This window comes from Nocardioides cremeus, assembly GCF_030518195.1.
Classification (GTDB): Bacteria; Actinomycetota; Actinomycetes; order Propionibacteriales; family Nocardioidaceae; genus Nocardioides; species Nocardioides cremeus.
In genome coordinates, this window is the sequence record NZ_JAULSC010000022.1 from 1 (window position 1) to 54381 (window position 54381).

Annotated in this window: 62 protein-coding genes and 1 riboswitch (1 of these 63 only partly in view); of the genes, 46 read left to right on the plus strand and 16 right to left on the minus strand. The window is 71.9% G+C overall.

Annotated features, from left to right (window positions below; translation table 11 throughout):
- Positions 1-484: 484 nt before the first annotated feature.
- The 4 genes from QWJ41_RS22075 to QWJ41_RS17420 all read left to right on the plus strand — a co-directional run bounded on the left by QWJ41_RS22075 (position 485) and on the right by QWJ41_RS17420 (position 4190).
- On the plus strand, positions 485-1015 hold the full coding sequence (locus tag QWJ41_RS22075; RefSeq protein WP_369292736.1) for a DUF6011 domain-containing protein: 531 nt from the start codon (positions 485-487) through the stop codon (positions 1013-1015).
- Between the two features lie 155 nt (positions 1016-1170).
- Positions 1171-1851 (plus strand): hypothetical protein, encoded by a 681-nt coding sequence (locus QWJ41_RS17410; protein ID WP_302709698.1) that lies wholly within the window; start codon positions 1171-1173, stop codon positions 1849-1851.
- 983 nt (positions 1852-2834) lie between these two features.
- Positions 2835-3146, plus strand: coding sequence for a hypothetical protein (locus tag QWJ41_RS17415; RefSeq protein WP_302709699.1), 312 nt, complete (start codon positions 2835-2837; stop codon positions 3144-3146).
- Positions 3147-3275: 129 nt separating this feature from the next.
- Complete coding sequence (locus QWJ41_RS17420) at positions 3276-4190, plus strand: tyrosine-type recombinase/integrase (RefSeq protein WP_302709700.1); 915 nt, start codon at positions 3276-3278, stop codon at positions 4188-4190.
- A 62-nt stretch (positions 4191-4252) separates the two neighbouring features.
- Here QWJ41_RS17420 and QWJ41_RS17425 read toward each other — a convergent pair whose 3' ends face one another.
- The 5 genes from QWJ41_RS17425 to istA all read right to left on the minus strand — a co-directional run bounded on the left by QWJ41_RS17425 (position 4253) and on the right by istA (position 8566).
- Positions 4253-4627, minus strand: a complete 375-nt coding sequence (locus QWJ41_RS17425) for a PH domain-containing protein (protein ID WP_302709783.1) — start codon at positions 4625-4627, stop codon at positions 4253-4255.
- A gap of 182 nt (positions 4628-4809) precedes the next feature.
- A complete protein-coding gene (locus QWJ41_RS17430; RefSeq protein WP_302709701.1) occupies positions 4810-5544 on the minus strand; it encodes a hypothetical protein in 735 nt (244 codons plus the stop codon).
- A 146-nt stretch (positions 5545-5690) separates the two neighbouring features.
- Positions 5691-5912, minus strand: coding sequence for a hypothetical protein (locus tag QWJ41_RS17435; RefSeq protein WP_160007269.1), 222 nt, complete (start codon positions 5910-5912; stop codon positions 5691-5693).
- A gap of 348 nt (positions 5913-6260) precedes the next feature.
- A complete protein-coding gene (gene istB, locus QWJ41_RS17440; RefSeq protein ID WP_302709702.1) occupies positions 6261-7040 on the minus strand; it encodes an IS21-like element helper ATPase IstB in 780 nt (259 codons plus the stop codon).
- Positions 7037-8566 (minus strand): IS21 family transposase, encoded by a 1530-nt coding sequence (gene istA / locus QWJ41_RS17445; protein WP_302709703.1) that lies wholly within the window; start codon positions 8564-8566, stop codon positions 7037-7039. The genes istB and istA overlap by 4 nt, the downstream gene beginning before the upstream one ends.
- Before the next feature lie 228 nt (positions 8567-8794).
- Here istA and QWJ41_RS17450 point away from each other — a divergent pair, with 228 nt between their 5' ends.
- From QWJ41_RS17450 to QWJ41_RS17460, 3 genes are all read left to right on the plus strand, one after another.
- The gene (locus tag QWJ41_RS17450) at positions 8795-10048 is read left to right on the plus strand and encodes an IS110 family RNA-guided transposase (RefSeq protein ID WP_302709705.1); all 1254 of its coding nucleotides are present in this window, start codon (positions 8795-8797) and stop codon (positions 10046-10048) included.
- A gap of 458 nt (positions 10049-10506) precedes the next feature.
- Complete coding sequence (locus QWJ41_RS17455; protein ID WP_302709706.1) at positions 10507-11061, plus strand: hypothetical protein; 555 nt, start codon at positions 10507-10509, stop codon at positions 11059-11061.
- Positions 11062-11140: 79 nt separating this feature from the next.
- On the plus strand, positions 11141-11710 hold the full coding sequence (locus tag QWJ41_RS17460) for a hypothetical protein (protein ID WP_302709707.1): 570 nt from the start codon (positions 11141-11143) through the stop codon (positions 11708-11710).
- 45 nt (positions 11711-11755) lie between these two features.
- On the opposite strand, the gene QWJ41_RS17465 is transcribed toward QWJ41_RS17460, so the two are convergent.
- From QWJ41_RS17465 to QWJ41_RS17475, 3 genes are all read right to left on the minus strand, one after another.
- Positions 11756-12706: a class II glutamine amidotransferase gene (locus QWJ41_RS17465; protein WP_302709718.1), complete on the minus strand. Its 951-nt coding sequence runs from the start codon at positions 12704-12706 to the stop codon at positions 11756-11758.
- A 161-nt stretch (positions 12707-12867) separates the two neighbouring features.
- Positions 12868-13263 (minus strand): VOC family protein, encoded by a 396-nt coding sequence (locus tag QWJ41_RS17470; RefSeq protein ID WP_302709719.1) that lies wholly within the window; start codon positions 13261-13263, stop codon positions 12868-12870.
- A gap of 305 nt (positions 13264-13568) precedes the next feature.
- Entirely contained in the window at positions 13569-14177 is a 609-nt protein-coding gene (locus QWJ41_RS17475) for a hypothetical protein (RefSeq protein WP_302709720.1), read from the minus strand.
- A 220-nt stretch (positions 14178-14397) separates the two neighbouring features.
- On the opposite strand from QWJ41_RS17475, the gene QWJ41_RS17480 reads away from it, so the two are divergent.
- Both QWJ41_RS17480 and QWJ41_RS17485 read left to right on the plus strand, forming a co-directional pair.
- The gene (locus QWJ41_RS17480) at positions 14398-14763 is read left to right on the plus strand and encodes a hypothetical protein (RefSeq protein ID WP_302709721.1); all 366 of its coding nucleotides are present in this window, start codon (positions 14398-14400) and stop codon (positions 14761-14763) included.
- A gap of 179 nt (positions 14764-14942) precedes the next feature.
- Positions 14943-15557 carry a DUF998 domain-containing protein gene (locus QWJ41_RS17485; protein WP_302709722.1) on the plus strand — a complete coding sequence of 205 codons (615 nt, stop codon included), beginning with the start codon at positions 14943-14945 and terminating at the stop codon, positions 15555-15557.
- Here QWJ41_RS17485 and QWJ41_RS17490 read toward each other — a convergent pair.
- Positions 15512-16180: a DUF2238 domain-containing protein gene (locus QWJ41_RS17490; protein WP_302709723.1), complete on the minus strand. Its 669-nt coding sequence runs from the start codon at positions 16178-16180 to the stop codon at positions 15512-15514. The two genes, QWJ41_RS17485 and QWJ41_RS17490, sit on opposite strands and share 46 nt — an antisense overlap.
- 128 nt (positions 16181-16308) lie before the next feature.
- Here QWJ41_RS17490 and QWJ41_RS17495 point away from each other — a divergent pair, with 128 nt between their 5' ends.
- Positions 16309-17328 (plus strand): LLM class flavin-dependent oxidoreductase, encoded by a 1020-nt coding sequence (locus QWJ41_RS17495; RefSeq protein ID WP_302709724.1) that lies wholly within the window; start codon positions 16309-16311, stop codon positions 17326-17328.
- Between the two features lie 60 nt (positions 17329-17388).
- A complete protein-coding gene (locus tag QWJ41_RS17500) occupies positions 17389-17574 on the plus strand; it encodes a hypothetical protein (protein WP_302709725.1) in 186 nt (61 codons plus the stop codon).
- A 22-nt stretch (positions 17575-17596) separates the two neighbouring features.
- Here the strand turns inward: QWJ41_RS17500 and QWJ41_RS17505 are convergent, their stop codons facing one another.
- Both QWJ41_RS17505 and QWJ41_RS17510 read right to left on the minus strand, forming a co-directional pair.
- Positions 17597-17782 (minus strand): hypothetical protein, encoded by a 186-nt coding sequence (locus QWJ41_RS17505; protein WP_302709726.1) that lies wholly within the window; start codon positions 17780-17782, stop codon positions 17597-17599.
- Positions 17783-17856: 74 nt separating this feature from the next.
- On the minus strand, positions 17857-18561 hold the full coding sequence (locus QWJ41_RS17510; RefSeq protein ID WP_302709727.1) for a response regulator transcription factor: 705 nt from the start codon (positions 18559-18561) through the stop codon (positions 17857-17859).
- 190 nt (positions 18562-18751) lie between these two features.
- On the opposite strand from QWJ41_RS17510, the gene carA reads away from it, so the two are divergent.
- From carA to QWJ41_RS17590, 16 genes are all read left to right on the plus strand, one after another.
- Positions 18752-19921 carry a glutamine-hydrolyzing carbamoyl-phosphate synthase small subunit gene (gene carA / locus QWJ41_RS17515; protein WP_302709728.1) on the plus strand — a complete coding sequence of 390 codons (1170 nt, stop codon included), beginning with the start codon at positions 18752-18754 and terminating at the stop codon, positions 19919-19921.
- 1 nt (position 19922) lies between these two features.
- Positions 19923-23255, plus strand: a complete 3333-nt coding sequence (gene carB / locus QWJ41_RS17520; RefSeq protein WP_302709730.1) for a carbamoyl-phosphate synthase large subunit — start codon at positions 19923-19925, stop codon at positions 23253-23255.
- Positions 23252-24304 carry a quinone-dependent dihydroorotate dehydrogenase gene (locus QWJ41_RS17525; protein WP_302709731.1) on the plus strand — a complete coding sequence of 351 codons (1053 nt, stop codon included), beginning with the start codon at positions 23252-23254 and terminating at the stop codon, positions 24302-24304. The genes carB and QWJ41_RS17525 overlap by 4 nt, the downstream gene beginning before the upstream one ends.
- Positions 24301-25149, plus strand: a complete 849-nt coding sequence (locus tag QWJ41_RS17530) for an iron-sulfur cluster-binding protein (RefSeq protein WP_302709732.1) — start codon at positions 24301-24303, stop codon at positions 25147-25149. The genes QWJ41_RS17525 and QWJ41_RS17530 overlap by 4 nt, the downstream gene beginning before the upstream one ends.
- Entirely contained in the window at positions 25146-26000 is an 855-nt protein-coding gene (locus tag QWJ41_RS17535; protein WP_302709733.1) for a nitronate monooxygenase, read from the plus strand. The genes QWJ41_RS17530 and QWJ41_RS17535 overlap by 4 nt, the downstream gene beginning before the upstream one ends.
- The gene (gene pyrF / locus QWJ41_RS17540; RefSeq protein ID WP_302709734.1) at positions 25997-26833 is read left to right on the plus strand and encodes an orotidine-5'-phosphate decarboxylase; all 837 of its coding nucleotides are present in this window, start codon (positions 25997-25999) and stop codon (positions 26831-26833) included. Before QWJ41_RS17535 ends, pyrF begins: the two co-directional genes overlap by 4 nt.
- Complete coding sequence (locus QWJ41_RS17545; protein ID WP_302709735.1) at positions 26830-27273, plus strand: hypothetical protein; 444 nt, start codon at positions 26830-26832, stop codon at positions 27271-27273. Before pyrF ends, QWJ41_RS17545 begins: the two co-directional genes overlap by 4 nt.
- 111 nt (positions 27274-27384) lie before the next feature.
- A complete protein-coding gene (gene mihF, locus QWJ41_RS17550) occupies positions 27385-27711 on the plus strand; it encodes an integration host factor, actinobacterial type (RefSeq protein ID WP_302709736.1) in 327 nt (108 codons plus the stop codon).
- Positions 27708-28313 (plus strand): guanylate kinase, encoded by a 606-nt coding sequence (gene gmk / locus QWJ41_RS17555; protein WP_302709737.1) that lies wholly within the window; start codon positions 27708-27710, stop codon positions 28311-28313. Before mihF ends, gmk begins: the two co-directional genes overlap by 4 nt.
- A gap of 7 nt (positions 28314-28320) precedes the next feature.
- The gene (gene rpoZ / locus QWJ41_RS17560) at positions 28321-28656 is read left to right on the plus strand and encodes a DNA-directed RNA polymerase subunit omega (RefSeq protein ID WP_193670787.1); all 336 of its coding nucleotides are present in this window, start codon (positions 28321-28323) and stop codon (positions 28654-28656) included.
- Positions 28657-28714: 58 nt separating this feature from the next.
- Positions 28715-29929 (plus strand): bifunctional phosphopantothenoylcysteine decarboxylase/phosphopantothenate--cysteine ligase CoaBC, encoded by a 1215-nt coding sequence (coaBC, locus tag QWJ41_RS17565; protein ID WP_500684573.1) that lies wholly within the window; start codon positions 28715-28717, stop codon positions 29927-29929.
- 71 nt (positions 29930-30000) lie between these two features.
- Positions 30001-31197 carry a methionine adenosyltransferase gene (gene metK / locus QWJ41_RS17570; protein WP_302709740.1) on the plus strand — a complete coding sequence of 399 codons (1197 nt, stop codon included), beginning with the start codon at positions 30001-30003 and terminating at the stop codon, positions 31195-31197.
- 128 nt (positions 31198-31325) lie between these two features.
- A complete protein-coding gene (locus tag QWJ41_RS17575; RefSeq protein WP_302709741.1) occupies positions 31326-33383 on the plus strand; it encodes a primosomal protein N' in 2058 nt (685 codons plus the stop codon).
- 28 nt (positions 33384-33411) lie between these two features.
- The gene (gene def / locus QWJ41_RS17580; protein WP_302709742.1) at positions 33412-33957 is read left to right on the plus strand and encodes a peptide deformylase; all 546 of its coding nucleotides are present in this window, start codon (positions 33412-33414) and stop codon (positions 33955-33957) included.
- Between the two features lie 16 nt (positions 33958-33973).
- Positions 33974-34909: a methionyl-tRNA formyltransferase gene (fmt, locus tag QWJ41_RS17585; RefSeq protein ID WP_302709743.1), complete on the plus strand. Its 936-nt coding sequence runs from the start codon at positions 33974-33976 to the stop codon at positions 34907-34909.
- Between the two features lie 2 nt (positions 34910-34911).
- Positions 34912-36270 carry an RsmB/NOP family class I SAM-dependent RNA methyltransferase gene (locus QWJ41_RS17590; protein WP_302709744.1) on the plus strand — a complete coding sequence of 453 codons (1359 nt, stop codon included), beginning with the start codon at positions 34912-34914 and terminating at the stop codon, positions 36268-36270.
- Position 36271: 1 nt separating this feature from the next.
- On the opposite strand, the gene QWJ41_RS17595 is transcribed toward QWJ41_RS17590, so the two are convergent.
- The gene (locus QWJ41_RS17595) at positions 36272-37021 is read right to left on the minus strand and encodes an AAA family ATPase (protein WP_302709745.1); all 750 of its coding nucleotides are present in this window, start codon (positions 37019-37021) and stop codon (positions 36272-36274) included.
- Positions 37022-37045: 24 nt separating this feature from the next.
- Between QWJ41_RS17595 and ligD the strand changes: the two genes are divergently transcribed.
- The 13 genes from ligD to QWJ41_RS17660 all read left to right on the plus strand — a co-directional run bounded on the left by ligD (position 37046) and on the right by QWJ41_RS17660 (position 47459).
- Entirely contained in the window at positions 37046-37987 is a 942-nt protein-coding gene (ligD, locus tag QWJ41_RS17600; protein WP_302709746.1) for a non-homologous end-joining DNA ligase, read from the plus strand.
- Between the two features lie 58 nt (positions 37988-38045).
- Entirely contained in the window at positions 38046-39653 is a 1608-nt protein-coding gene (locus tag QWJ41_RS17605; RefSeq protein WP_302709747.1) for a RecQ family ATP-dependent DNA helicase, read from the plus strand.
- Between the two features lie 40 nt (positions 39654-39693).
- Positions 39694-40215, plus strand: coding sequence for a nitroreductase family deazaflavin-dependent oxidoreductase (locus QWJ41_RS17610; protein ID WP_302709748.1), 522 nt, complete (start codon positions 39694-39696; stop codon positions 40213-40215).
- Between the two features lie 38 nt (positions 40216-40253).
- Positions 40254-40916 (plus strand): ribulose-phosphate 3-epimerase, encoded by a 663-nt coding sequence (rpe, locus tag QWJ41_RS17615; RefSeq protein ID WP_302709749.1) that lies wholly within the window; start codon positions 40254-40256, stop codon positions 40914-40916.
- Complete coding sequence (locus tag QWJ41_RS17620) at positions 40913-41359, plus strand: maleylpyruvate isomerase N-terminal domain-containing protein (protein WP_302709750.1); 447 nt, start codon at positions 40913-40915, stop codon at positions 41357-41359. Before rpe ends, QWJ41_RS17620 begins: the two co-directional genes overlap by 4 nt.
- 144 nt (positions 41360-41503) lie before the next feature.
- Positions 41504-41649, plus strand: a riboswitch (FMN riboswitch).
- A gap of 86 nt (positions 41650-41735) precedes the next feature.
- Complete coding sequence (ribD, locus tag QWJ41_RS17625; RefSeq protein WP_302709751.1) at positions 41736-42821, plus strand: bifunctional diaminohydroxyphosphoribosylaminopyrimidine deaminase/5-amino-6-(5-phosphoribosylamino)uracil reductase RibD; 1086 nt, start codon at positions 41736-41738, stop codon at positions 42819-42821.
- A complete protein-coding gene (locus QWJ41_RS17630) occupies positions 42821-43444 on the plus strand; it encodes a riboflavin synthase (RefSeq protein WP_302709752.1) in 624 nt (207 codons plus the stop codon). Before ribD ends, QWJ41_RS17630 begins: the two co-directional genes overlap by 1 nt.
- A complete protein-coding gene (locus QWJ41_RS17635) occupies positions 43441-44754 on the plus strand; it encodes a bifunctional 3,4-dihydroxy-2-butanone-4-phosphate synthase/GTP cyclohydrolase II (protein WP_302709754.1) in 1314 nt (437 codons plus the stop codon). Before QWJ41_RS17630 ends, QWJ41_RS17635 begins: the two co-directional genes overlap by 4 nt.
- Positions 44754-45230, plus strand: coding sequence for a 6,7-dimethyl-8-ribityllumazine synthase (gene ribH / locus QWJ41_RS17640; RefSeq protein ID WP_302709755.1), 477 nt, complete (start codon positions 44754-44756; stop codon positions 45228-45230). Before QWJ41_RS17635 ends, ribH begins: the two co-directional genes overlap by 1 nt.
- 144 nt (positions 45231-45374) lie before the next feature.
- Entirely contained in the window at positions 45375-45713 is a 339-nt protein-coding gene (locus QWJ41_RS17645) for a hypothetical protein (protein WP_302709756.1), read from the plus strand.
- A 167-nt stretch (positions 45714-45880) separates the two neighbouring features.
- Positions 45881-46144, plus strand: coding sequence for a phosphoribosyl-ATP diphosphatase (locus QWJ41_RS17650; protein ID WP_179616417.1), 264 nt, complete (start codon positions 45881-45883; stop codon positions 46142-46144).
- Positions 46145-46156: 12 nt separating this feature from the next.
- Entirely contained in the window at positions 46157-47005 is an 849-nt protein-coding gene (gene hisG, locus QWJ41_RS17655; protein WP_302709757.1) for an ATP phosphoribosyltransferase, read from the plus strand.
- On the plus strand, positions 46989-47459 hold the full coding sequence (locus QWJ41_RS17660) for a PH domain-containing protein (RefSeq protein ID WP_302709758.1): 471 nt from the start codon (positions 46989-46991) through the stop codon (positions 47457-47459). Before hisG ends, QWJ41_RS17660 begins: the two co-directional genes overlap by 17 nt.
- Before the next feature lie 9 nt (positions 47460-47468).
- Here QWJ41_RS17660 and QWJ41_RS17665 read toward each other — a convergent pair whose 3' ends face one another.
- From QWJ41_RS17665 to QWJ41_RS17680, 4 genes are read right to left on the minus strand one after another with little or no spacing between them, the layout of a single operon-like run.
- Positions 47469-48389 (minus strand): aldose 1-epimerase family protein, encoded by a 921-nt coding sequence (locus QWJ41_RS17665; protein WP_302709759.1) that lies wholly within the window; start codon positions 48387-48389, stop codon positions 47469-47471.
- A gap of 10 nt (positions 48390-48399) precedes the next feature.
- Entirely contained in the window at positions 48400-49008 is a 609-nt protein-coding gene (locus tag QWJ41_RS17670; RefSeq protein WP_302709761.1) for a nucleoside/nucleotide kinase family protein, read from the minus strand.
- Position 49009: 1 nt separating this feature from the next.
- Positions 49010-50260: an amino acid deaminase/aldolase gene (locus QWJ41_RS17675; protein ID WP_302709763.1), complete on the minus strand. Its 1251-nt coding sequence runs from the start codon at positions 50258-50260 to the stop codon at positions 49010-49012.
- Positions 50260-50724: a hypothetical protein gene (locus QWJ41_RS17680; RefSeq protein ID WP_302709764.1), complete on the minus strand. Its 465-nt coding sequence runs from the start codon at positions 50722-50724 to the stop codon at positions 50260-50262. The genes QWJ41_RS17675 and QWJ41_RS17680 overlap by 1 nt, the downstream gene beginning before the upstream one ends.
- A 63-nt stretch (positions 50725-50787) precedes the next feature.
- Here QWJ41_RS17680 and QWJ41_RS17685 point away from each other — a divergent pair, with 63 nt between their 5' ends.
- The 6 genes from QWJ41_RS17685 to QWJ41_RS17710 form a co-directional block, all read left to right on the plus strand.
- Positions 50788-51333: an SseB family protein gene (locus QWJ41_RS17685; RefSeq protein WP_302709766.1), complete on the plus strand. Its 546-nt coding sequence runs from the start codon at positions 50788-50790 to the stop codon at positions 51331-51333.
- A 105-nt stretch (positions 51334-51438) separates the two neighbouring features.
- Positions 51439-52392, plus strand: a complete 954-nt coding sequence (infC, locus tag QWJ41_RS17690) for a translation initiation factor IF-3 (RefSeq protein ID WP_302709767.1) — start codon at positions 51439-51441, stop codon at positions 52390-52392.
- Between the two features lie 67 nt (positions 52393-52459).
- Positions 52460-52654, plus strand: a complete 195-nt coding sequence (gene rpmI, locus QWJ41_RS17695; protein ID WP_179616425.1) for a 50S ribosomal protein L35 — start codon at positions 52460-52462, stop codon at positions 52652-52654.
- Positions 52655-52737: 83 nt separating this feature from the next.
- A complete protein-coding gene (rplT, locus tag QWJ41_RS17700; protein ID WP_179616426.1) occupies positions 52738-53130 on the plus strand; it encodes a 50S ribosomal protein L20 in 393 nt (130 codons plus the stop codon).
- Positions 53127-53936 carry a TrmH family RNA methyltransferase gene (locus tag QWJ41_RS17705; RefSeq protein ID WP_439117344.1) on the plus strand — a complete coding sequence of 270 codons (810 nt, stop codon included), beginning with the start codon at positions 53127-53129 and terminating at the stop codon, positions 53934-53936. The genes rplT and QWJ41_RS17705 overlap by 4 nt, the downstream gene beginning before the upstream one ends.
- A gap of 33 nt (positions 53937-53969) precedes the next feature.
- Positions 53970-54381 carry the 5' end (the start) of a sensor histidine kinase gene (locus QWJ41_RS17710; protein ID WP_302709771.1) on the plus strand. 665 nt of this gene lie beyond the right edge of the window, so 412 of the gene's 1077 nt are visible here — the first part of the coding sequence; the start codon lies at positions 53970-53972; the stop codon falls past the right edge of the window.

A 54381-nucleotide genomic window follows, 5' to 3' on the forward strand; every position in this document is an offset into this window, starting at 1 on the left:
TCTCTCGTGACTCGCCTTGGCAGACGGGCACGAAAGTACGGGGACAAGTAGGTCGAGGGTGGGGCCACTTCAAGCCAGCACTACGGCTCCAAGTGGGGCCACTTCAGACTGGCACACTCACGCCACATACAGCGTCAGCGCACATATCTGGGTCCAGGCGGTACTAACGGACCGAGCGCTCCTGATAGTCAAGGGCGCCGTTCGCGCCAGGGTCACTCGAGTACCGCTGCCGCTCGAAATCAGGCGAGCACCAGCCGGGAGTAGGAAAGGTGTCCGGGTCCGAACGCCGCTTGGCCAAAAGACGCTCTGGGGCTGATACGGAAGTACGACACTCCTGAGACGCCGGTGGCCTGGAGTGACCGATGTGTCGACTTCCCCGCGCCATGGCGCGGCCCGGGGTTGGCCGCTGGGTTGCTCGAAACTAGATGAGGATGCCCAGCTTCTGCTCAACGCCTCTCGAGCGCTGTCGGACACCCTCGACCCCGTGCGGGCAGCGTCCGATCGACAGTCGCGCCCGTCGAAGAATCAAGTCTCCAGCATCGACATCGAGGCAATTACGGAAGCAACGCCCGACAGTGAACTCGCCGCCTCACCGGAACACACCGCGCCTACGCATGCGGTACGGCAGACTCGTCGGCGGACTCCTCGGCAGGCGCGCCAAGCGCCGGGGCCTAAACCACGCCGGCCCCGGCGACGTCGAGTTCGGAAACAGTGGGTTGGGTTACCGCCCTCCTCAACGGTCTGGGACCTGGCGGATAACTGCGTCAAGTGTGGTCGCCCCCTGACGGATCCCCGTAGCAGGCAGGCACGTGTCGGCACGAAGTGCATCCGAATCTACGGCTCGCAACAGCGAAAGATTCCTAACCCTCGACATGCCGCATGGACCGACAGGAAGGCCAAAGCCGACGCTGCATACATTGCAGACAAGGTTAGGGCCGATGCTGAGTATGCGCGCGCCAAGACCGCCTACGACCAAGCACGAGCGGAGTGGATCCGGGTTCGATCAGGGCGCTAGCTCATCGCTAAGCGCCGCACGAACCGGTGACGGGCCACCAGCGTCATGTCGCCGCCTGTTGGCATCGCCAGAAGGCACATGTCGAAATCGCCTGGGGCATGCGTGGCGGAGCCCGAATGCTGCCGACCTTCTCTGCGGCTCCCTAGGATCTAACCGTGGCCGAGCGAAACAAGAGCAGCGACGACCTCAAGACAGCCGTCGCCACGTTCATGGACCGGGCTGACAAGATCGTCGCCCACCCGCTTGCCGGCACCCATTCCACCATTAAGATCGTTGTCACCCAGGACCCTGAGAGCGGGACCGAGACGGCCAAGCTGGACCGGAACCTCTTGCCTGAGGAGCAGTGGGTCTACCTGGCCACGTTGATGCGGTCGGTGATCTTTCTGGAGCAGGAATCAATCAGTTTCAACGTGCTCACGAACCGCATCGAGCGAGAGCACGAGGAACTTCGGGGCAGACTGAAGGCGGGCCGCGAAGGGCTAAAGGCCTGGAAGAAGCACGTCTTCGTCTACTCGGGTCTCATCGGTGAAGCAAAGGTGCCACTACCCGAGGGGAAGACCGCGATCCAGCAGGTCAATTTCGGTCCTCCAGGCGTCTCTCCGAGTGGTGTCGATCTGGAGATGCTCTCGCCAGACTACGAATACGCCGACGCCTACCTGAACGCGCAGGTGTGGCACAGCGACAACGCCAAGGCTCGGATGTACCAGGCGGCGGGTGAGGACCAAAAGCAGCACTACCGGAAGTGCGCCGAGATCCGGGTCATCAGTGCAATCGACATCGTCGCGCAGCTTCGGCAGTGGATCCTCGATGCCCGAACGGACGGGTGGGACCTTTGAGCACGGCGCATCGCGTCGGCTGGCTGGCATCTCAGCTCGGGCGATCGCCCGAGCGTGCCGGGGTGAATGCGTCTATCCGCCGCGATCGCCGGACTCCCGCCCATTTGTTAGTCAACAGCTAGGGCACAGGCGGCCTCCACGACGTACGCGTCGTGGTCGGAGATGCGGGTCGCCTCGACGAAGGCTCGATGTCGCTGCTTGGCGCTGACGACCCAGGACTTGGGGACGGCGATGTGGTCGATGCTGAGGAGCCCTCGATCTGGTGCGGCGACGAAGCCGTGGGCACTTGGAGCCCCAGTCGTTCGACGGCCGAAAGCAGGGACCGCCTTCCGGCGACAGAGCCTGTCCACTCTCTGCCCGATAGGGCGTGGTTCCAGTCTCCGCCCCAGACCGCAGGTGCGCTGGCCTCAATCTCGGCAACTGCGGCGCTGGTCTTCTCGGCGCTGGTGACACCGACCCACGGGTCCCGGGTGCCACAAGAGCGCCAGGGGAGAATCGAGGAGCAGACGCGCAGCCCCTCCAGTTCGACCATGGCCGAGGCGCCGTGGGGATCCGGTTCAGGCGACATTGACAAGCGCGAAGCGACCGCAGCCCACCGTCGCTTGGGCGCCATCAGCAGCCGTCCGAGATGCAAGTCGTACCCCGGCACGTCGAGGCGCTCGGAGACCTCGGCAAGCAGCAGCACATCGCAATCCATCGTCCGAATGAGGGCGAGGTGTCGGGCGTCCCAACGTCCCGCAAGGTTCCATGTTCCGATGCGCACGAAGGCAGTCTCCCGGGGCCCTGCTCCGACGAGCGGGGCTTTCGCGAAACGTCTCGATCCGGGCACCTGCGAGGTCCTGAACTGTGCCTCATACCCCCGCTAGCGAGGAAGCGCGGCCTGGGATGCCCGCACTGTTTCTGAGAAGGCAGGTAGTGCCAGCTCGGCGGTGCGTCCAGCGTTTCGTGAGCTGTTACGTCGCCTGCGGAAGTAGCGTCCCGATATGACGCGGTACGAGTACGACGAGGAAGCCAGTCAGCAGCTTCACACGGACGTCGTCTATGAGATCGACGATGGACCCACTCCAGTGGCGCGATGGGTCGACGCGATGCGTCGGCTGAATTCCATCAACGATCCGCTCGCCCGACGCATCTTGGCCGTTCACCGAGACTGCGGCTCCGGTAGTGGCCCGTGCGACAGCGGCTTCGAGGATGAGCCGATCGCTCGCAAAGCTGACTGGGGCTGCGAGACCACATCTGCGATTGCTGGTCACTTCGGAGTCGACTATCCGGTTGCGCCGCCCGAGTCCGACTGAGCGCGTCTATTCGCCGCTCAGCGGACGCGGACGCTCGTGGCGAGAGGACTAGCGTCGAGAGGTCCAGACTCCCGGTCGCGTTGACGGCGGGCGGGACCGGACAGAACCAGGCCGCCGCGAGGCGGCTCCATGTCAGGCACGACAGCACTCCTGCCCTTCCGACCGACCGATATGTCGCCCGCCCAGCTGGCGGCGGTCTCTTACCTTGTTCGCTACTCCGGACACACCCACCGGCTGTATGCCTTCCAGCTGCGACGCTGGTTCGCCTGGTGCGAAGACCACGGGCTTGACCCCTTGCAGGGGATTCAGCGCGCTCACATCGAGCTCTACGTCCGCCAACTCGGCGACTCCGGCCTGATGGACTCCTCCGTCGTCACGATGATGCACGCGGTCCGAGGCTTCTTCCGGTTCGCGCACATCGACGGGCTCATCGTCTCCGACCCAGCTGTCTACGCGAGGCTCCCGAAGGTCCATCGCGACGAGTCTCGAACCCAGGGACTGGACCGGCTCGAACTCATCCGGTTCCTCCAGGTCGCTCAGACCCTCACCGTTCACCACGGTGCTCTGGCCTTCCTGCTCGGCATCAACGCTCTTCGAGCATCCGAAGCCGCTGCCGTGCGGATCGAGGACTACGCCGAGACCCTTCGAGGCCACCGCGTGCTGCACCTGATCGGTAAGGGCAATAAGCCCGCCACCATGCCGATCACCGTCCCGGTCCTACGCGTCCTGGAGGCCTGCCGCGGCCAGCGCACTACCGGACCACTCATCCTCCGACCAGTCTCGGGCAATCCGATCGATCGCCGCGACGCATACCGGATGGTCGCCCGAATCGCGAAGGTCGCCGGCATCCCCCGCCATATCAGCCCGCACTCCCTGCGGCACGCTGCCATCACCAACGCGCTTGACGCAGGCGTCCCACTCCGAGACGCCCAGATCCTGGCCCGACATGCCGACCCGCGCACGACAGAGCACTACGACCGCGCCCGCGGCAACCTGGACCGGCACGGAGTCCACTTTCTGACCGCCTACGTCGCTGGCGTGTAAGAGTGCACGCCTCGATTCCCCCGCGGATGAGGGCGGCCGTGTTCGCATGTCCGGGCCTGTGACTACTTGAGCACCGCCCACGCAATCAAAGCGTCCAATCGGCGAATGTCGGCACCTTTGCCGACCTTGATCTTGATGTGTCCGGCCCTCGTCCACATCTCAAGCTCGGCATTAGTGTCCAGCAGCCCCCCGGCATTCTCGGATGACCACATATTGATGGCGCTGTACGGCAGGGAGTAGATCTCGACCTTCTTTCCGGTCATGCCCTGCGCGTCGCGGACGATCAGACGCTTGGTCGTGAAGATCGCGCTGTCCCGGAAGGTCTTGAACGCGGCGACCGGAGTCTCACCCTCCACCATGAGACCAGCCACGTCGGGCGGGATGGGAATCTCTTGCATGAAGGTCCATGCGGTAATCGCTGAAGTTTCGGGCGCCATGCCCGCCACCTTAGTAATAATCGGTTCCGACCACAGGAAGTTGCTTGAGGCGGCACAGTCGCGAACTGCGTCTCTCGTCCGCGTGCGTGTCATTCCGCCGCGTAGGGCGCATCGCTGAGAGCCGGAACACGGGAATCTTGATCAAGCCGTACAGACGCCGAGCCGTCTAGGCGGGAGTCGTCTCACCCGACGTTAGCGAGAATCTGACTTTGGGTCTCGAGGTGCCGGCGCAGGTGGACCACGACTCCGCCGTCGGAATCCTGCTCGTCCAGATCATCTAGCTCGACCGAGTAGGACTCGGCCAAGTTCGGGGTGTGGGCCGTCACGATCTCGAAGAACGGCAGCAACTGGTCGAGCGTGAACGAGACAGCGTTTCCCTCCTCCGAGTACGCCTGAACGGCAGTCAGATCTGCAGCGAGTTGATCGACGATCTTCGGGCTTAGGCGAGCTTCGCGGGCGGCGGTGAGGTACTCCTCAAGCGACGTCCCGAGGTTGGTCATGCACTGCGGCACCCCCACGGACGCCTCGACGAGTGCTTCGGCTTCGAGGTGGGTCGGAACTGCCGCATCGGCAGCCCGCTTCCATTTGGTGTAGCCCCAGGTGATGCCAATGCCGAGGAGCGCTGCGCCCGCAAGCATTCCACCAGCGGCTTTCGGGTCGACCTTCGAGAGGTCCAGCTTCGACAGTTCGAACTTGGGCAAGCTCACCTTCGAAAACTTCTCGGCTGCCTCCTTGGCCACCAGCTCGACAGTGGGCGCCTCATCCAGAAGAGCCGCGATCTGCTTGGTCGCTATGTCGCGGACGACGCCTCCGATTCGGTAGAGCTCACCCGCATCGATGCGCGCCTGGATGTCCGAGGGGATGATCAAGCTTGCCTGAACGATCGCCGGGATTGTGCTGGCCGGATTCGATTCCATTCGCCGATACTAGGGCTGGGCACCGACAAGCGTCCTCAGCCTTGCGGCCCCCTCCCCGCGGTCGTGCGCGGCGGCCAAGCGGCGCTGCGTCTTTCCGCCGCTTCCGCACCAGCAGTCTCTAGCCACTATCGTTAGCAACTGACGAGTCAGGCGAGAATGCGCACGTACCTGCTCCGAGTGTTGAGGCGCTCAGCCCTTCCCTGAGCTTTGAGTTCCTTCATCGCGATGGACCTAGCCTTCGCAGCCTCCGCATAGCTGAGGCCGTATTCACGCTCGAGCCACGGACGGATGGCCGTCATCACTTCGTCGCCGGGCTGGCCCAGGGACCTCAAATAGTCGTAGACGATTGATGTGTAGTCGTCGGCCATGCTGACCCCTCTGCTCATCGAAACTGACGAGTGACGCCCGCGGAACTCGAGCGTATCCCTGCTCGTGGACTCAAGAATGCCGTTGTGGCGACTTGCTGCGTCCTTCCGCCGCCTGTCGGTGCATCTCGACGCGCCGACTGCAGCTGTGAGGGTGCCTGAGACCACGGCGGCAGGCTTCGGTGCAATGACCCGTTCGGGGTATGGCCGTCCCAGTGATCGTCTGTCAAGGGCCAGTGAGAACTGCCCAGGGGCGGTCATGAAACCTGCCCGGTGACGGTCACGAGATCTGCCCGGTGGTGGCCATGGGATCTGCCCACGGGGGGCTTTGGCCACCACGGTCCAGGGTGGTCAGCTCAAGGGGTTCACCCCCTGGCCTGCGAGTGCCTGGGTGAGTCGGACTGACTCGCCTGAGGTCTGGCAGACGTGGGCGTGGTGCAGCAGCCGGTCGACGGTGGCGGTGGCCAGCGTCTTGGGCATCAGCTCGTCGAACCCGGCTGGGTGCAGGTTCGAGGAGATCGCGACCGAGCGTTTCTCGTAGGCGGCATCGACGAGGCGGTAGAGCCCTTCGGCGGCGTCGGTGGCGACCGGGAGTAGCCCGATGTCGTCGACGATGACGAGGTCGGCTCGCAGGATGCGGGCGATGGCCTTGGACACGGTGTCGTCGGCACGGTGGCGGCGCAGTAGCACCCCGAGGTCTTCCAGGGTGAACCAGGCGACCTTCAGCCCGGCCTCGACGGACTGCTGGCCCAGCGCCTCGAGCAGGAACGTCTTCCCGGTCCCCGATGGGCCGCACAGCACGAGGTTCTCGCGGCGGTGCACCCATTCCAGGGTTCGTAGCGCCTGCTGGGTCGGTGCGGGAATCGAGGAGATCTCGGGCTGCCAGGCATCGAAGGTCTTCCCGGTCGGGAATCCCGCGGCGGCGCGGCGGGTGGCCAGGGCGGAGCGTTCCCGGCCGGCGACCTCCTCGACGAGCAGCGCCTTCAACACCTCGACCGGTTCCCAGCGTTGCGCTTTAGCAGTCGCGACGACCTCGGGGGCGTGGCGGCGGATGTGCGGTAGCCGCAGCTTGCGCAGCAGGTCCTCGAGTTCGGTGGGCAGCGGCGGCGCGGCCGCTGTCGTGGTCCTCATCGACTCACCCCATCCACGCCGTGGCCGTCGTGGCCGTCGTGCTGGCCGAGTCGGGCCCACGCGCTGGTGCCCTGAGTCAGCGAGGAGTCTTCGCTGGCGCGGTGCACATCGCGCTCGCCGGCTGCTGCTCCTCGGGCGTGGTGGTCGAGGATCGAGGACAGGTCGGCCTCGGCGAACCGGCCGTGCACGGCGGCGTGACCGAGTGCCCAGTCGACCTCGACGGGGTCGAACAGCTTGGCCAGGCTGAGTGCTTCGGCCATCTTGACCCGCATCTTGGTGGTGCCCGCGGCGGCGGCCTCGACCAGCCACAACCTCGCGCCCTCGCCCAGGTCGAGGAACTCTGATTCGGCGGCGTTCTTCGCGCGGGGTCGTCGATCCAGCGGCCCGGAAGGCTGAGCCGGGAAGTGCTCATCGATCAGCTGCGGGCTGCCGGGAGTGGCCCGTCGGTGGCGCGCGACCTCGATCGGGCCAGCCTCGCCGACGTGGACGATCACGACCTGCTCACCATCACCGACGCCCTGGGCGCGCACCCACACCGTCGCCCCGAGCAGGGTGTGCGGGACCGAGTACTGCCCGGACTCGAACGTCACCATCGGCGTGTTGCCCGGCACCATGCGGGTGGTCCCGAACGCGACCGTGTGCGGTGCCGCCGCCACCGGGTGCAGCCGGGCCCGCTCCTCGGCGAGCATCTGGTCCGGCGGTCGCTTCGTCACCCGATGCGCCCGGGTGTTGACCTTGGCGCAGAACGCCTCGCACGCCGCCTCGAGCTCAGCGAAGCTGGTGTAGGCCTCACGCAGGTTGGTGTCCTTCGGGACGATGTCGGCCTTGCTGATCTTCACCGACGACTCCGTGCCGCCCTTGGACGCCGGATCGGCCGGCACGCAGGTGTGGACCACCACCGAGTAGTGCTCGGCGAACGCGACCAGCTGCGGGTTGCGGACCGCGATCCCAGCGATGTGCTCGACGGTGACGGTCTTCTCGTTGTCGGTCAGCACGTAGGTCGGCACCCCGCCCAGGCGCCGGAACGTCTGATCCAGGGCAGCGAACACGCTGGGCATCGTCTTGTCCCGCAGCGGGAGCACGACCCGGAACCTCGACCAGGCCAGCCAGGCCACGAACAGCACCGTCTTCACACCATCGACGACCGGGCCGTCGCCGTAGTCGTACTGCAGCCACATCCCCGGCTCGGTGACCCACGGCCGGTGCACCCGCACCCGACCGGCGCGGTAGTCGGTCTTGACCTTCGCCACCGCCCGGCGGGTGGTGCGCTCCGAACCGGTGTAGCCCAACGCCACGAGCTTCTCGTGGGCCACGTCAGCGCGGACCTTGCCCAGGGACCGCTCGACCCACTCCTCGACCTTGTCCAGGTAGGCATCGATCAACTGCGGGCGCGCCGCGGCCTTGTCCAGCACGCCGGCCGCAGCGCGGCGCTCGACGTAGTGCTTCACGGTGTGGTGCGAGCAGCCGGCCAGCTCGCCGGCATCGCGCAACGACCCGGTCAGGTCGTAGGCATCCAAGATTTTCATGATCGCCTCAGGCCGTAGCCACGGCCGCCCCGGAGGATGAAAATGGTGCTGGGACCCGGCCGGGTGACGTCGCGGGAGATTGGTGCTTTCGAGCCCGCGCATGAACGGGACGCTGGGGCCACCAACAGGAATCCCGGATTGTTGCCTTGGAGCACGCGACTGATCGTCTTCGCACCCTGTGGCCCTCCCGGCCGTGTCTCGCTTGGTACAACGGAAGGAGACATGGTCATGGAGACATTCGCGGAGCGCGTCGCGGGCATCGACATCGGCAAAGCCGACGTCAAGGTCTGCCTACGCGTTCCGAGCACACGCGTAGGGCGACGCCACAGCGAGATACGCACGTTCGCAACGACCACCCGTTCACTGCTGGCGCTGCGCGACTGGCTCATCGAGGAGCAGGTCACGTTGGTCGGGATGGAGTCCACCGGCGAGTACTGGCGACCGGTCTACTACCTGCTCGAAGAGATCGTCGAGTGCTGGCTGATCAACCCTCAGCACATCAAGGTCGTACCGGGCCGCAAGAGCGACGTCTCCGACGCCGCCTGGATCGCACAACTGGTCGAGCACGGCTTGGTCCGGCCCAGCTTCGTGCCACCACCACCGATCCGGAGGCTCCGCGATCTGACCCGCTTCCGGTCCTCCCTCATCCACGACAAGACCCGCCAGGTGCAACGACTGCACAACGTCCTGGAGGATGCCGGCATCAAGCTCTCGCTGGTCGCTACCGACATCATGGGCGTCTCTGGACGCTTGATGATCTCCGCCTTGATCGCGGGCCAGCGAGAGCCCGAGCAGCTCGCTGAGCTGGCGCTGGGCAGGCTCAAGAAGAAGAACGCCGCGCTCATCGATGCCCTGACCGGCCGCTTTGACGACCACCACGGCCTACTCGCTCAGATGATGCTCGACCAGATCGACAGTCTCGATGCCGCGGTCGCCAAGCTCGACATCCAGATCGACGCCTCGATTGAGCCCTTCCGGCAGATCCAGGAGCATCTGGTCACGATCCCCGGGGTCGGGAAACGAGCGTCGGAGGTGATCATCGCCGAAACCGGCGCCGACATGGCCAGGTTCGCCACGCCCGGTCACCTCTCCTCCTGGGCCGGCCTGTGTCCAGGTAACAACGAGTCTGCCGGCAAACGATTCTCCGGAAAGACCCGCAACGGCAACGCCTGGCTATGCGGAATCCTCGGCGACTGTGCCACCGCCGCCGCGCGCAGCAAGAACACCTACATCGCCGAACGACACCGGCGACTGCAACGACGCCGCGGACGCAAACGGGCCAAAGTCGCCATCTCCCGCACCATCCTCGAGTCCGCCTGGTGGATCATGAGCCGCAACGTCGACTATCAAGACCTCGGTCCGGAGCACTTCCTCACCAGGACGCCCAACCCCGCCCGCCGGGCACACAGACTCGTCCTTGAGCTTCGCGCCCTGGGCTACGACATTCCTGCCCTGACGACTCCGGCAGCCATCTCAACGTGAGCCTCTACGGTCACTGCATTTTCGACTGATCTCCTCGGCAGACTTCACGGTGTCCCTTCCTCGGGGGCAATGGGGCGCTTCAGCACCGCTCATCGCACCCGAGGAAGGGGCCTTAACCGCGCAAGGCGGTCAGGCAGACGACGTCGTGTCGGGCAGATCCCATGACCGCCAGCGGGCAGTTCTCATGTCCGCCAGCGGGCAGCCTCGTGGCCGTCTCCGGGCAGTTTCTCGTGGCCGCCGACAATCGTCCTTCACCATGGCGATTTGGGAGGGCCCGAATGACGAGCGCAGTGCTATCCGCGAAACCACAAGCGTCTTGGCGGGACGACCTCGTTGGCGCCGCCAGAGCCCTGTCCGTACTCACGTTGGTAGGCGGAGTCTGCGGTGCGTTCGTCGTCGGGGTGTTGGGACGGCTCGCGATGCTCCTGCTCGCCGCCCTCAACCCAGACGCCACTGGAGTGACCAGCGACGACGGTTTCGTGATGGGCCAGGTGACCCTGACAGGCTCCGCTCAACTGGCGCTAGCCGGGTTGCAGTTCGGAGTGATCGGTGCGGGGTTCTACGTGATTGTTCGCGGCCTGATGATCGGTCCCTCTTGGTTCCGTCTCCTGTCGATCTCGCTCGGTCCCGCCATCGTGATCGGGGCCATCGTGGTCCACACGGACGGAGTGGACTTTCAGCTCCTGGGACCGTTGTGGCTCGCAGCGGGTCTCTTCATCGCTCTCCCAGCCGCCTACGTCGCACTGCTGCACGTCCTCGGAGAACGCGCTCTCGAACGCTGGAGCCCGCCCAACGCGCTCGTCGTGGTCGGGCTCGCGCCGTGGGTCCTCCTGCTCCCGGTGACCCTTGCGTTGGCGGCAGGTTTCACAGCGTTCCGCTCGCTGCGCCGCTACGACACTGGTCGCGCGCTCCTCGTCAGCGCCTGGCCCGCTTGGATGCTGCGGGCCGGCCTGGCGGTCCTGTTCGTGGCAGCTCTCATCGACCTGCGCAACGATCTTGTCGACCTCAGCTGAGGACCCCTCGGCCTCGAAGCGCCAGCGGGGACAGTCCCTGCCAGCGGGACGACGCCGCTCCTGGGCGACGATCTCGGCGGTGACCGGAGCAGCCTGGGCGCTGTTCCTGCTTCCCCCGCAGCTTGTCGCCTGGGACAGCCAGGAAGCACCGTCGTGGGCGCGTTCGGCCGACAGCCTGCCCGTCTACGCCCTGGTCCGGAACCTCAACGGCGCCGGCGGGCTCGAGCTGTACGCCTGGGCAGGAGTGCTGCTGGTTCCCGCATGGATCCTGATCGGTTGGCCGCTGTTCGGCTACGGCAAGCTGCCTGGCGTGGTGGGTGTCTTGTTCCTCCTGGGCGCCCCGGTGTCTGTCGCCAGCTACCTGGCAGAGAGCGCCCCAGCTCCGTGGCGCAGCCTGTGGGGCGCTGAGATCTTCGTGCTGCTCGCGATCCCGGTCGCCGCCATCGCAGCGGCGATCTCTGCCAGATCCAGGCACTTCCCGACCTGGTGGTGGGCGCTGATGGCCAGCACGCTCCTGGTCACCGTCGCGTCCACAGCCGCGTTCGGATACTTCCCGCACGGCACCCTCATCGGACTCGGAGTCGAAGTTGGTGCGCTGGCGCTACTGCCCACCTGCCCCCGCTCCCGCAGCGTCGCCACCCTCGATTGATCCGGGCGCTGAACCGCCGCCGGCCCCTGCTGACGTCCAGCGCGCCTAGACCCTCAACGTCTTGATGGTCTTGGTGACGTGCTTGCCCCGGTTCTCCAGGAAGGCGATCTCACCGAACTCGAGGTGCGACCAGCCGTCGTCGCTGTCTGTCAGTGGCTCGGAGGCGAAGATGGCGGCCGTCGCCTCCTCTTCGGAGCGCACCTCGAAGTCATAGGACGTCTCGTCGTGCTGGAAGTTGCGACCCAGTTGCAGGTACATCGGCTCCGGGAGCATCGAGAGAGCGAAGTCGCTCGTGCCCGGGCCGGATTCTCGTAGCTCTCTCCAGTCGCCGACCGGGTTGGCCTCGCCCTGGTGTCCGAGACCGACGTTGACGCCGATGATCCGATTCGGGGATACCAGGGCCAGCTTCAACTTGGTCAGGCCCGCGAGGTCGAGATCCTTCATCGCCTGGGCGATGAGCTGGAGCATCTCCTCGATCGCTCGCTGGACCTCCTCGTCGCTGTCGCCCTCCATCAAGGAGAGCAGCAGCACGTAGAGGAACTCCGTGTCAGTCGTGCCCCGCATCTGCTTCAGGTACTTGTCCTCGCAGTGCTGCAACAGCTCCCGCTGCAGGAGCACCCAGTTCGGCAGGTCGCCGTTCTGGGCAAGGATCCACGGGGTCTCTTCGACGGAGAAGGGGTGGCAGTTCTCGTCGGCCAGCACAGTCTTCGAGTTGTAGGCGGCTGCTCGAACATGTGCGAGCATCGTGCTGGCCTGGAGGCTGGGAATGATGCGGTCGGCGTTGTCGTCGTAGAACGCAGCCATCGGCCGGCGGTAGATGAAGGGCTTTTCCGGCCTGAGCAGATGCTCACTCCAGGCCCCGAATCCCCACCCTGCCAGCTGAAGCTCCGGGTGACGCGCTGGGTCGAGGGACTGGTTGATCAGACTGTTCTCCGGCAAGAGCAGCAGGCTCTCCAGAGGTGTTTCCGGCCCGATGTAGGCGAGTACCCGGCACATACGCTTCCTTCGCTCACAAGTCGATGTACGGCGATCACTTCGACCACGAGCGCGCCAGCCTAGGGCCCAGGCGGCGACGTTCGGCGTAGATGCGACTCAGCCACCCGCGGCGGCATCAGCGGTGACGTCCCGCCCCGAGCCAGAGCTTGATGCTCCGCCGGTCATTCCTCTCCCAGTGTGAACAGCGTCAGCTGCATGCCGTCGGGTGCGGCCACGCGAGCGTTTCGGTCACCCCAAGGCGTGTCGACGGCGTCGGCGACAGGCGTGGCTCCGGCCTCGACGAGGCTCGCTGCCGTGCGGTCCGCGTTCGCCACCTGGAGGGCGAGTCGGACCTGGCCAGAAACTCGTCGACCGACCTCGAGGTCGTCAACCATCGCGGCCTGCGACTCGTCGAAGAGCTCTAGTGTTGCGCGGCCCGCATCGAGCAGCAGCACCCGTCCCTGCTGGCTGCTCCAGTCGGCGATCTGCGGCAGGCCGAGCCCGTCGCGGTAGAGCTTCACGGCGGCGTCGAAGTCATCGACGGTGAGGGTGATCCGGAATTCCTGGACATCGTTCATGATTAGATCCTCCGCCCTCAGGAGCACGTGAGGTCAAGGGCCGCAGTGATGTGGCAGCCGGTGTGGACCCGGTGCGACGGAGGGCCGCGCCACGGCGTACGTCGTCCGCAGGGTGGCGCCGGCTCACGTGTGGTCAAGGAGCGGCGTCAGTGCGCCTGCCACCCATGGACCATGTCTGCGACAGGAGCTAACGCATCACTTCGCCGCGCTCGGCCCGGCTAGTCCCTCTGCGCGATCACCTGCTCGATTTCGCTCCAGCTGTGTCCAGGCGGTCAGCACCCGCGTCCCTTCTCGCCAGGCGAGTTTCACCCTCCGACGTCAGGTCGCGCGCCAGAGGCGGGGTGTGGATCGGTCTCCACCTCGGTACGGAACCGCTGCAGCAGGACCACACCGGCGATCAGCCAAGCTATGCCGAACGGCAGCGCGAGAAGCACACGCGAGTTCTGTTCGCTGACTCCTGCGAGTAACAGAACGCCAGCGAGCAGCCCGATGCCGGTCCAGGTCGGAACTACGCTCGACCGGAGCACGGTCCAACCCACGAGCGCCAAGCCGACGGCGACCGCCACCAAGCCGGGAAGCGGACGGGTCTGATCTTGGAAGGTCGGAAGAGCCATCACGGCAAGTACGACAATGCCGGATGCGCAGGTGGCTAGACCCGCGACGCCAATCCAGCCAAGTTCCCCAATCTGTGCGAGCACCGCCAGCAGCGCCGCGACGAAGGCCAACAACGCGACGCCTGACAGAACTATGAGCCACGACGTTGCACTGGTGGCCTCCCGCTGCGGGCGGACGAGGCACTCGTCACCGACGCAACCTTCGGGCTGTAGAGCGTGCACCACAATCGCCACCACCCATGCCGACCCGCCGACCAGCGCGAGTGCCCCAGCCGCCTGGGTAAGTCGTGCACTCAGCATGTTGCGACCCTCGCTGGACCGGCTCGGCTATGGCGCGCTGCGCTGGATCCATGGTGCAACACCAGGCACAGGCACGCCAGCCCTCGACAAGCCGCCGTAGGTACAGCCGACGACTCGGCTCGAGGAGCAGGAAGGGGTCTCGGCCATGTCCGGAACTGCGTCATTCCGCCGCGATCGGCTCGGCCCGCGCTCCTTCAGGCACTGACTATCGTTGGGGACGATGATCACCCGCCGCGACGCTGCCCAACGCTTGGACATCCCCCTGGAGATGGCCAGTCGCCACGGCCTGCCCAAGACGCTCACCGAAGCCCAGATGCGTGAGATAGAGGACAGCCCGCCACCGTGGCTGGTCCAGTCCCGTGCCGATCGGACCGGCAAGAAGCCGGTGTGGGTCGATCTGGTGTGCAGTGTCTGCGGGTCCGCCGAGAGAGCTCGGCCGAAGAAGTGGTGGCCCACATTCACATTCATCAGCTGCGACCACCATCAGCCCTCAGATCTGCCGCCTCCGCTCCGCGGTCACCATCGTGAGGAGATCATGGGTATCGGCAGCCGCTTCATCGGCTGGGTCGACACCCCGCTGGACTGAGCGGACCGTCGCCAGCTCTGGGGCTGAGAACCGTCGCTCCGCCGCACATGTACTGGGGGAGGGTTCAAGGCCACCGACGCGGCGGTGAGAGTTCCAGTGCGGTCTAGGGTGACCGGGTGCTTCGAGCCCAAGGACGACGGCGTTGGCAGTCGCCCGGCTCCGGTCACCGCGCTGCGCATGTGGGCGCGCTCGCACTGCTCGTGCGGCCGCTCTACATCGCCAGCGAGTTCATCGTCGCGGCCGCGACGACGGGCGGCTACAGCTTCGTCTCCGACTCGGTCAGCAGGCTGGGGGAGGTCGGCTGCTCGGCGGCGTACTGCTCGCCGCGCCATGAGCTGATGAACGGCTCGTTCGTGGGGTTCGGGCTGCTGCTGGCCGGCGGTGCGTTGCTGCTGTCGCGGGCGCTGGGGCCGTGGGTCACGGGCTTGCTGGTGGTCTCCGGGTTGAGCTCGGTCGCCACCGGCCTCGCGCCTCTCGACCAGGACGCCGCCCTGCACGCGATCGCCGCGACTCCCTTGTTCGTGGCGCAGCCGGTCGCGCTGGTCGTCCTCGGCGCACGGTTGAGGAAGGAGCGGCCGCGCCTGGCCACCGCTCTACTGACTGCGGGGATCGTGACCGCCGCGGCGGCCGTGGCGTTCGTGCTCTCCGCCGACGGCCCCGCAGCGGGCGCGCTCGAGCGCCTCGCCCTGTGGCCGGTGCTGGTGGGGCTGGCCGCGTTCGCGTGGACCCAGCTCCCCGTCGGTCGTCGTCAGCCGGCGGCCGAGGGCGCGGCCGGGCGTACGGAAGGCACGTAGGGCTCCAGCTGGGGCGCCGCCGACATCAGCAGGCCCCGTCGCCACATCCCGTGCACGACGACGCCGGCCATCATGGCGCCCAGGGAGCCGAGCGCGAGGTCGCCGAGCGTGTCGGCGTACGCGTGGCGCTTCTCCGACGACTTGCTGATGAAGGCGAAGTACTCCGCGATCTCCCAGCTGACGGCCGCGGTGACCCCGAAGGCCAGCGACCTTTCCAGGACCGCTGCGAGGGTCGAGCTGTGCCGCATCGTCAGCAGGATGATCGCGGCGGTGATCAGCCCGGTGTTCATGAAGTGCATCAGGTCGTCGAACCAGACCACCGAGTCGTAGAGGTCGAGCCTGTTGCCCAGGGTGTCGGTGAAGCAGGTGGAGGTGATCATCAGGTCGGCCACCCACGGGAACGACGCCCGCTCGCGCCAGAACACCCACCACACCAGCGGCACGGTGAAGGCGAGCATCGGGTAGGCGGCCGCACGCAGCCCCGCGGCCTTGTCCTCGACGTTGCCCAGGTCGGGGTAGAGCAGGGACACGACGAGGAGCAGCACGAGACCCGCCTTGGCCGTCACGTCGAGTGCCGCCACCAACGGCGGAGTGGCATGGCGCAGGGCGTCGGTCTCGTTCATCCGGCGCAACGGTATGCCACGCGCTGCGCCACGGCGGATCGCGGTGCGGCTCGCCCCGGACGTGGCGTGGCGTGCGCCCCACCGCGGGGTGCGGGAAGAACGTCGCGTGCGCGCCGGTTGTCGCAGGCATGAAGAAGATCGGCTTCCTGTCCTTCGGCCACTGGACCCCTTCGCCGCAGTCGCAGACGCGCACCGCCTCCGACGTGCTGCTGCAGTCCATCGACCTCGCGGTCGCGGCCGAGGAGCTGGGCGTGGACGGCGCCTACTTCCGGGTGCACCACTTCGCCCGCCAGCTCGCCTCCCCGTTCCCGCTGCTCGCGGCGGCCGGGGCCAGGACGAGCCGCATCGAGCTCGGCACCGGCGTGATCGACATGCGCTACGAGAACCCGCTCTACATGGCCGAGGACGCCGGAGCCGCCGACCTGATCGCCGGCGGCCGGCTGCAGCTCGGCATCAGCCGCGGTTCACCGGAGCAGGTCGTCGAGGGCTACAAGTACTTCGGCCACGACCCCGGCGAGGGTGGCGACCACGCCGAGATGGCCCGCGAGCACACCCGGAGGTTCCTCCGGGCGATCGAAGGGGACCGGTTCGCCGAGCCCAACCCGCGACCGATGTTCCCCAACCCGCCCGGCCTGCTCGGCATCGAGCCGCAGTCGCCGGGCCTGCGCGAGCGGATCTGGTGGGGTGCGGGCACCCGCCAGACGGCCGTCTGGACGGCCGAGCAGGGCATGCACCTGATGAGCTCGACCCTGCTCACCGAGGACACCGGGGTGCCGTTCCACCAGCTCCAGGCCGAGCAGATCTCCATGTACCGGGACGCGTGGTCGGCTGCCGGCCACGAGCGCGAGGCGCGGGTCTCGGTCAGCCGCAGCATCTTCCCGATCGTCAACGGCACCGACCGCGCCTACTTCGGCGTGGCCGGCGGGGGAGGGGACCAGGTCGGCCACATCGACGGTGGTGTCGCCCGCTTCGGCAAGACGTACGCCGGCGAGCCCGACCAGCTGGTCGAGGAGCTCGCCCAGGACGAGGCGATCGCCGCCGCGGACACGCTGCTGCTCACGATCCCCAACCAGCTCGGCGTCGACTACAACGCGCACCTGCTCGACAGCGTCGTCCGGTACGTCGCCCCCGAGCTGGGGTGGCGCTGACACGGGCGGCACGGGGGCGCTCGCCGGTACGGTGGCGGACCCGACGAGGTGGAGGTCGACATGGAGCAGGGCGATCAGCGCAAGACGCTGCGCTGCTGGGTCGGTGCCCATCGCTGGGTGACCCGCACCAACGCCGGGGCCCGGTGGCAGGAGTGCGGCCGGTGCGGCAGGTACAGCAAGAAGGTGAGGGTGGCCCACCGGTTCCCGCCCGGCGGGAACGGGCTCAGCGCCGGCGGCGGCTTCTAGGCCCGCCGCCGGCGCCGGATGCTCAGCAGGTGGGCTGAGGGCCGTCGAGGGCGTCGTTCCAGTGGGCTCGGACCATGAAGCACGGACGCTCCTGGTCGGTGGCCCCGGACCCGGTCTCGGGCTCGGGGATGGCGGCGGACGCGCTGCCCGCGAGTGCGAGGCAGAGCAGGGCGCCGGCGGCGGTGATGGTGGTGCGGTGGTGGGACATGAGTGGCTTCTCTCGGCAGGGGATCGTGCTCTCCTCCGAGGTTGCGCCGGCGGGACCGCCAGGGGTATTCGCTGTCAGGCGTATCTTGCGACGCGTTCGCGCAGGTCGAGGTCGGGGATGTCGCTGCCCCGCAGCACGGCGAGGGCCTGCAGCCGGTTGTGCACGCCGAGCTTGGCGTAGACGTGCTCGAGGTGCTTGCGCACCGTGCTGGGCGCGATGAACAGCGCCCGGGCGATCTCGGCGTTCGAGGCACCGGTGGCGACGTGCATCAGCACCCGCCGCTCCTGCACGGTGACCGACGCCGGCAGGTGTGGGGTCGGACGCTCGCGCAGCAGCCGCTGCAGCAGGGGCGCGACGAGCCTGAGCAGCGCGAGGTCGCGCTCGGAGAACGGCCGGTGCCGCCGGTCCAGGCACACCTGGGCGACGTGCTCGGCCCCCACCCGGAACCCGATCGTGATGGCGTCGATGCCGGGCAGGGTCTGGCAGGCGGCGGCCTCCGCCGGGTGCAGGGGCCAGTGCATGAAGCCGACGTAGAACGGGCCGCAGTCGCCCGCGCAGTCGTCGTTCGCCCACGGCGCCCAGAGCGGCAGGCCGACCCGGTCGGCCACGATGCGGCCCCGCTGGTCGGCGAGCACCGTCTCCAGCGCGTCGGCCGGCACGAGCGTGATCAGGGCGTCGAGCGCCTCGAGTGGCGGCATCGGGTCGCCGGGCACGGGCTCGGCCGCCACCAGCGTCGCGAGCGCGGACTGCTCGGCGGGGTTCAGCAGCAGGTCGGCCATGCGGGCCCCCTCGGGAGAAGGCTCTCGACGCTACGCCTGCCGTCCGCCGGATTCATCTCCATTACCGACGAACGACGCACCGCCCGACGCTCGGACGCGTGGTCGGTCGCGGGCCCGCGCGCTGCTACGCTCAGCGCGCTGATCACATCCTTTAACGATCCGTCCTGTGAGGCGGAGAAGGAGGTACGGCGTGCCCCTGCATGCCCCTGCCCCGGCGATCCTCGTGCTCGAGGACGGCCGCACCTTCCACGGCGAGGCGTACGGCGCCCCCGGGGAGACCTTCGGCGAAGCGGTCTTCAACACCGGCATGACCGGTTACCAGGAGACGCTCACCGACCCGTCCTACCACCGCCAGGTGGTGGTGATGACGGCCCCGCACATCGGCAACACCGGTGTCAACGACGACGATCCCGAGTCGCGCCGCATCTGGGTGGCCGGGTACGTCGTGCGCGACCCCGCCCGGGTGCCGAGCAGCTGGCGCTCCGTGCGCTCCCTCGACGACGAGCTCGTCGAGCAGGGCGTCGTCGGCATCAGCGGTGTCGACACCCGCGCCCTGACCCGCCACCTGCGCGAGCGCGGCGCCATGCGCGTGGGCATCTCCTCGACCGAGACCGACCCCGCCGCGCTGCTCGAGCGGGTGCGCGCCTCGGGCGAGATGGCCGGCGCCGAGCTGGCCAGCGAGGTCTCCACCACCGAGGCCTACGTCGTGCCCGCGCACGGCGAGAAGCGCTTCACCGTGGCCGCCCTCGACCTGGGCATCAAGACGATGACCCCGCACCGGATGGCCGAGCGCGGGGTGGAGGTGCACGTGCTGCCCGCCACCGCGAGCCTCGACGACGTGCTCGCGGTCGAGCCCGACGGGCTCTTCTACTCCAACGGCCCCGGCGACCCGGCCGCCACGACCCACCAGGTCGAGGTGCTCCAGGGCGCCCTGGCCCAGGACGTGCCCTACTTCGGCATCTGCTTCGGCAACCAGCTCTTCGGCCGCGCGCTGGGCTTCGGCACCTACAAGCTCACCTACGGCCACCGCGGCATCAACCAGCCGGTGATGGACCGCACCACCGGCAAGGTCGAGGTCACCGCCCACAACCACGGCTTCGCCGTCGACGCCCCGCTCACCGGCGCCACCACCACGGCGTACGGCGAGGCCACCGTCAGCCACGTCTGCCTCAACGACGACGTCGTCGAGGGCCTCGAGCTGCGCGACGCCGGCGGGGCGCTGAAGGCATTCTCGGTGCAGTACCACCCGGAGGCGGCGGCCGGACCGCACGACGCGGCGTACCTCTTCGACCGCTTCGTCGACCTGATGGTTTCGAGACGGTCGCAGGGCGACCTCCTCAACCACCGAACGGGAGCCTGACATGCCCAAGCGCGAGGACATCAAGAGCGTCATGGTGATCGGCTCCGGGCCGATCGTCATCGGCCAGGCCTGCGAGTTCGACTACTCCGGCACCCAGGCGTGCCGGGTGCTCAAGGAGGAGGGCCTGCGGGTCGTCCTGGTCAACTCCAACCCGGCCACGATCATGACCGACCCCGAGTTCGCCGACGCGACGTACGTCGAGCCGATCACCCCCGAGTTCGTCGAGAAGGTGATCGCCAAGGAGCGCCCCGACGCGCTGCTGGCCACCCTCGGCGGCCAGACCGCGCTCAACGCGGCGATGGCCCTCGACAAGGCCGGCGTGCTGGAGAAGTACGGCGTCGAGCTGATCGGTGCCTCGATCGAGGCCATCGACCGCGGCGAGAACCGCCAGGTCTTCAAGAAGATCGTGGAGAGCCTGGGCGGCGAGTCGGCCAAGTCGGTCATCTGCCACACCATGGACGACTGCCTGGGCGCCGTCGAGGAGCTCGGCTACCCGATGGTGGTGCGCCCCTCCTTCACCATGGGCGGCGCCGGCTCGGGCATGGCCTACGACGAGACCGACCTGCGCCGCATCGCCGGCGCCGGCCTGGCCGCCAGCCCGACCACCGAGGTGCTCCTCGAGGAGTCGATCCTCGGCTGGAAGGAGTACGAGCTCGAGGTGATGCGCGACACCGCCGACAACGTGGTGATCATCTGCTCCATCGAGAACCTCGACCCGATGGGCGTGCACACCGGCGACTCGATCACCGTCGCCCCGGCGATGACCCTGACCGACCGTGAGTACCAGCACATGCGCGACATGGCGATCGGCATCATCCGCGAGGTCGGCGTCGACACCGGCGGCTGCAACATCCAGTACGCCGTCAACCCCCGCGACGGGCGCCTGGTCGTCATCGAGATGAACCCGAGGGTCAGCCGCTCCAGCGCGCTGGCCTCGAAGGCGACCGGCTTCCCGATCGCCAAGATCGCGGCGAAGGTGGCCATCGGCTACACCCTCGACGAGATCCCCAACGACATCACCGTGCGCGCCGACGGCTCCAGCACCCCGGCCGCCTTCGAGCCCACCCTCGACTACGTCGTGGTCAAGGTGCCCCGCTTCGCGTTCGAGAAGTTCCCCGGCGCCGACCCGACGCTCACGACGCACATGAAGTCGGTGGGCGAGGCGATGGCGATCGGGCGCAGCTTCACCGAGGCGCTGCAGAAGGCGCTGCGCAGCCTGGAGTCCAAGGACGCCGTCTTCGACTGGGAGAAGGAGTTCGTCGACCTCGACAAGCCCGCCCTGCTCGAGGCCGTGCGCACTCCCCACGACGGCCGGCTGCGCAAGGTGATGGACGCGATCCGCGCCGGCGCGAGCGCCGAGGAGGTCTTCGAGGCCACCGGCATCGACCCGTGGTTCGTCGACCAGCTCGCTCTGATCAACGAGGTCGCGGTCGAGGTCACCGCCGCCCCCGAGCTGACCCCGGGCCTGCTGCGCCGGGCCAAGCGGCACGGGTTCTCCGACCACCAGATCGGCAAGATCCGCGGGATGAGCGCCGACGTGGTGCGCGGGGTGCGCCACGCGCTGGGCATCCGCCCGGTCTACAAGACCGTCGACACCTGCGCGGCCGAGTTCGCGGCGGCCACGCCGTACCACTACTCGGCCTACGACGAGGAGAGCGAGGTGGGCCCGCGCGAGAAGGAGGCGGTGATCATCCTCGGCTCCGGGCCCAACCGGATCGGCCAGGGCATCGAGTTCGACTACTCGTGCGTGCACGCCTCGCTGGCCCTCTCCGAGGTCGGCTACGAGACCGTGATGATCAACTGCAACCCCGAGACCGTCTCGACCGACTACGACACCTCCGACCGGCTCTACTTCGAGCCGCTGACCCTCGAGGACGTCCTCGAGGTGGTGCACGCCGAGATGGCCGCCGGCCCGGTCGTCGGCGTGATCTGCCAGCTCGGCGGCCAGACCCCGCTCGGCCTGGCCCAGGGACTGGCCCGCAACGGGATCCCGATCGTGGGCACCAGCCCCGACGCCATCGACCTCGCCGAGGAGCGCGGCGCCTTCGGGCGGGTGCTCGCCGAGGCGGGCCTGGTGGCGCCCAAGCACGGCACCGCGACGTCGTACGTCGAGGCGCAGCGCATCGCCGCCGAGATCGGCTACCCGGTGCTGGTGCGGCCCTCCTACGTGCTCGGCGGGCGCGGGATGGAGATCGTCTACGGCGACGAGTCGCTCGAGGCCTACCTCGAGAAGTACGTCGCCGCCGGGCTGATCAGCCACGAGGCGCCGGTGCTGGTCGACCGCTTCCTCGACGACGCCGTCGAGATCGACGTCGACGCCATCTTCGACGGCGAGGAGCTCTTCCTCGGCGGGGTGATGGAGCACATCGAGGAGGCCGGCATCCACTCCGGCGACTCCTCCTGCGCGCTGCCCCCGATCACCCTCGGCGAGCTCGAGATCGGGCGCATCCGCGAGGCCACCGAGGCGATCGCGCGCGGCGTGGGCGTGCGCGGGCTGATCAACATCCAGTTCGCGCTGGGCTCCGACATCCTCTACGTGCTCGAGGCCAACCCGCGCGCCAGCCGCACCGTGCCGTTCGTGTCGAAGGCGACCGCGACCCCGCTGGCCAAGGCCGCGGCCCGGGTGATGCTGGGCGAGTCGGTCGCCGACCTGCGCAGGGCCGGGCTGCTCCCGGTCACCGGCGACGGCGGCACGCTGCCGCCCGACCAGCCGATCGCGGTCAAGGAGGCGGTGATGCCCTTCAACCGCTTCCGCACCCCCGACGGCGCCCAGGTCGACACCGTGCTCGGCCCCGAGATGAAGTCGACCGGCGAGGTGATGGGCTTCGACCGCGACTTCGGCACCGCCTTCGCCAAGGGCCAGGCGGCCGCGTTCGGCCCGCTGCCGACCAGCGGCAAGGTCTTCGTCTCGATGGCCAACCGCGACAAGCGCTCGATGATCTTCCCGGTCAAGGTGCTGGCCGACATGGGCTTCGAGATCCTCGCCACCCAGGGCACCGCCGAGGTGCTGCGCCGCAACGGCGTGGCCGCCACCGTGGTGCGCAAGCACTACGAGGGCACCGGCCCGGCCGGCGAGAAGACCACCGTGCAGCTCATCCACGACGGCGAGATCCAGCTGATCGTCAACACGCCGTACGGCGCCGGCGGCGGCGGGCACGCCCGCCTCGACGGCTACGAGATCCGCACCGCGGCGGTGATGGCCAACGTGCCGTGCCTGACCACGGTGCAGGGGCTCGGCGCTGCGGTGCAGGGCATCGAGGCGATGCGTCGCGGTGACATCGGCGTGTGCTCCCTGCAGGACTGGGCGGCCGCGCTGAGGGCCAGTCGCTCGTGAGCGCCTACCGGCTGCTCTTCGACCAGGTCGCGACCCGGGTCGACGCCGAGCGCGCCCACCACGCCGGCTTCCGCGCGCTGCGCACCGGGGCGCCGGTGCTGGGTCGCCTGGGCGTGCCCGGGCGACCGGTGCAGGCGCTGGGCACCGTCTTCCCCAACGTGCTGGGGATGGCGGCCGGCTTCGACAAGAACGCGGTCGGCATCGATGCCCTCGGGGCGCTGGGCTTCGGCCACGTCGAGGTGGGCACCGTCACCGGTCGCGCCCAGCCCGGCAACCCGAAGCCGCGGCTCTTCCGCCTCGTCGAGGACCGGGCCGTGCTCAACCGGATGGGCTTCAACAACGACGGCGCCGAGGTGGTCGCCGCCCGGCTCGCCGAGCGCGCCCGCAAGCGGGGCGATCGTCCCGGCCCGGTGCTGGGCGTCAACATCGGCAAGTCGAAGGTGGTGCCCGAGGACGACCAGGCCGCGGTCGAGGCCGACTACGAGCACAGCGCCCGGCTGCTGGCGCCGTATGCCGACTACCTCGTGGTCAACGTGTCCTCGCCCAACACCCCGGGGCTGCGCTCGCTGCAGGCGGTCGAGCGGCTGGAGCCGCTGCTGGCCCACGTGCGGCGCACCGCCGACGCCGCGACCGGCGCGCGGCGGGTGCCGCTGCTGGTCAAGATCGCGCCCGACCTCGCCGACGCCGACATCGACGCGGTCGCCGACCTGGCCGTGGCCGGCCGGCGCGACGGCGTGCTCGACGGGGTGATCGCCACCAACACCACGATCTCGCGCGAGGGGCTGCGCACCCCGGCCGCTGAGGTCGAGGCGCTCGGTGCCGGCGGCCTCTCCGGTCGACCGCTGACGGCCCGCTCCACCGAGGTCGTGCGGCGCCTGCGCGAGCGCGTCGGGCCCGGCCTGACCCTCGTCGGGGTGGGTGGCATCAGCAGCGTCGAGGACGCCCGCGACCGGCTGGCCGCCGGCGCCGACCTGCTGCAGGCCTACTCGGCGTTCGTCTACGAGGGACCCGGCTGGCCGCGCCGCCTGGTCAGGGGCGCCCAGGCATGAGCGCCGGCGGTCCGGTCTCGCCCGTCCACGTCACCGGCGAGGTGCTGGCCAGCAAGCGCATCGGCGCGTTCTGGCACCTGACCCTGGTGGCGCCGGGCGTGGGGGAGCGGTTCCGCCCCGGCACCTTCCTGGCGGTCTCCGTCGGCAGCCCCGACGAGGGCCGCACCCGCCTGGCCCGCCGCGCCCTGTGGATCCACCAGGTCCGCCCCCTGGGCGGGTACGCCGCGACCGTGCAGGTGGTCGTCGAGCCGGTCGGGCCCGGCACCCGCTGGCTGGCGGGGCTCGAGCGCGGCGACCGGGTCGAGGTCACCGGGCCGCTCGGGCGGCCCTTCGCGCTGCCCAAGGAGCCCGTCTCGACCGTGCTGGTCGGCGAGGGGTACGCCGCCGCCCCGCTCTTCTCCCTCGCCGAGCGGCTGCGCGAGCGCGACTGCCCGGTGACGCTGGTGCTCGGCGCCCCCGACGAGGCCCGGCTGCTCAACGCCCTCGAGGCGCGCCGCACCGCCCGCGCGGTCACCGTGGTGACCCGCGACGGCTCGGTCGGCGCCCGCGGCGAGATCGCCGACGTGCTCGACGAGGTGCTGCGCCGCGCGGGCGCCGACGTCGTCTACGCCGCCGGCCCCACGCCGGTGCTGCACGCCGTGGCGCTGGCCGCCGAGGCGCACGGCGCCTGGAGCCAGACCGCGCTCGAGCAGCCGCTGACCTGCGCGACCGGGCTGTGCCACGGCTGCCCGGTGCCGGTCGTGGGCGAGGACGGGGTGGCCCGCACCGCCCGCGCCTGCGCCGACGGACCGGTGCTGCGCGGCGACCGGGTGCGCTGGGACGACCTGGCGGGGGCTCGGTCATGACCGTGCTCGCCGGGCTGCGACTGGCCTCCCCGGTGGTCGTCGCCGCCGGCTGCGGCGGCACCGGCCGCGAGCTCGCGGCGTACGGGTCCTTGGACGCGCTGGGCGCCTTCACCACCCGCACCATCACCCTCGACGCCCGCCGGGGCGGGCCGGTGCCGCGGCTCCTCGAGACGCCGTCGGGGCTGCTGCACGCCACCGGCCTGCCCAACCCCGGCGTCGACGGCTTCCTGGCCACCGAGCTGCCCTGGCTGCTGCAGCAGCGGGCCCGGGTCGTGGTCTCGGTGGCCGCGCGCAGCCTCGGCGAGCTGGCCGAGCTGGCGCGACGCCTCGGCACCGCGCCCGGGGTCAGCGCCATCGAGGTCAACGTCTCGCCGCCCGACACCGGCCCGGAGCCCGAGCTGATGTCGGCCCGGGAGCCCTTCCAGGTCGGCGCCGCGGTCGCCGCCGTCGAGCGCGAGCTGCCCCGGGGCGTGCCGGTGCTGGCCAAGCTGCGCCCCGACGCCGTGCGCGTCGTCGAGGCGGCGCGCGCCGCCGTCGAGGCCGGTGCCCAGGCGCTGGTCGTCGGGCAGGCGCTGCCTGCCTCGATGCCCGACGGGCGTGCCGCCGGGCTGAGCGGCCCGGCCGTCGGGCCGCTGGCGCTGCGCTGCCTGGTCGAGGTGCTCGAGGCCGTCGACGTGCCGGTCGTCGCCGGCGGCGGTGTCGCGACCGTGGCCGACGTGCGCGCGCGGCTCGCGCTCGGCGCCGTCGCCGTGCAGGTCGGCGCCGCGCTGCTGCACGACCCGACCACCGCCGCGCGGCTGGTCGCCGCGCTCGACCCTGACACGACCAGCGAGGAGACACCCGACCGATGAGCACCTTCGGCACCCGCCTGCACGACGCGATGGCCGCCCGCGGACGCCTGTGCGTCGGCATCGACCCGCACGCCTCGCTGCTGCGCGGCTGGGGCCTCGACGACGACGTCGCCGGCCTCGAGCGGTTCGCGCTGTCGGTGGTCGAGTCGGTGGCCCCGGTGGCCTCGGTCGTCAAGCCGCAGTCGGCCTTCTACGAGCGGTTCGGCAGCCGCGGCATCGCGGTGCTCGAGCGGGTGGTGAGCGAGTCGCGCGCGGCCGGGGCGCTGGTGCTGCTCGACGTGAAGCGTGGCGACATCGGCTCCACCTCGCAGGCCTACGCCGACGCCTACCTCGACCCCACGTCCCCGCTGGCCGTCGACGCGATCACCGTGAGCCCCTACCTCGGCCTGGGCTCCCTCGACCCCTTCGTCGACACCGCGCGCCGCCACGACGCGGGCCTCTTCGTGCTGGCGCTGACCTCCAACCCGGAGGGCCCGGAGGTCCAGCACGCGGTGGGCGCCGACGGCGTGCGGGTCGCCGACCGGGTGCTCGACCACCTGCGCGCCCTCAACGCCGACGCCGGGCCGCTCGGGTCGTTCGGGGCCGTGGTCGGCGCGACCATCGCGCAGCCCGAGGACGGCCCCGCCTTCGACCTGGCCTTCGGCGGGCCCGTGCTCGCGCCGGGCTTCGGTGCGCAGGGCGGCACCGTCGACGACCTGAGGCGCATCTTCGGTGCCTCTGCCTCGCACGTGCTGGCCAGCTCCTCGCGCGAGGTGCTCGCGCTGGGCCCCGACCTGCCCGCGATGCGCGACGCCGTGCGGGCCACCAACGACGAGCTGGCCGTGCTCGGATGAGAGCGCTGGGGACCGGGCTCGTGGTGCTCGGGCTCGCGCTGCCGCTGGGCGGGTGCGGCCAGGACCGGTTCGAGGCCTACTGCGAGCGGGTCGAGGAGCACCAGGTGGCGCTCACCGAGGCGGTGGCCCAGGGCGGTCCCGACGCCCTCCTGGACGTGCTGCCGCGGCTGCAGGAGCTCAGCGAGGCCGCCCCGCGCGACGTCGCCGACGAGTGGCAGCAGGTCGTGGGCCGCCTCGAGGCGCTCGAGCGGGCGCTAGAGGACGCGGGCGTCGACCCGGCCGACTACGACCGTGCCGCGCCGCCCGAGGACCTGGCCGACGACGAGCGGGCCGCCATCGACGGCGCGGCCCGCGAGCTGGTGCGTCCGACCACGCTCGGCGCGCTGCAGGCCGTCGAGACCCAGGTGCGCGACGTGTGCGGGACCCCGCTGTACCAGTGACCCTTGCGGAGCCCGACCCGGGCTCCGGCGTTGCCGCCCGCTGAGAACTCTGACTAGATTGGCCCCTCCGCGACCTGCTCCCGACGCACCGACACAAGGACCTGAGACGACGTGGCACTCCCTCCGCTCACACCTGAACAACGACAGGCGGCCCTCGAGAAGGCAGCCGCCTCCCGTCGGGAGCGGGCCGAGGTGAAGAACCGCCTCAAGAACTCCGGCGCCTCGATCGTGGACGTGCTGGCCGAGGGCCAGACCAACGAGGTCATCGGCAAGCTGCGGGTCATCGACCTGCTGCAGTCGATGCCCGGCCTGGGCAAGGTGCGCGCCAAGCAGATGATGGAGCGGCTCGGCATCGCCGAGAGCCGCCGGGTGCGCGGCCTGGGCACCAAGCAGGTCGCCGCCCTCGAGAAGGAGTTCAGCTCCCGAGAGGCCCGGTGAGCCCCGCGGAGCCCACGCCCGCGCGTCGTACCCGCCTGGTGGTGCTGGCCGGCCCCACGGCCGTCGGCAAGGGCACCGTGGCCGCTGCCGTGCGCGACCTGCACCCCGACGTGTGGATCTCGGTCTCGGCCACCACCCGGGCGCCGCGGCCCGGCGAGGTCGACGGCGTGCACTACCGCTTCGTGAGCGAGGCGGAGTTCGACGCGCTCGTCGAGGCGGGCGAGATGCTCGAGTGGGCGGTCGTGCACGGCGCCGCGCGCTACGGCACCCCGCGCGGGCCGGTGGAGGAGGCGCTGGGCGCCGGTCGGCCCTCGATGCTCGAGATCGACCTGCAGGGCGCCCGCCAGGTGCGGGCCACGATGCCCGACGCGCTGTTCGTCTTCCTCAAGCCGCCCTCGTGGGAGGAGCTGGTGCGCCGGCTGGTCGGGCGCGGCACCGAGACCGCCGAGCAGCGCGAGCGTCGACTGGTCACCGCGCGCGAGGAGCTGGCCGCCGAGCCGGAGTTCGACGTGACCATCGTCAACCACGAAGTTCACGCCGCGGCCCACGACTTGGTAACCTTGATGATGCTCGACCCGAGCAACAACCCCAACGATCTGTGAGGCCTTCTTGTCTGCCCCCAACATCGACGCCGTGGGAGTCACCAACCCCTCGATCGACGACCTGCTGACGAAGACCGACAGCAAGTACAAGCTCGTGCTGTACAGCGCCAAGCGTGCGCGCCAGATCAACGCCTACTACTCCCAGCTCGGCGAGGGCCTGCTGGAGTACGTCGGCCCCCTCGTGGAGACCCACGTGCAGGAGAAGCCGCTCTCGATCGCGCTGCGCGAGATCAACGACGACCTGCTCACCTGTGAGGACGTCGACCCCGCCGAGCTCGCCGCCGAGGAGGCCGCCGCCAAGGCTGCTGCCGCCGACGCCGCGGCGTTCAGCCAGGGCGAGTGAGCTGAGCACCCACTCCACCACGCAGGCCGCTTCCCCGTTGGGGGAGCGGCCCGCTGCGATTTCCAGGCCGCGCGTGGTCCTCGGCGTCGCCGGCGGGATCGCCGCCTACAAGGCCTGCGAGCTGCTGCGCCGCCTGAGCGAGTCGGGCCACGACGTCACCGTGGTGCCCACCGCCGCGGCGCTGCGCTTCGTCGGGGCGCCCACCTGGGCGGCGCTGTCGGGCAAGCCCGTCAGCGACGAGGTGTGGGACGACGTGCACGAGGTGCCGCACGTGCGGATCGGCCAGCAGGCCGACCTGGTCGTGGTGGCGCCCGCGACCGCCGACCTGATGGCCAAGGCCGCGCACGGCCTGGCCGACGACCTGCTCACCAACACCCTGCTCACCGCACGCTGCCCGGTGGTGCTGGCCCCGGCCATGCACACCGAGATGTGGGAGCACCCCGCCACCCGCGCCAACGTCGCCACCCTGCGCGAGCGCGGCGCGCTGGTGCTCGAGCCCGCCGAGGGCCGCCTGACCGGCGCCGACACCGGCAAGGGCCGGCTGCCCGAGCCGGCCGAGATCTTCGAGGCCTGCCGCGAGGTGCTGGTCGGCGGCGGGCGCCGCGACCTGGCCGGTCGCCACGTGCTGGTCTCCGCGGGCGGCACCCGCGAGCCGCTCGACCCGGTGCGCTACCTGGGCAACCGGTCCTCGGGGCGGCAGGGCTACGCCCTGGCCCGCGCAGCCCTGGCCCGCGGCGCCGAGGTCACCCTGGTCAGCGCGAACGCCTCGCTGCCGGACCCCGCCGGGGTCAAGGTCGTGCACGTCGCGACCACCGCCGAGCTGCGCGAGGCCGTCGTCTCCGCCGCCGGTGGCGCCGACGCCGTGGTGATGGCCGCGGCTCCCGCCGACTTCCGGCCCGTCGACGTCAGCGGAGCCAAGATCAAGAAGCGCGAGGACGGCTCGGTGGCCCCCGTCGAGCTGGTGCAGAACCCCGACGTGCTCCACGAGATCGCCCACGACCGCGCCCGTGCCGGCCAGGTCGTGGTCGGCTTCGCCGCCGAGACCGGCGACGAGAGCGGCAGCGTGCTCGACCACGCCCGCGCCAAGCTGGCCCGCAAGGGCTGCGACCTGCTCGTCGTCAACGACGTCAGCGGGGGAGCGGTCTTCGGCAGCGAGGACAACCAGGCGGTGATCCTGGCCGCCGACGGCGACGGGACCGACGTACCGCTGGGCTCGAAGTCGCAGCTGGCGCACGCGATCTGGGACCAGGTCGCCATCCGGATGAGGACCTGAGCGACCGCACCCGGTAGAAATGACACGCCCCGCCCGAGGACCGGGCGGGATACCGCAACCGAGGAGCCGAGATGTCCGGACGCCTGTTCACCTCCGAGTCGGTGACCGAGGGTCACCCCGACAAGATCGCCGACCAGATCAGCGACAGCGTCCTCGACGAGATGCTGCGCCAGGACCCGCACAGCCGCGTCGCCGTCGAGACCCTGCTGACCACCGGTCTGGTCGTGGTGGCCGGCGAGGTCGCCACCACCGGCTACGTCGACATCAAGTCGATCGTGCGCCAGCGGATCCTCGACATCGGCTACGACCACTCCGACAAGGGCTTCGACGGCACCACCTGCGGCGTCATGGTCGCCATCGGCGGCCAGTCGGGCGACATCGCCCAGGGCGTCGACACCGGCTACGAGTCGCGCCTGGAGTCCTCGGTCGACGCGATGGACAAGCAGGGCGCCGGCGACCAGGGCCTGATGTTCGGCTACGCCTGCGACGACACCCCCGAGCTGATGCCGCTGCCGATCAAGATCGCCCAGACGCTCTCGGAGCGGCTCTCGGCGGTGCGCAAGGACGGCACGCTGGCCTACCTGCGCCCCGACGGCAAGACCCAGGTCACCGTCGAGTACGACGACGACAACCGGCCGGTGCGCATCGACACCGTCGTGCTCTCCACCCAGCACGCCGAGGACGTCGACCTCGAGACGATGCTGCAGCCCGACATCAAGAAGCACGTGATCGACCCGGTGCTGGCCTCCTTCGACATCCCCAGCGAGGGCTACCGGCTGCTGGTCAACCCCACCGGCCGCTTCGTGGTCGGCGGCCCGATGGGCGACGCCGGCCTGACCGGGCGCAAGATCATCGTCGACACCTACGGCGGCATGGCCCGCCACGGCGGCGGCGCGTTCTCGGGCAAGGACCCCTCGAAGGTCGACCGCTCCGCGGCCTACGCGATGCGCTGGGTGGCCAAGAACGTCGTGGCCGCCGGCCTGGCCCGCCGCTGCGAGGTCCAGGTCGCCTACGCGATCGGCAAGGCCCAGCCCGTCGGTGTCTTCATCGAGACCTTCGGCACCGGCACCGTGGCCGACGAGGTGATCCAGAAGGCGGTCCTCGAGGTCTTCGACCTGCGCCCCGCCGCGATCATCGCCGCCCTCGACCTGCTGCGCCCGATCTACGCCCAGAGCGCCGCCTACGGCCACTTCGGCCGCGAGCTGCCCGACTTCACCTGGGAGCGCACCGACCGCGCCGACGCGCTGAAGGCCGCTGTCGGGGGCTGAGCCCGCCCCCCTGCAGGAGTCCCCGGCCGGCCGGGGACTCCTGCACTGGTCAGGGGTTGCAACACCCATCAAGCGCAGGAGAAGGCTGACAAGTCCGGCCGTCCCCGGCGGCTGCTAGACAACACCCCATGGCCGCAGGACCCGACGACCCCCATGCCGAGCAGCCCGAGCTGCTGCCCGGGCTGGTCCGCGCCACTCTCAAGCAGTCGCAGGCCAAGGCCCGCGCCACCCGGGAGCGCAAGGCCGCCGCGGCCGAGACCGCGGCGGTGCTGCCGGTGGCGCGGGTGCTGGTCGACGTGCCGCTGGCCCACCTCGACCGGCCCTTCGACTTCTCGGTGCCGGCCGCGATGGCCGACGACGCCGTGCCCGGCGCGCGGGTCAAGGTGCGCTTCGCCGGCAAGGAGACCGACGGGTTCCTCGTCGAGCGCGCCGAGACCAGCGAGCACACCGGCGCGCTGCTGCCGCTGCGCCGGGTGGTCAGCGCCGAGCCGGTGCTCAGCGCCGAGGTCGCCGCGCTCAGCGCCGCCGTCGCCGAGAGGTACGCCGGCAGCCGCGGCGACGTGCTGCGCCTCGCGGTGCCGCCGCGGCACGCCACCACCGAGAAGGCCGAGGCGCCCGCACCCGAGCCGGCTCCGCCGCACCCGCTCGAGCCGGCCGTCGAGGCGTGGGGCGACCACCCGCACGCCGCCGCGTGGCTGGGCCACCTGCGCTCCGGGGGCGCGCCCCGGGCGGTGTGGAACCCGCCGCCGGGCGCCGACTGGCCGAGCCTGGTCGCCCACGCCGCGCTCAGCGCGCCGGGTGGAGTGGTGGTGTGCCTGCCCGACGGCAAGGACGTCGAGCGCCTCGACGCGGCCCTGGCCGCGCTGACCGGCGAGCGGCCCGAGCACGCGGTGCTGACCGCCGACCTGGGCCCGGCCGCCCGCTACCGCTCCTTCCTCCAGCTCTCCCGAGGTCACCGGCGGATCGCGGTCGGCACCCGCGCCGCGGCCTTCGCCCCCGTCGCCGACCTGTCCCTGGTCGTGGTGTGGGACGACGGCGACGACCTGCACGCCGAGCCGCGGGCGCCGTACTGCCACACCCGCGAGACGCTGCTGCTGCGCGCCGAGCTCGCCGGGGCCGCGGCGCTGGTCGGCGGCTTCGCCCGCACCGTCGAGGCCGACCACCTGCTGCGCTCGGGCTGGGCCCACGAGCTGGTCGGGGCGCGCGAGCGGGTGCGGGCCGCGGCGCGCGTCGAGGTCGCCGGCGCCACCGACTTCGACCTGGTGCGCGACCCGCGGGCGCGCACCAGCCGGCTGCCCCGCCAGGTCCTCGACCTGGTCCGCTCCGCGCTGGCCGACGGTCCGGTGCTGGTGCAGAACCCCCGCCAGGGCTACGTCGTCTCGCTGGCCTGCGAGCGCTGCCGCACCCCGGCCCGCTGCACGACCTGCGAGGGCCCGCTGCGCCTGCCCTCGCCGACCACACCGCCGGCCTGCCGCTGGTGCGGCACCGCGGCGCCGGCCTGGGCGTGCGCCGAGTGCGGTCACCGGGGGCTGCGGGCCCCGGTGCTGGGCGAGGCGCGCACCGCCGAGGAGCTCGGGCGGGCCTTCCCGGCCGTGCGGGTGCGCACCTCGGCCCGTGACGGCGTGCTGGCGCACGTCGACGACGCCCCCGCCATCGTGGTCGCCACCCCGGGCGCCGAGCCGGTCGCCGAGGGCGGGTACGCCGCCGTGGTGCTGCTCGACGCCTGGCTGCTGCTCGCGCGCCCCGACCTGCGCACCGACGAGGAGGCGCTGCGCCGCTGGGCCAACGCCGTGGGGCTGGTGCGGCCCGGGGGCCGGGCGATGGTGGTGGCCGACGCCGCCCTGGCCCCGGTGCAGGCGCTGGTGCGCTGGGACATGGGCGGCTTCGCAGCCCGCGAGGCCGACAGCCGCTCCGAGGCCCACCTGCCGCCTGCCTCGCGGCTGGCCACGATCACCGGTGAGCCGGGGGCCGTCGACGACGCGCTGGTGCTGCTCGAGGTGCCCGAGCCGGTCGAGCTGCTCGGCCCGGTCGAGCTGCCCGACGACCCGGACCGCTGCCGGGTGGTGGTGCGGGTGCCCCGGGCCCAGGGTCCGGCGCTGTCGAGGGCTCTGGGCGACCTGCAGCGGATGCGCTCCTCGCGCAAGCTCGACCCGGTGCGGATCCAGGTCGACCCACCGAGCCTGTGACCTGGGTCCGGCTCCTAGGATGGCCGCCATGCCCACCCAGCCGATCCGCCTGTTCGGCGACCCCGTCCTGCGCAAGCCGGCCGTCGAGGTCGTCGACTTCGACCGCGAGCTGCGCCGGCTGGTGGAGGACCTGACCGACACCATGCGCGAGGCGCCCGGCTCCGGCCTGGCCGCCCCCCAGATCGGCGTCGGCCTGCGCGTCTTCACCTGGTGGGTCGACGGCGAGCTGGGCCACCTGGTCAACCCGGTGCTCGACCTGTCGGAGGAGGAGCAGGAGGGCCCGGAGGGCTGCCTGTCCCTGCCCGACCTGGTCTTCGACACCAAGCGCGCCCTGCGCGTGGTGGCCAAGGGCATGGACATGCACGGCGAGCCGGTGGCCGTCGAGGGCTCCGAGCTGCTGGCCCGCGCCATCCAGCACGAGACCGACCACCTCGACGGCATCCTCTTCATCGACCGGCTCGACACCGAGGCCCGCAAGGCCGCGATGCGCGAGATCCGGGAGTCGGAGTGGTTCGGCCTCGAGAAGCCCACCGTCAAGCTCAGCCCGCACGCCACGCGCGGGCTGGGCCTGTGAGGAGAGAGACCACCTGATGCGCGTCGTCTTCGCCGGTACCCCCGAGGTCGCCCTGCCCGCCCTGGACGCGATCGTCGCCTCCGAGCACGAGCTCGTCGGGGTCGTCACCCGCCCCGACGCCCCGGCCGGTCGCGGCCGCAAGCTGGTGGCCAGCCCCGTGGCCCAGCGCGCCGAGGAGCTCGGCGTACCCGTCCTCAAGCCGGAGCACCCCCGCGAGCCGGAGTTCCAGGAGGCGCTGCGTGCGCTGCGCCCCGACTGCTGCCCGGTGGTGGCGTACGGCGCCCTGCTGCCGCAGTCGGCCCTCGACATCCCCGCCCACGGCTGGGTCAACCTGCACTTCTCGTGCCTGCCCGCCTGGCGCGGCGCGGCACCGGTGCAGCACTCGATCTGGGCCGGTGACGAGGTCACCGGCGCCACCACGTTCCGCATCGTCAAGGCCATGGACGCCGGCCCGACCTTCGGCGTGATGACCGAGCGGATCCGCGAGCACGACACCGCCGGCGACCTGCTGACCCGCCTCGCCGAGGGCGGCGCCGGGCTGCTGGTCAAGACGCTCGACGGCATCGAGGACGGCTCGCTGGTCGCGCGCGAGCAGCCCGAGGACGGCGTGTCGATGGCGCCCAAGATCCTCGTCGAGGACGCGAAGATCGACTGGAGCGAGCCCGCGGCGGCCGTCGACCGGCGGATCCGGGCCTGCACGCCCTTCCCCGGCGCCTGGTCGCTCTTCGAGGGCGAGCGGATCAAGATCGGCCCGGTCACCCCCGCCGAGGGCAGCCTGCCGCCGGGCGAGCTGGCGGTCGGCAAGAACCACGTCGTGGTCGGCACCGGCAGCGGCGCGGTGCGCCTGGGCGAGGTCAAGGCCTTCGGCAAGAAGCAGATGGCGGCGGCCGACTGGGCCCGCGGGGCCCGGTTGGCCAGCGGCGCCCGCCTCGGCGACCCGGCCGAGGACTGAGGATGGCCCGGGCACGGGTCGACCCGGCCCGCAAGGTCGCCTTCGAGGTCCTCAAGGCCGTGCGCGTGCAGGACGCCTACACCAACCTGGTGCTGCCCTCGCTGCTGCGCAAGCACGGGCTCAGCGGTCGCGACGCGGCCTTCGCCACCGAGCTGGCCTCGGGCACCCTGCGCCGCCGGGCGACGTACGACGCCGTGCTCGACGCCTGCACCGACCGGCCGCTGCGCAAGGTCGAGGCCAAGGTGCTCGACGCGCTGCGCCTGGGCGCCCACCAGCTGCTGGCGATGCGGGTGCCCCAGCACGCGGCGATCTCCACCACCGTCGACCTGGTGCGCTCCGAGGTGGGCCCTGGCGCCGGCGGCTTCGCCAACGCGGTGCTGCGCAAGGTCTCGCAGCAGGACCTCGACGCGTGGCTGGCCGAGCTGGCACCCGCCCGGGGCACCGACCCGGTCGGCCACGACGCGCTCGTGCACAGCCACCCCGCGTGGGTCGTGGAGGCCCTCGGTGCCGCGCTGGAGGGCGGCGGCGCCGGCGACGAGGTCGGCGACCTGCTGGCCGCCGACAACGTCGCGCCGGCCGTGACCCTGGTGGCCCGACCCGGCCGCAGCACCCGTGACGAGCTGCCGGGCGAGCCCACCGCCTACTCGCCGCACGGCGTCGTGCTCGGCTCCGGCGACCCCGGCCAGGTGCCGGCGGTCGCCGAGGGCCGCGCCGGGGTGCAGGACGAGGGCTCCCAGCTGGTGGCCGTCGCGCTGGCAGACGCCCCGCTCGAGGGGCCAGACGAGCACTGGCTCGACCTGTGCGCGGGCCCCGGCGGCAAGAGCGCCCTGCTGGCCGCGCTGGCCGCCGGCCGCGGCGCCGACCTCCTCGCGGTGGAGCGCCAGCCGCACCGCGCCGAGCTGGTGCGCCGCGCGCTCGCCGGCGCCGACGGCGTACGCGGCGTGCTCACCGCCGACGGCACCCGCCCGCCGCTGGTGGCCGGGTCGTTCGACCGGGTGCTGGTCGACGCCCCGTGCACCGGCCTGGGGGCGCTGCGCCGCCGGCCCGAGTCGCGCTGGCGCCGCCGCCCCGACGACCTCGACGTGCTGGTCGACCTGCAGCGCCGGCTGCTGGCCTCGGCGCTCGACCTGGTGCGCCCCGGCGGCCTGGTGCTCTACGCGACCTGCTCGCCGGTGCTGGCCGAGACCCGCGAGGTCGTCACCGCGACCCTCGGGTCCGTCGCCGGCTCCGAGCTGGTCGACCTGGGCCCGCAGCACGCCGCCGTGCCCGGCGCCGAGGGGCCGCTGGCCGGCACCGTGCAGCTGTGGCCCCACCGGCACCGCACCGACGCGATGTTCATGGCCCTGCTGCGCCGCGGCTGACTCAGTCGTCGCGCAGGTGCCGCAGGTAGCGGCCCGGCTCCTCGAGGTAGCGGCGCCAGTGCTGGACCAGCTCGAGGTCCTCCCAGGCGGTGCGGCGCAGGCCCCACGGGCCGACCTCCAGGATCGTGGCGCCCGGCATCGCCGCCAGCACGGGGGAGTGCGTCGCGCAGAGCACCTGGCCCCCGCCGTCGACCACCCGGTCGAGCGCGGCGACCAGGCCGAGCGTGGAGGAGAACGACAGCGCGGCCTCCGGCTCGTCGAGGCAGTAGAAGCCCGAGCCGTCGAAGCGGTGGGCCAGCACGGAGAGGAACGACTCGCCGTGGCTCATCTCGTGGAAGGCCGGCTCCTGGGGGAGCCGCGCGCCCGGCGGGTGGTCGAGCAGGCTCTCCTCGAGGTAGGTGTACCAGCCGTGCATGGTCTCGGCGCGCAGGAAGAAGCCCCAGCGACCGGCGCCCAGGCCGCGCCGCAGTCGCAGCGCACCGGCCAGGGGTGACTCCGAGGCGCGCGTGCGGTGCCGGCTGCCGGTCGAGCCACCCTCCGGCGAGAGCCCGTACGCCGCTGCCACGGCCTCGACCAGCGTCGACTTGCCCGACCCGTTCTCGCCGACCAGGAAGGTCACGCCGCGAGGCAGCTCGAGGCCCTCGCGGGCCAGCTGGGCCACGGCGGGCACCGTCATCGGCCAGTCGTCGGAGCGGGGCGCCCGCGCGGGGTCGACCTCCACGCTGACCACCGGCGGCTGGTCGAAGTCCATGGTCGCCCACCCTAGGCTCGGCCCATGCCAGCCCAGTCGCCCGCCGTCGAGATCGAGGTCGACGACAAGGTCGTGCGTGTCAGCAACCCCGACCGGGTCTACTTCCCGGAGTCCGGCGCCACCAAGCTCGACCTCGTCGAGTACTACATGGCGGTGGGCCCCGGCATCGTCAACGCGCTGTGGGAGCGACCCTGCATGCTGCACCGCTTCCCGAAGGGCCTGGCCGGCCCCAAGGTGCACCAGAAGCGGCTGCCGAAGGGTGCGCCGGACTGGGTCGAGACCGTCGAGCTGCACTTCCCGCGCTTCGACCGCACCGCCGACGAGCTGTGCGTGACCGGGCTGGCCTCGGTCGTCTGGGCGGTGCAGATGTCGACGGTCGAGTTCCACCCCTGGAACAGCCGGCGTGCGGACACCGAGAAGCCCGACGAGTGGCGCATCGACCTCGACCCGGGTCCCGAGGCCGACTACGCGACGGTGCGCCGGGTCGCGCACGTGGCCCACGAGGTGCTCGACGAGCTGGGCGCGACCGGCTTCCCCAAGACCAGCGGCAGCAAGGGCCTGCACGTCTACGTCCGGATCCCGCCCGAGCACGGGTTCGCCCAGGTGCGCCGCGCGGCGCTGGCCTTCGCCCGCGAGGTCGAGCGCCGCAGCGCCGACGTCACGACGACCTGGTGGACCAAGGACCGCGACCCGGCGGCGGTCTTCGTCGACTACAACCAGAACGCCCGCGACCACACCATCGCGGCGGCGTACTCGGTGCGCGGGCTGCCCGACGCCCGCGTCTCGACGCCGCTGCGCTGGGACGAGGTCGACGACGCCGACCCGCGCGACCTGACCATCGCCACCGTGCCGCAGCGCTTCGCCGAGCTCGGCGACCTGCACGAGGCCATCGACGAGCACCCCTTCGACATCGCGCCGCTGCTGGAGTGGGCCGACCGCGACGACCTGCCCGTCGAGGAGGGCTGAGCGCGCTTTCACCCTCAGGGGTTGAGCGGTCGCCTCGCGCCCGGGGCACAGGGGAGGCGTGAGTGCTCCCCGCCAGACCCCCGCCCGCCCCGCCCTCGACCGGGTCCGCCGCACCGCCCGCGAGGTGTTCGGGCGGGACGAGCTGCGCCCCGGCCAGGCCGAGGCGTCCACGTCGCTGCTGGAGGGCCACGACGTGCTGCTCGTGGCACCGACCGGTGCCGGCAAGTCGCTGACCTACCAGGTGCCGGGCCTGCTGCTCGACGGGCCGTGCGTGGTCGTGTCGCCGCTGATCGCGCTGCAGCAGGACCAGGTGGGTGGGCTGGTGGAGGCCGGGGTGCGTGCGGCCCGGCTCAGCTCGGCGGAGACCGAGAAGCAGCGCGAGGAGGTGCTCGTCGACCTCGAGGCCGGTGAGCTCGACTTCGTCTTCCTCTCGCCCGAGCAGCTCGCCGTCGACGAGGTGCGGCACCGGATCGCCGCGGCTCGTCCAGGGCTGGTCGCGGTCGACGAGGCGCACTGCGTCTCGGCGTGGGGCCACGACTTCCGTCCCGACTACTTCCGTCTCGGCGAGCTCATCGACGACCTGGGCGAGCGCCCGGCCCGGCCGCGGGTGGTGGCGATGACCGCGACGGCCGCGCCGCCGGTGCGCGAGGACGTCACCGAGCGGCTGCACCTGCGCGAGCCGCGCACCGTGGTCACCGACTTCGCCCGCGAGAACCTGTCGTTCCGGGTGGTGCCCGTGGCTGACGCCGCCGCGCAGCAGGCCGCGGTGCTCGAGGCCGCCGACGCCGAGGGCTGCGGCATCGTCTACTGCCGCACCCGCCCCACGACCGAGGAGTACGCCGAGCTGCTGGCCGGGCGCGGCCGCCGGGTGGCGGCGTACCACGCCGGGCTGCCGCAGCGCCGCCGGGCCGAGACCCACGAGGCGTTCCTGGCCGGCGAGCTCGACGTCGTGGTGGCCACCTCCGCGTTCGGGATGGGCATCGACAAGCCCGACGTGCGCTGGGTGGTGCACGCACAGGCCCCGGAGTCGCCCGACACCTACTACCAGGAGGCCGGCCGGGCCGGCCGCGACGGCGAGAAGGCCTTGGCCACCCTGGTGCACCGCCCCGAGGACCACTCGCTGGGCCGGTTCTTCGCCCCCGCCGTGCCCAAGCGCGCCGAGGTCGCCCGGGTGCTCGCGCTGGGTGACGACGTCGACGCCGCGACCGCGCAGGAGGAGACCGGGCTGAGCCGGCGCAAGGCCCAGCGCATCCGCAACCTCGCCGGGCTGGCGGTCGAGACCGGCCGGGGGACCGGGGTCGACGCGGTCATCGAGCTCGCCGAGGCGCACCGCAGCCTGGAGAAGTCCCGGGTCGAGATGATGCGGGCCTACGCCGAGACCTCGCGCTGCCGCGAGGAGCAGCTGCTGGCCTACCTCGGCGCCTCGCTCGACGAGCGCTGCGGGCGCTGCGACACCTGCCTCGACGGTCGCGCCGACGAGGTCGAGGAGCCGCCCGCCGACTCGCCGTACGAGCTGCAGCAACGGGTGGTGCACCCGGAGTTCGGCGCCGGGGTCGTCAGCGACCTCGAGGCCGACCGGCTCACCGTGCTCTTCGACGACGTCGGCTACCGGACCCTGGCCCTGGCGCTGGTCGAGCAGGAGGAGCTGCTGACGCCGGCGGGCTGAAGGGCCACCATAGGGGTCCGACCACAGACCGGAGCCCGCCGTGAGCCTCGCCGCCGACCTCTCCTACGAGTTCCGCCCCGCCAACCCGGTCCAGCGGGCCCTGCAGGCCCTGGTGGCCTCGCGTCCCGGCGCCTGGGTCTTCGCGCGCGTGCTGCCGCACCTCGACTCGCTGGTGCTGCGGCTCTCCGGCGGGCGACACACGGTGCCCGGGCTCCTGGCCGGGCTGCCGGTGGTGCAGGTGACCACCACCGGGCGACGCTCGGGGCTGCCCCGGCAGACGCACCTGATCGGCATCCCGTACACCGACACCCTCGCGCTGCTCGGCACCAACTTCGGCCAGCACGACACCCCGGCGTGGGTGCACAACCTCGAGGCCGACGCGCGCGCGGTCGTCGCCTACCGGGGCAGCAGCGTCGACGTGGTGGCCCGTCCCGCTGACGAGGAGGAGGCCGAGCAGGTGCTGCGCCGCTCCGAGGAGCTCTACGTCGGCTACCGGCGCTACCAGTCGCGGCTGGGCCACCGCCGCCTGCGGGTCTTCGTGCTGGAGCGGCCCGAGGGCTGAGGAGGGCCGGGCGGGGCGGTCTGAGAGGATCCGGCCTCGTGGGCATCCAGATCACTCCGAGCATCCTCAACGCCGACTTCGCGAGCATCGGGGCGGAGGTGGCCCGCATCCCCAGCGCCGACTGGGTGCACGTCGACGTGATGGACAACCACTTCGTGCCCAACCTGACCTTCGGCCCGACCATGGTCGAGGCGATCGCGCGCTCGACCGACATCCCGCTCGACGCGCACCTGATGATCAACGAGCCCGACCGGCACGCCCCGACGTACGTCGAGGCCGGCGCCGCGTCCGTGACCTTCCACGTCGAGGCGGCCGCCGCGCCGGTGCGGCTGGCCCGCGAGATCCGCTCGGCCGGTGGCCGGGCCAGCATGGCCCTCAAGCCGGCCACCCCGGTGGAGCCCTACGAGGACCTGCTGCCCGAGCTCGACATGCTGCTGCTGATGACGGTCGAGCCCGGCTTCGGCGGCCAGAAGTTCCTCGACCTGGTGCTGCCCAAGATCCGCCGCGCCCGCGCCCTGATGGACAAGCACGGCGTCGAGACCTGGCTGCAGGTCGACGGCGGCGTCTCGCTCGAGACCATCGAGCGCTGCGCCGAGGCCGGCGCCGACGTGTTCGTGGCCGGGTCGGCCGTCTACTCCGCCGAGGACCCCGACGCGATGGTCGAGCAGCTGCGGGCCTCCGCCGCCGCAGCCCAGGCGTGAGCGACGTCGCCCGGGCGGCCCGGCTGCTGCGCGAAGCCACCCGGGACCTCGGCGTCGCCGAGCTGTCCCGGCCCGTGCCGTCGTGCCCGGGGTGGACGGTCTCCGACGCACTGACCCACGTCGCCGAGAACCTCGCCGGGGACCTGGCCGAGGCCGGGCTCCACCCGGAGACCGCCGACGTGCTCACGGCCTACGAGCTGCACGCCGCCGAGCTGCCGCGGGCGGAGTTCCAGGTGCTCGACATGACGTTGCACGCCTGGGACATCGGGCAGGCGCTGGGGCGGCCCGTCGAGCTCGGCGACGCCGACCTCGACCTCCTCGAGACCTTCGCCATGGCGGCGGGGGACCGGTTGCGCGACGACGACGCGTTCCGCCCGGTGCCGGCCCCCGCCGGTGCCGACCGCCCGACGCGGGTGCTGGCGGCGTACGGCCGGACCCCCTGAGCCAGCCGGCCGTGGGCATCCGCCACGTCACGACACCGGGTGCGACGACCGCTGCGCGCACGTCGTCGTCGTCGACGTGTGGTGGGTCTCACCCCCGGCCCCGGGTGGGCGTGTGGGAGACTGCGGGGGACGAGTGAACATTGCTCGCGTGCTCTGGGGTCGGTGAAAATCCGAGCCGGCGGTGACTGGCCGAGAGGCCGGAAGTCCGCGACCCGGTCACCGCCAGTGACCGGTTGACCAGGTGTGAGTCCTGGACCGACGGTCAAAGTCCGGATGGGAAGTGCACGCACAGCAGGCTCATCCGCCGACGCTTCGCGCGCGGCGCGGGTCCGCAGTCAGCCCCGGGGTCCGCGACGGACCGAGAAGGGCGGCGGACATGGCCGGCACGAGCGACGTCGAGCGCGACGCGATGCGTCGTGCGCTCGAGCTCGCCGCACGCCCCGGCGCCCCGCTGCACCCCAACCCCCGGGTCGGCTGCGTGCTCCTGCGCCCCGACGGCAGCACCCTGGCCGAGGGCCACCACCGCGGCGTCGGCACCCCGCACGCCGAGGTCGACGCCCTGGCCCGCGCCGGGGCCGAGGCCCGCGGCGCGACGGCCGTGGTCACCCTCGAGCCCTGCGACCACACCGGCCGCACCGGCCCCTGCTCGCAGGCCCTCGTCGCCGCCGGCGTACGCCGCGTGGTGCTGGCCCAGCGCGACCCCAACCCGCTCGCGGCCGGCGGGGCCCAGACCCTGCGAGCCGCCGGCATCGAGGTCGAGGCCGGGCTGATGGCCGCCGAGGCGACCGCCCTCAACCGGGTCTGGACCTTCGCGGTCGAGCACGGGCGACCGTTCGTGACCTGGAAGCTGGCGACCACCATCGACGGGCGCAGCGCCGCAGCCGACGGGACCAGCCGCTGGGTCAGCAGCACCGCCTCGCGCCGCGACACCCACCGCCTGCGGGCGCTGGCCGACACGATGCTGGTCGGCACCGGCACGGTCGCCGTCGACGACCCGTTGCTGACCGTGCGCGACGCCGACGACCGGCCGCTGCCGCGCCAGCCGCTGCGCGTGGTGATGGGGCGCCGCGACCTCGACCCGGGCACGCGCCTGCTGGCCCCGGTCGCCGGTGTCGACGACGCGCCCACCCTGCACCTGCGCACCCGCGACCCCCACGAGGCCCTGGCCGAGCTGGCCGCCCGGGAGCGCCGCCACGTCTTCCTCGAGGGCGGGCCCACCCTGGCCGCCTCGTTCCTGGCCGCCGGTCTCGTCGACGAGGTCGTCGCCTACGTCGCGCCGTTCCTGCTCGGCGCCGGGCGCAGCGCCGTGGCAGACCTGGGCATCACCACCATCGCCGACGCATGGCGCCCCGAGGTGCTCGACGTCGCGGTGCTCGAGCCGGTCGTCGCCGGCGAGCAGCCGGACGTCCGGTTCACGCTCGCCCCACCCGCCCCCACCCCACCCGCACGAGGAGACGCCTGATGTTCACCGGCATCGTCGAGGAGCTCGGCACGGTCGCCGCGATCGACGACCTCACCGACGCCATCCGACTCACGATCAGCGCCAGCGAGGTGCTCGAGGGCACCGGCCTGGGCGACTCGATCGCCGTCAACGGCTGCTGCCTGACGGTGGTCTCCGTCGACGGTGGCGCCTGGACCGCCGACGTGATGAAGGAGTCGCTCGACAAGACCTCGATGGGTGCGGTCCGCCCCGGCGACCCGGTCAACCTCGAGCGCGCCGTCACCGCCGAGAAGCGCCTCGGCGGCCACATCGTGCAGGGCCACGTCGACGGTGTCGGCGAGGTGCTGCGCCGCGAGCCCAGCGAGCACTGGGAGGTCGTGGAGATCTCCCTGCCGCCCGGGCTGGCGCGCTACCTGGTCGACAAGGGCTCGATCACCGTCGACGGCGTCAGCCTCACCGTCGTCGAGGCCGGCCCGACCAGCTTCACCATCAGCCTGATCCCCGAGACCCTGGCGCGCACCACGCTCGGCCAGCGCCGGCCGGGGGACCGGGTCAACCTCGAGGTCGACATCCTCGCCAAGCACGTCGAGAAGCTGTTGGCGGCCCAGCTGCCCAGCGGCCAGCAGAAGGAGCAGGACGCATGACCGAGCAGAACCCCACGCTGCAGCGCATCCGCCTCGACAGCGTCGAGCGCGCGGTCGCCGACATCGCCGCCGGCAGGGCGGTCGTGGTCGTCGACGACGAGGACCGCGAGAACGAGGGCGACATCATCTTCGCCGCGGCCAAGGCCACGCCCGAGCTGATGGCCTTCACCATCCGCCACTCCAGCGGCGTGATCTGCGTTCCGATGCCGGCCGACATGCTCGACCGGCTCGAGATCCCGCTGATGACCCCGCACAACAAGGACAAGCTGCGCACGGCGTACACGATCTCGGTCGACGCCCGCGACGGCGTCTCCACCGGCATCTCCGCCGCCGACCGCGCGCACACCGCGCGGGTGCTGGCCGACTCCGCCACCGAGCCGTGGGAGATCACCCGCCCCGGCCACGTCTTCCCGCTGCGCTACCGCGAGGGTGGGGTGCTGGTGCGCCGCGGCCACACCGAGGCGGCCGTCGACCTGGCTCGGCTCGCCGGCCTGACGCCGGCCGGCGTGCTGGTCGAGGTCGTCAACGACGACGGCACGATGAAGCGGGCCGTCGAGCTGCGCGAGTTCGCCGACGAGCACGGCCTGGCGATGATCTCGATCGAGGACCTGGTCCGCTACCGGCGCCGCCACGAGACGCTGGTCGAGCGGGCCGCGGTGACCCGGCTGCCCACCCGCCACGGCGAGTTCACGGCCTACGGCTACCGCATCACCGTCGACGGCTCCGAGCACGTCGCGCTGGTGCACGGCGACCCGGCCGACCTGGCCACCGACGAGCCGGTGCTGACCCGGGTGCACTCGGAGTGCCTGACCGGCGACGTGCTGCACTCCTTCCGCTGCGACTGCGGGCCCCAGCTCGACGAGGCCCTCGAACGGGTGGTGGCCGAGGGCCGCGGCGTCGTGGTCTACCTGCGCGGCCACGAGGGCCGCGGCATCGGCCTGCTCGGCAAGCTGCAGGCCTACCAGCTGCAGGACGGCGGCCGCGACACCGTCGACGCCAACCTCGACCTGGGACTGCCGGCCGACGCGCGCCACTACGGCACCGCCACCCAGATCCTGCGCGACCTCGGGGTGCGCTCGGTGCGGCTGATGACCAACAACCCCGACAAGGTCAGCAGCCTGGAGGACTTCGGGGTGCCGGTCGCCGAGCGGGTCCCGCTGACCCCGCACCCCAACGACCACAACCTGACCTACCTGCTGACCAAGCGCGACCGGATGGGCCACGTGCTGCCCGACCTGGTCGACCCGGCCGATCCCGCAGACCCCGCAGTCGACCCCGCCGACGACCCCGCCACGAACGGAGCCATCTGATGAGCGGCCACGGAGCCCCCACCGCCGAGCCTGTCGACTGCAGCGACCTGCGGGTCGCCGTCGTCGCCGCGTCCTGGCACACCGAGGTCATGGACGGCCTGCTCGCCGGCGCGCAGCGCGCCGCCGACGACTTCTCGGTGCGCGACCTCGAGGTTGTGCGGGTGCCGGGCACCTTCGAGCTGCCCGTGGTCGCCTCGGCGCTGGCCGAGCGGGGCTACGACGCCGTGATCGCGCTGGGCGTCGTCATCCGCGGCGGCACCCCGCACTTCGACTACGTCTGCAACGCCGCCACCGACGGCCTGGGCCGGGTCGCCCTCGACCACACCGTGCCCATCGGCTTCGGGGTGCTGACCTGCGACGACGACCAGCAGGCGCTCGACCGCGCCGGGCTGGCGGGGTCGAAGGAGGACAAGGGCTACGAGGCCACCGCTGCCGCCCTGCACACCGCCCGCACCCTGCGCTCGCTGCGCGGCTGAGCGGGCCCCGCCCCGACGGGAGTTTTGTCGGGCGCCCGACGAAACTCGCGCCGGGACGATGAAGCTTCATCGTCCCGGCGCCAGTTCCGTGGTGGAGCCTCCCGCCCCGCACACCCGCGCCGCCGGCTCTGAGAGGCTGGAGCGATGAGCGCAGGACTGACGGGAGTGGTGGTCGCGGTCGTGGTGGCCGTGGGGGTGCTGGTGTGGCTGGTGGCCGAGACGGCGCTGGGCCGGGGCGCGGACCGCTTGCGCGCACGCCCCCCGGTCGCCGAGCGCTGGCAGCGCCGCACGGGCCTGCGCAGCGCGGCCTTCGTGGTGCTCGGCCTGGGGGCCGGCGCCGGCGTGCTCGGCGCGGCCGCCCTGGTCGGGGGTGCCACCAACCGTGGGGCCGGGCTCGACCTCGTCGGGCTGGCGATGGCGCTGGTGCTGGTCGGGGTCAGCCTGCTGGCGACGTGGTGGCGCCTGGCTGGCCGGCGTCGGTGAGGCGCGAGCGCCACTCGGCGGGCCGCAGCGAGGCGCGGTCGGTGGGGCGGGGCCAGCGCAGGCCGGCCAGGGGGTGAGGGGCGTCCACGGGACCATCGTGTCGTGCAGGTCTCGTTCCCGCGATCCGATACCGGGCGCCGCAGGCCCACCACCTAGGCTGGTCCATCGTGAAGACGTTCGAGGAGCTGTGGACCGAGCTGGCCGAGAAGGCCCGGACCCGTCCCGAGGGATCGGGCACCGTGCGAGAGCTCGACGCGGGGGTCCATGCGATCGGCAAGAAGCTGGTCGAGGAGGCCGCCGAGTCCTGGATGGCCGCCGAGCACGAGGGCAAGGAGCGCGCGGCCGAGGAGATCAGCCAGCTGCTCTACCACGTGCAGGTCCTGATGCTCGGGCTCGGCCTCGAGCTCGACGACGTCTACACCCACCTCTGAGAGGCCACCGCCATGTCGTTGCTGAGAGTGGCGGTCCCCAACAAGGGATCGCTGTCCGTCTCCGCCTCCGAGATCCTCAAGGAGAGCGGCTACCGCCAGCGTGAGGACTCCAAGCAGCTCACGCTCACCGACGCCGAGAACGGTGTCGAGTTCTTCTACCTGCGCCCGCGCGACATCGCGCTGTACGTCGGCGAGGGCACCCTCGACGTCGGCATCACCGGGCGCGACCTGCTGCGCGACTCGGGCGCGAAGGCCGACGAGGCGCTCGACCTGGGCTTCGGTCGCAGCCGCTTCCGCTTCGCTGCGCGACCCGGGCGCTACACCGAGCTCTCCGACCTCGCCGGGGCGCGGATCGCGACGTCGTACACCGGAGTCGTGCGCGCCTTCCTGGAGGAGCGCGGCATCGAGGCCAGCGTCACCCGCCTCGACGGCGCCGTCGAGACCAGCATCCAGCTCGGTGTCGCCGACGTGATCGCCGACGTCGTGGAGACCGGCAGCACGCTGCGCCAGGCCGGCCTGGAGGTCTTCGGCGAGACGATCCTGGAGTCGTCGGCGGTGCTCATCACCCGCACCGGCGACGTCCCGGAAGGCTTCGAGTCGCTCAAGCGGCGCATCGAGGGCGTGCTGGTGGCGCGCAGCTACGTGATGATGGACTACGACATCCCCAGCGACCAGGTCGCCGACGCGGTGCGCCTGACCCCCGGGATCGAGAGCCCCACGGTCGCCCCGCTGCATCGCGAGGGCTGGTCGGCGGTGCGGGCCATGGTCCCGCGTGCCGGCGCGCAGCGGCTGATGGACCAGCTGTGGCAGCTCGGGGCCCGCGGCATCCTGCTCACCGACATCCATGCCTGCCGCCTCTGAGGGCGGCGCGGGGCCGTCGGCTCCCGCCCTGCCGGTGACCTTCCGCCCGCTCGGCCCGCGCATCGTCGGCATCGGGCTCGGCGTCGCCCTCCTCGTGGTCTTCGCGGCCGCGTGGATCAGCTTCGGGCCCGACGTGCGTGCCCGGTTCACCTTCTTCCAGCGCAGCACCCTGGTCTTCCTGGGGGCGCTGGGCTTCGGTGCCATCTTCGCGCTGGTGCGCTCCCGCGTCGACGCGGAGCGTGGGCGCCTGGTGGTCGTCAACGGGTTCCGGCGCCGCGAGCTGGCGTGGGAGCAGGTGGTGAGCGTGCGGATGCCCCCGGGCGCGCCGTGGGCCACCCTCGACCTCAGCGACGGCACGACCCTCGCGGCGATGGGCATCCAGGGCTCCGACGGCGCCCGGGCCCAGCAGGCGGTCCGGCAGCTGCGCGCGATCGTCGCCGACCCGCCGCACTGACCGAGCCGGTCAGTCGACCGCGCGGATGCCCCACGAGCCGGAGTGCTCGTCGCCCGGGCTGCCGGCCGGTGCCAGGACCACCAGGTCGGTGCCCGAGCGCAGCGCGTCGGGCGGCGCGGTCATCGGCTCGACCGCCAACGAGCGGCGGGCGCCGGGGGCACCGTCGGCGGTGAAGACCTGCAGGTGGGTCCAGGTCGGGTCCACCCACAGGCTCACACCCTCACCGCTGCGCGGGTCGCGCAGGGTCGTGGTGGCCCGGCCCCACTCGTCGCGCTCGAGGTCGGTGAACGCGGTGTCGAGCACGGTGGAGCGCAACGGCCGGGAGACCCGGAAGTCGAGCTCGCCGCCGTCGACCGGCTCGGAGCCGACCGCGCGCTTGTAGTCGTCGGTGCGCAGCGCCGTCGCGGCCGGGAGCGTCAGCTCGAGCTGGTCGACGGGGCCGGAGCCGACGCACAGGTAGGGGTGCGAGCCGGCGGCGTACGGCGCCTCCTCGGGCGACATGTTGGTGGCCGTGACGGTCACCGTCAGGCCGTCGGCCGACAGGTCGTGCACCACGTGCAGGTCGAGGGTCCAGGGCCAGCCCGTGCGGGCCATCAGGCGGTAGGTCAGCGAGACCGAGTGGGCGGTGTGCTCCTCCAGGGTCCACGCGGCCCAGCGCACCAGCCCGTGGGAGGCGTTGCTCAGCTCGGGCTCGGTCAGCGGCAGCACCAGGTCGTGCCCGCCGAAGCTGAACCGGCCCTCGGTGAGCCGGTTGGGCCAGGGCACCAGCAGCTGGCCGCGCCCGCCCCAGGAGTGCTCCTCGAGACCGAACCCGTCGACCAGCGGCCGGCCGGCGTACGACAGCTCGCGCAGCGCCGCCCCGCACTCGGTGACCACCGCGCGGTAGCCGCCGCCGGAGATCTCGAACTGGTCTCCGCTGGGTGCAAGCATGCGGCGAACCCTAGTGGTCCGGGACGGCCGCGCGCTCCGAGGTCGCCGCGCCCGGGACGACCGTGCGCGGCGGCACGCTCCCGGTGCCGTCGACGAGCACGTCGGCCCGGCCGCGGGTGCCCTGGCGCTCGAAGTGGTGCGCCTCGGCCTCGGCCCAGGCCTCCCAGTGCGGCTCGAAGGAGTCGCCGTCGCGCTCCACCCCGCGCCGGCGGCGCAGCTCGGTGGGGGCGTCGACCCAGACCAGCACGGTGGTCAGCGGGGAGATGCGGGCGGTGCCGGCGCCGACCCCCTCGAGCACCAGCAGCGGCACCGGGGCGACGGTCACGTCCTCGCCCGGGGCGCCGGCCTGCCAGTCGTAGCGGGTGTAGCTGCTCGCCGCGTCGCGGTCGAGGGGGCTCAACAGCTGCTCGAGCTGGTCGGGCACGTGCGGCAGGCCGTCCCAGCCCTGGTACATGTCGTCGAGACGCACGACGCGGGTGCGCACGGACGAGGCCTCCGCGACGGCGTCCGCGAGCGTGGACTTGCCGGCACCCGAGGGTCCGTCGATGCAGACCAGCCAGCCGGCGCCGCCCAGCGTGGGCGGGCGGCTGGTGGCCAGGTCGAGGACCAGGCGGGCCACCTCAGAAGGCGAGACCGAGGCCACGGTAGGTCTCCACCTCCTCCACGAAGCGGTCATCGGCCAGCAGCCGCACGCTGCGGCCGTGCTCGAACAGCTCGCCGGCCTTGGCGTGCCGGAACCACACGAGGTCGCCGATCGAGAGCATCGACGCTGTGGGCCCCACCAGCGGGGTCTGGACCTCGCCGGCGCCCTCCAGGCCGGTCAGCCGCAGCCCGGGCGGCGCCCAGGGGGTGGGCAGCCGGTCGGGGCCGGCCGCTCCCGAGGCCACCAGCCCGCCTCCGTGGACGGTCGCGACGTCGGCGGAGGGGCGCCGGGTCACCGGGAGCCCGAAGAAGGCGGCCGGTCGCGGCGCGAAGGAGCGGTAGTGGTCGAAGAGCGTCGGGACCAGCAGCCCGGAGCCGGCGGCGACCTCGGTGACCACCGGGTCGGCGGCGCTGGTCTCGACCGAGCCGGAGCCGCCGGCGTTCCACAGCTCGAGCCCCTCGGGGCCGACGAGGTCGAGGAGTGCCGCGTGCACCTGTCGGCGCCGCTCGGCCAGCTGGGCCAGCGAGGCGTCCTTGAGCCGGCGCACCACCAGCGAGCGGGCCCGGGCGCTCGGCACGTCGTCGGGCACCCCGGCCACCTGGCCCTCGTAGGTCATCGCCCCCACCAGGGTGAAGCCGGGCCGGGCCACGACCTCGCGGGCCAGGGCGGTCACGGCCTCGGCGTCGCGCAGCGGGGAGCGCTTGGGGCCCACGTGCCGCCCGCCGGCCTGCAGGCCCGCGTCGACGTCGATCGCCACCCGCACCGGCACCGCCCGCGAGGAGCGCACCGAGTCGACCGCGTCGAGGTGGGCCACGTCGTCGACCATCAGCGTGATCCGGGCCGCGGCGCGCGGGGAGACCACGAGCGCGCCCAGCGCGGCCCGGTCGACGGTGGGGTAGGCGACGAGGAGGTCGTCGGTGACCTCGTGCTCCTCGAGCCACAGCGCCTCGGCGAGGGTGTAGGCCAGCACGCCGCGGAAGCCGTCGCGAGCCAGCGCGCGGGTCATCAGGCTCGGCACCCGCACCGACTTCGAGGCCAGCCGCAGCGGCGTGCCGCCCGCGCGGCGCTCGAGGTCGGCGGCGTTGGCGTCGAAGGCGTCGAGGTCGACGACGAGCAGCGGTGTCGGGGCCGGCTCGCCCAGGGCGCGCACCGCCGCGTCGAGCCGGGCCCACAGGTGGCTGCGCGCCGCCGCGCCGCCCGGCTCGCCGGGGCCGGTGCTGCGGGCCATCAGGAGATGCCGCGCTTGCGCAGCAGCGCCTCGATGTCGGCCAGGTCGTCGTCGATGGCGGGCTTGCCCTTGTTGCCCTTGTTGCCCTTGTTGCCCTTGTCAGCGGGTGCGGGCGCCTCGGGGGAGGCGAGCTCGTCGCGCCGGGCCCTGCCCACGCGCCGCGAGCCGGAGCGCCGGTCGAGCAGGCCGGCGCCGACGAGCAGCAGCACCGACGTGCCGGCGAGCGCCGCACCGATCCACACGACGGGGCTCAGCACCAGCCCGAACGCCCAGTCGCCGACCGCGTCGACGATGCGGGTGAACATCTCGAGGGTCCCGGTCAGGTAGGCCGCGGGCACCAGCAGCGTCAGCGCCGCGGCCCGCATGGCCGGCACCGCGCCCCGGCGGCGCCAGGCCCAGACCGTGACGAGGCCGCCCACGACGGTCAGGGTGATCGCGAGCGCTGTCCAGGCTGCCTCGTCCATGCCTCCAGGGTGTCACAGGAGGCCAGCGCGTGGTGCGCACCGACCGGCGGGGATGATGGGGGAGTGGACGACCGCGACCAGGACCAGCACCAGGACCAGCACCAGCGGCTGCTCGCGGGCCCCGGGTTCCCCGGCGACACCGGCGAGGCCGAGCCCGCGCTCGTGGCCGCGCTCGCGGCGTACGACGCCGACCCGCGTGATCCCGACACCTACCTGGCCTGCCTCGAGGTGCTGCGCACCGCCCGGCTGCTGGTCCCCGTCGTGGCGCTGCTCGGCGAGGTCGAGGTCGACGAGCGGGGCCTGGCCCACGACAAGACCAGCGACATGGCTGCGGTGCTGCTCACCGGCGCCGACGGCCGCACCGCGCTGCTCTCGTTCACCGGCACCGCGTCGATGACCGCGTGGGACCCGCAGGCGCGCCCCGTCCCGGTCACCGCGCCGTACGCCGCCCAGGCCGCGGTGCAGGAAGGTGCCGCGGCGCTGCTGGTCGACGTCGCCGGCCCCGCGCGGCTCGTGGTGCAGGGTGGGGACCTCGAGGCGCTGGGCGCCGGGTGGCAGCCGGTGCGGCTGGGCTCGGGCATCGGCTGGCTGCGACCCGGCGAGGGCTGAGGCACCGAGGCACCGAGGCACCGAGGCACTGGGGTCCGAGGGCTGGGGTTTGGGTGCGCGGCGCCGCGTCGGCTAGAGTCTGTCCACGACCGATCGGTCCGTCATGTGCTCCGCGAGGAGTCCACGGCAGGCCGATCTCCAAGCGGAGGCCAGGCACGATCGTCTCCCACCCGCATCGACCGCCAGCACCACAGGTCGTCGGGTCCGGTCCCGGGAGAGCACCCGTGCTCACCCGTAGATGCTGAACCCTGCGTAGGGGGGACGTGTCGCGACTGGCTTCCGCTTGCTGCAAGCGGAAGCCTTTGTTCATTTCCGGCCCTCTTCCACGGCCGGGACGCGCAAGAGCCTCCGAGGACATCCCCACCAGGAGGACACATCAGCACCGAGCTTCGAATCAACGACCGGATCCGCGTCCAGGAGGTCCGACTCGTTGGCCCCAGCGGCGAGACCGTCGGCATCGTTCCCACCGCCGACGCACTGCGCCTTGCCCAGGAGGCTGACCTCGACCTCGTCGAGATCGCCCCGATGGCCCGCCCCCCGGTCTGCAAGCTCATGGACTACGGGAAGTTCAAGTACGAGAACGCCCAGAAGGCTCGCGAGGCCCGGCGCAACCAGACGAACGTGATCATCAAGGAGATGAAGCTTCGTCCCAAGATCGACTCGCACGACTACGAGACCAAGAAGGGTCACGTGGTCCGGTTCCTCAACGCCGGCGACAAGGTCAAGATCACGATCATGTTCCGCGGCCGCGAGCAGCACCGCCCCGAGCTGGGCTTCCGCCTGCTGCAGAAGCTGGCCGAGGACGTCACCGAGCTCGGCTTCGTGGAGTCCTCGCCCAAGCAGGACGGCCGCAACATGACCATGGTCCTGGGCCCGCACAAGAAGAAGGCCGAGGCCAAGGTCGAGCACAAGGCCGCCAAGGAGGCCAAGGCCGCCGAGCGTGCCGCCGAGGAGGCCGAGGAGCGCGCCGAGCGCACCGAGCGCAACGCCGGTCGCCAGGCTGCTCCCAAGAAGGAGCGCGGTCGCTCCGAGAACCTCGATCCCGAGATCGAGGCCTGAGCACCGCCCGGGGCCCGCACGGGTCCCGCACCGAACTGCCGCAGCACGCAACGAGAGAGAGACACAGATGCCCAAGAACAAGAGCCACTCCGGCGCCGGCAAGCGCTTCCGCGTGACCGGCTCCGGCAAGATCCTTCGCGAGAAGGCCGGCAAGCGCCACAACCTCGAGAAGAAGCCCTCGAAGGTCACGCGCCGCATGACCGGCACCGTCGAGGTGGCCAAGGCCGACACCGCGCGCGCCAAGAAGATGCTCGGCATCTGAGCCTCGCCCACCCGTCAACCACCGGGCCGGCGCACCGGCCCTGACGTCGACCACCTCGGTCGGCAGAGCACCAAGGAGACACCATGGCACGCGTCAAGCGCGCAGTGAACGCCCAGAAGAAGCGTCGTACCACCCTCGAGCGCGCCAGCGGCTACCGCGGCCAGCGCTCGCGCCTGTACCGCAAGGCCAAGGAGCAGGTCACCCACTCCCTGGTCTACAACTACAACGACCGGCGCAAGAACAAGGGCAACTTCCGCAAGCTGTGGATCCAGCGGATCAACGCCGCAGCCCGCGCCCAGGGCATGACCTACAACCGCTTCATCCAGGGCCTGAACCTGGCTGGCGTCGAGGTCGACCGCAAGATCCTGGCCGACCTGGCCGTCAACGACATCGCGGCGTTCAACGTCCTGGTCGAGACCGCCAAGAACGCCCTGCCCGAGGACGTCAACGCCCCCAAGGCGGAGGCCTCGGCCTGACCACCCCCTCGGCTCCCCTCGTCGCGGGCAACACCCGCGTCAAGGACGCACGCAGGCTCAGCCGCCGCTCGGTCCGTTCCGAGCGGCGGCTGTTCCTCGCTGACGGCCCGAAGGCCGTCGAGGGCGCCCTCGAGGCGCCCGGCGTGCTGGTGGAGGTCTTCGCGACCCCCGCCGCCACCGAGCGGTACGCCGCCCTGACCGGCGCCGCGCACGAGTCCGGCGTCGCCTGGACCCTCGTCGACGACCGCGCGCTGGCCTCGCTGAGCGATGCCGTCAGCCCCGCCGGGCTGGTCGGCGTGTGCCGCTTCCTCGACACCGACCTCGACACGGTGCTGGGCGCCGCGCCGCGCCTGGTCGCGCTCTGCGCCGACGTGCGCGACCCCGGCAACGCCGGCACCGTGCTGCGCTGCGCCGACGCCGCCGGCGCCGACGCCGTGGTGCTGGCCGGCAGCTCGGTCGACGCCTACAACCCCAAGACCGTGCGCGCCTCGGTGGGCTCGCTGTTCCACCTGCCGGTGGTGGTCGTCCCCGACGCCGCGGGCGCGGTGCGGGCGTTGCAGGCCGGGGGCCTGCAGGTGCTGGCCGCCGACGGCGCCGGCGAGCGCGACCTCTACGACTCCGCGCCGCTGGCGGGGCCGGTGGCCTGGCTCTTCGGCAACGAGGCCTGGGGCCTGCCGCCCGAGCTGGCGGCGCTGGCCGACCACCGGGTCTCGATCCCGATCCACGGTCGCGCCGAGAGCCTGAACCTCTCGACCGCCGCCGCGCTGTGCCTCTACGAGACCGCCCGCACCCAGCGGCGTACCTGACCTCGAGCGGGCCGGCCTCCTAGGGTGGGGCCCATGTCTCCGGTCGCGCCGCCCCCGCCCTCCGACGAGGCCCGGGCGCTGCTCGACGACCTGCCCGACGGCGTGGTGCTGGCCGGCAGCGACGGCAGCGTGCGCCACGTCTCGGCCCCCGCGGCGCGGATGCTCGGCGTCGACGCCGACGCGGCCCGGGGCCGACCGCTGCCCGACGTGCTGCGGCTGCAGGACCGCGACGGCGCGTCCTGGTGCGCCTGCAACACCCCGTTCGAGGGCCTGGCCACCCGCACCGCCGTGCCGGAGCAGCCCTGGTTGCTGCCCGACGGCAGCGAGGTGCTCGTGGCCGCGCGCATCCACCGCACCACCCTGCGCGACCCGGTCGACCGGGTCGCGGTGACGCTGCGCTCGGGCCGCGGCCGGGCGCGCCTCGACCGCGAGCGCTCCGACCTCG

What these genes read in the sequence shown, in the direction of transcription:
- QWJ41_RS17415 (WP_302709699.1), top strand. Translation starts at nt 2,835, where the DNA reads ATGACGCGGTACGAGTACGACGAGGAAGCCAGTCAGCAGCTTCACACG.
- QWJ41_RS17420 (WP_302709700.1), top strand. Translation starts at nt 3,276, where the DNA reads ATGTCAGGCACGACAGCACTCCTGCCCTTCCGACCGACCGATATGTCG.
- QWJ41_RS17425 (WP_302709783.1), bottom strand. Translation starts at nt 4,627, where the DNA reads ATGGCGCCCGAAACTTCAGCGATTACCGCATGGACCTTCATGCAAGAG.
- QWJ41_RS17430 (WP_302709701.1), bottom strand. Translation starts at nt 5,544, where the DNA reads ATGGAATCGAATCCGGCCAGCACAATCCCGGCGATCGTTCAGGCAAGC.
- QWJ41_RS17435 (WP_160007269.1), bottom strand. Translation starts at nt 5,912, where the DNA reads ATGGCCGACGACTACACATCAATCGTCTACGACTATTTGAGGTCCCTG.
- istB (WP_302709702.1), bottom strand. Translation starts at nt 7,040, where the DNA reads ATGAGGACCACGACAGCGGCCGCGCCGCCGCTGCCCACCGAACTCGAG.
- istA (WP_302709703.1), bottom strand. Translation starts at nt 8,566, where the DNA reads ATGAAAATCTTGGATGCCTACGACCTGACCGGGTCGTTGCGCGATGCC.
- QWJ41_RS17450 (WP_302709705.1), top strand. Translation starts at nt 8,795, where the DNA reads ATGGAGACATTCGCGGAGCGCGTCGCGGGCATCGACATCGGCAAAGCC.
- QWJ41_RS17465 (WP_302709718.1), bottom strand. Translation starts at nt 12,706, where the DNA reads ATGTGCCGGGTACTCGCCTACATCGGGCCGGAAACACCTCTGGAGAGC.
- QWJ41_RS17470 (WP_302709719.1), bottom strand. Translation starts at nt 13,263, where the DNA reads ATGAACGATGTCCAGGAATTCCGGATCACCCTCACCGTCGATGACTTC.
- QWJ41_RS17475 (WP_302709720.1), bottom strand. Translation starts at nt 14,177, where the DNA reads ATGCTGAGTGCACGACTTACCCAGGCGGCTGGGGCACTCGCGCTGGTC.
- QWJ41_RS17480 (WP_302709721.1), top strand. Translation starts at nt 14,398, where the DNA reads ATGATCACCCGCCGCGACGCTGCCCAACGCTTGGACATCCCCCTGGAG.
- QWJ41_RS17490 (WP_302709723.1), bottom strand. Translation starts at nt 16,180, where the DNA reads ATGAACGAGACCGACGCCCTGCGCCATGCCACTCCGCCGTTGGTGGCG.
- QWJ41_RS17495 (WP_302709724.1), top strand. Translation starts at nt 16,309, where the DNA reads ATGAAGAAGATCGGCTTCCTGTCCTTCGGCCACTGGACCCCTTCGCCG.
- QWJ41_RS17500 (WP_302709725.1), top strand. Translation starts at nt 17,389, where the DNA reads ATGGAGCAGGGCGATCAGCGCAAGACGCTGCGCTGCTGGGTCGGTGCC.
- QWJ41_RS17505 (WP_302709726.1), bottom strand. Translation starts at nt 17,782, where the DNA reads ATGTCCCACCACCGCACCACCATCACCGCCGCCGGCGCCCTGCTCTGC.
- QWJ41_RS17510 (WP_302709727.1), bottom strand. Translation starts at nt 18,561, where the DNA reads ATGGCCGACCTGCTGCTGAACCCCGCCGAGCAGTCCGCGCTCGCGACG.
- carB (WP_302709730.1), top strand. Translation starts at nt 19,923, where the DNA reads ATGCCCAAGCGCGAGGACATCAAGAGCGTCATGGTGATCGGCTCCGGG.
- QWJ41_RS17530 (WP_302709732.1), top strand. Translation starts at nt 24,301, where the DNA reads ATGAGCGCCGGCGGTCCGGTCTCGCCCGTCCACGTCACCGGCGAGGTG.
- QWJ41_RS17535 (WP_302709733.1), top strand. Translation starts at nt 25,146, where the DNA reads ATGACCGTGCTCGCCGGGCTGCGACTGGCCTCCCCGGTGGTCGTCGCC.
- pyrF (WP_302709734.1), top strand. Translation starts at nt 25,997, where the DNA reads ATGAGCACCTTCGGCACCCGCCTGCACGACGCGATGGCCGCCCGCGGA.
- QWJ41_RS17545 (WP_302709735.1), top strand. Translation starts at nt 26,830, where the DNA reads ATGAGAGCGCTGGGGACCGGGCTCGTGGTGCTCGGGCTCGCGCTGCCG.
- metK (WP_302709740.1), top strand. Translation starts at nt 30,001, where the DNA reads ATGTCCGGACGCCTGTTCACCTCCGAGTCGGTGACCGAGGGTCACCCC.
- QWJ41_RS17575 (WP_302709741.1), top strand. Translation starts at nt 31,326, where the DNA reads ATGGCCGCAGGACCCGACGACCCCCATGCCGAGCAGCCCGAGCTGCTG.
- def (WP_302709742.1), top strand. Translation starts at nt 33,412, where the DNA reads ATGCCCACCCAGCCGATCCGCCTGTTCGGCGACCCCGTCCTGCGCAAG.
- fmt (WP_302709743.1), top strand. Translation starts at nt 33,974, where the DNA reads ATGCGCGTCGTCTTCGCCGGTACCCCCGAGGTCGCCCTGCCCGCCCTG.
- QWJ41_RS17590 (WP_302709744.1), top strand. Translation starts at nt 34,912, where the DNA reads ATGGCCCGGGCACGGGTCGACCCGGCCCGCAAGGTCGCCTTCGAGGTC.
- QWJ41_RS17595 (WP_302709745.1), bottom strand. Translation starts at nt 37,021, where the DNA reads ATGGACTTCGACCAGCCGCCGGTGGTCAGCGTGGAGGTCGACCCCGCG.
- ligD (WP_302709746.1), top strand. Translation starts at nt 37,046, where the DNA reads ATGCCAGCCCAGTCGCCCGCCGTCGAGATCGAGGTCGACGACAAGGTC.
- ribD (WP_302709751.1), top strand. Translation starts at nt 41,736, where the DNA reads ATGGCCGGCACGAGCGACGTCGAGCGCGACGCGATGCGTCGTGCGCTC.
- QWJ41_RS17630 (WP_302709752.1), top strand. Translation starts at nt 42,821, where the DNA reads ATGTTCACCGGCATCGTCGAGGAGCTCGGCACGGTCGCCGCGATCGAC.
- QWJ41_RS17635 (WP_302709754.1), top strand. Translation starts at nt 43,441, where the DNA reads ATGACCGAGCAGAACCCCACGCTGCAGCGCATCCGCCTCGACAGCGTC.
- ribH (WP_302709755.1), top strand. Translation starts at nt 44,754, where the DNA reads ATGAGCGGCCACGGAGCCCCCACCGCCGAGCCTGTCGACTGCAGCGAC.
- QWJ41_RS17645 (WP_302709756.1), top strand. Translation starts at nt 45,375, where the DNA reads ATGAGCGCAGGACTGACGGGAGTGGTGGTCGCGGTCGTGGTGGCCGTG.
- hisG (WP_302709757.1), top strand. Translation starts at nt 46,157, where the DNA reads ATGTCGTTGCTGAGAGTGGCGGTCCCCAACAAGGGATCGCTGTCCGTC.
- QWJ41_RS17660 (WP_302709758.1), top strand. Translation starts at nt 46,989, where the DNA reads ATGCCTGCCGCCTCTGAGGGCGGCGCGGGGCCGTCGGCTCCCGCCCTG.
- QWJ41_RS17665 (WP_302709759.1), bottom strand. Translation starts at nt 48,389, where the DNA reads ATGCTTGCACCCAGCGGAGACCAGTTCGAGATCTCCGGCGGCGGCTAC.
- QWJ41_RS17675 (WP_302709763.1), bottom strand. Translation starts at nt 50,260, where the DNA reads ATGGCCCGCAGCACCGGCCCCGGCGAGCCGGGCGGCGCGGCGGCGCGC.
- QWJ41_RS17680 (WP_302709764.1), bottom strand. Translation starts at nt 50,724, where the DNA reads ATGGACGAGGCAGCCTGGACAGCGCTCGCGATCACCCTGACCGTCGTG.
- rpmI (WP_179616425.1), top strand. Translation starts at nt 52,460, where the DNA reads ATGCCCAAGAACAAGAGCCACTCCGGCGCCGGCAAGCGCTTCCGCGTG.
- rplT (WP_179616426.1), top strand. Translation starts at nt 52,738, where the DNA reads ATGGCACGCGTCAAGCGCGCAGTGAACGCCCAGAAGAAGCGTCGTACC.